The organism is Brevibacterium oceani, from assembly GCF_013623835.1.
Lineage (GTDB): Bacteria > Actinomycetota > Actinomycetes > Actinomycetales > Brevibacteriaceae > Brevibacterium > Brevibacterium oceani.
Window position 1 is genome coordinate 567,898 of sequence record NZ_JABKDE010000002.1, and the last position, 57,671, is coordinate 625,568.

51 protein-coding genes (2 of these 51 only partly in view) are annotated in these 57,671 nt (G+C 65.1%); 32 read left to right on the plus strand and 19 right to left on the minus strand.

The genetic code is table 11. The features are described from left to right. The 13 genes from HK401_RS06065 to HK401_RS06125 all read left to right on the plus strand — a co-directional run. Positions 1 to 191, plus strand: the 3' portion of a protein-coding gene (locus HK401_RS06065) for a flavin monoamine oxidase family protein (protein ID WP_181273748.1). 1,168 nt of this gene lie to the left of the window's left edge; the window shows 191 of its 1,359 coding nt (coding positions 1,169-1,359); the start codon falls outside the window, past its left edge; the stop codon is at positions 189 to 191. Positions 192 to 193: 2 nt separating this feature from the next. Further along, positions 194 to 1,717 (plus strand): APC family permease, encoded by a 1,524-nt coding sequence (locus tag HK401_RS06070; protein ID WP_181273749.1) that lies wholly within the window; start codon positions 194 to 196, stop codon positions 1,715 to 1,717. Then, positions 1,714 to 2,121: a helix-turn-helix transcriptional regulator gene (locus HK401_RS06075; protein WP_181273750.1), complete on the plus strand. Its 408-nt coding sequence runs from the start codon at positions 1,714 to 1,716 to the stop codon at positions 2,119 to 2,121. The genes HK401_RS06070 and HK401_RS06075 overlap by 4 nt, the downstream gene beginning before the upstream one ends. 19 nt (positions 2,122 to 2,140) lie before the next feature. Then, positions 2,141 to 2,551, plus strand: a complete 411-nt coding sequence (locus HK401_RS06080) for a VOC family protein (RefSeq protein ID WP_181273751.1) — start codon at positions 2,141 to 2,143, stop codon at positions 2,549 to 2,551. A 4-nt stretch (positions 2,552 to 2,555) separates the two neighbouring features. After that, the gene (locus HK401_RS06085; RefSeq protein WP_181273752.1) at positions 2,556 to 4,931 is read left to right on the plus strand and encodes an ATP-binding cassette domain-containing protein; all 2,376 of its coding nucleotides are present in this window, start codon (positions 2,556 to 2,558) and stop codon (positions 4,929 to 4,931) included. Positions 4,932 to 5,084: 153 nt separating this feature from the next. Next, positions 5,085 to 5,537, plus strand: a complete 453-nt coding sequence (locus HK401_RS21005; RefSeq protein WP_281412379.1) for a transglycosylase family protein — start codon at positions 5,085 to 5,087, stop codon at positions 5,535 to 5,537. 322 nt (positions 5,538 to 5,859) lie between these two features. Further along, the gene (locus tag HK401_RS06095) at positions 5,860 to 6,291 is read left to right on the plus strand and encodes a DUF1801 domain-containing protein (RefSeq protein ID WP_181273753.1); all 432 of its coding nucleotides are present in this window, start codon (positions 5,860 to 5,862) and stop codon (positions 6,289 to 6,291) included. 112 nt (positions 6,292 to 6,403) lie between these two features. Next, entirely contained in the window at positions 6,404 to 6,913 is a 510-nt protein-coding gene (locus HK401_RS06100; RefSeq protein ID WP_258234014.1) for a hotdog fold domain-containing protein, read from the plus strand. A gap of 477 nt (positions 6,914 to 7,390) precedes the next feature. Then, positions 7,391 to 8,137, plus strand: coding sequence for a DUF5058 family protein (locus HK401_RS06105; protein ID WP_181273754.1), 747 nt, complete (start codon positions 7,391 to 7,393; stop codon positions 8,135 to 8,137). Between the two features lie 10 nt (positions 8,138 to 8,147). Further along, the gene (locus HK401_RS06110; RefSeq protein WP_181273755.1) at positions 8,148 to 8,879 is read left to right on the plus strand and encodes a hypothetical protein; all 732 of its coding nucleotides are present in this window, start codon (positions 8,148 to 8,150) and stop codon (positions 8,877 to 8,879) included. An 81-nt stretch (positions 8,880 to 8,960) separates the two neighbouring features. Next, the gene (locus HK401_RS06115) at positions 8,961 to 10,193 is read left to right on the plus strand and encodes an amidohydrolase (protein WP_181273756.1); all 1,233 of its coding nucleotides are present in this window, start codon (positions 8,961 to 8,963) and stop codon (positions 10,191 to 10,193) included. Positions 10,194 to 10,197: 4 nt separating this feature from the next. Then, positions 10,198 to 11,631 carry an amidase gene (locus HK401_RS06120; RefSeq protein ID WP_181273757.1) on the plus strand — a complete coding sequence of 478 codons (1,434 nt, stop codon included), beginning with the start codon at positions 10,198 to 10,200 and terminating at the stop codon, positions 11,629 to 11,631. A gap of 141 nt (positions 11,632 to 11,772) precedes the next feature. Then, the gene (locus HK401_RS06125; RefSeq protein ID WP_181273758.1) at positions 11,773 to 12,288 is read left to right on the plus strand and encodes a ferritin; all 516 of its coding nucleotides are present in this window, start codon (positions 11,773 to 11,775) and stop codon (positions 12,286 to 12,288) included. A gap of 229 nt (positions 12,289 to 12,517) precedes the next feature. Here HK401_RS06125 and HK401_RS06130 read toward each other — a convergent pair whose 3' ends face one another. After that, complete coding sequence (locus HK401_RS06130) at positions 12,518 to 13,450, minus strand: AEC family transporter (protein ID WP_181273759.1); 933 nt, start codon at positions 13,448 to 13,450, stop codon at positions 12,518 to 12,520. 82 nt (positions 13,451 to 13,532) lie between these two features. Between HK401_RS06130 and HK401_RS06135 the strand changes: the two genes are divergently transcribed. Beyond that, positions 13,533 to 14,003 (plus strand): Hsp20/alpha crystallin family protein, encoded by a 471-nt coding sequence (locus tag HK401_RS06135; protein WP_258234016.1) that lies wholly within the window; start codon positions 13,533 to 13,535, stop codon positions 14,001 to 14,003. Positions 14,004 to 14,097: 94 nt separating this feature from the next. On the opposite strand, the gene HK401_RS06140 is transcribed toward HK401_RS06135, so the two are convergent. Next, positions 14,098 to 14,838 (minus strand): class I SAM-dependent methyltransferase, encoded by a 741-nt coding sequence (locus tag HK401_RS06140; RefSeq protein WP_181273760.1) that lies wholly within the window; start codon positions 14,836 to 14,838, stop codon positions 14,098 to 14,100. Positions 14,839 to 15,013: 175 nt separating this feature from the next. Between HK401_RS06140 and HK401_RS06145 the strand changes: the two genes are divergently transcribed. Continuing rightward, positions 15,014 to 16,273 carry an aspartate aminotransferase type Ic gene (locus tag HK401_RS06145; protein WP_181273761.1) on the plus strand — a complete coding sequence of 420 codons (1,260 nt, stop codon included), beginning with the start codon at positions 15,014 to 15,016 and terminating at the stop codon, positions 16,271 to 16,273. Positions 16,274 to 16,428: 155 nt separating this feature from the next. Here the strand turns inward: HK401_RS06145 and HK401_RS06150 are convergent, their stop codons facing one another. Genes HK401_RS06150 through HK401_RS06160 form a run of 3 tightly spaced genes read right to left on the minus strand, consistent with a single transcriptional unit; the run spans position 16,429 to position 21,219 of the window. Continuing rightward, a complete protein-coding gene (locus HK401_RS06150) occupies positions 16,429 to 17,283 on the minus strand; it encodes a 3-hydroxybutyryl-CoA dehydrogenase (protein WP_181273762.1) in 855 nt (284 codons plus the stop codon). 35 nt (positions 17,284 to 17,318) lie between these two features. Beyond that, the gene (locus HK401_RS06155; RefSeq protein WP_181273763.1) at positions 17,319 to 17,825 is read right to left on the minus strand and encodes a peptide deformylase; all 507 of its coding nucleotides are present in this window, start codon (positions 17,823 to 17,825) and stop codon (positions 17,319 to 17,321) included. Continuing rightward, positions 17,818 to 21,219 carry a pyruvate carboxylase gene (locus HK401_RS06160; RefSeq protein ID WP_181273764.1) on the minus strand — a complete coding sequence of 1,134 codons (3,402 nt, stop codon included), beginning with the start codon at positions 21,217 to 21,219 and terminating at the stop codon, positions 17,818 to 17,820. The genes HK401_RS06155 and HK401_RS06160 overlap by 8 nt, the downstream gene beginning before the upstream one ends. A 177-nt stretch (positions 21,220 to 21,396) precedes the next feature. Between HK401_RS06160 and HK401_RS06165 the strand changes: the two genes are divergently transcribed. Next, positions 21,397 to 22,242 (plus strand): ParA family protein, encoded by an 846-nt coding sequence (locus tag HK401_RS06165; RefSeq protein ID WP_181273765.1) that lies wholly within the window; start codon positions 21,397 to 21,399, stop codon positions 22,240 to 22,242. A gap of 303 nt (positions 22,243 to 22,545) precedes the next feature. Here HK401_RS06165 and HK401_RS06170 read toward each other — a convergent pair whose 3' ends face one another. Beyond that, positions 22,546 to 23,127 carry a MerR family transcriptional regulator gene (locus HK401_RS06170; protein ID WP_166971694.1) on the minus strand — a complete coding sequence of 194 codons (582 nt, stop codon included), beginning with the start codon at positions 23,125 to 23,127 and terminating at the stop codon, positions 22,546 to 22,548. Between the two features lie 230 nt (positions 23,128 to 23,357). Continuing rightward, the gene (locus HK401_RS06175; protein WP_181273766.1) at positions 23,358 to 24,137 is read right to left on the minus strand and encodes a lysophospholipid acyltransferase family protein; all 780 of its coding nucleotides are present in this window, start codon (positions 24,135 to 24,137) and stop codon (positions 23,358 to 23,360) included. 105 nt (positions 24,138 to 24,242) lie between these two features. Here HK401_RS06175 and HK401_RS06180 point away from each other — a divergent pair, with 105 nt between their 5' ends. The 3 genes from HK401_RS06180 to HK401_RS06190 are packed head-to-tail and all read left to right on the plus strand — an operon-like array spanning position 24,243 to position 27,328. Beyond that, positions 24,243 to 25,031, plus strand: coding sequence for an alpha/beta hydrolase (locus HK401_RS06180; protein WP_181273767.1), 789 nt, complete (start codon positions 24,243 to 24,245; stop codon positions 25,029 to 25,031). Between the two features lie 28 nt (positions 25,032 to 25,059). Beyond that, the gene (locus HK401_RS06185) at positions 25,060 to 25,521 is read left to right on the plus strand and encodes a hypothetical protein (RefSeq protein ID WP_181273768.1); all 462 of its coding nucleotides are present in this window, start codon (positions 25,060 to 25,062) and stop codon (positions 25,519 to 25,521) included. 49 nt (positions 25,522 to 25,570) lie between these two features. Next, the gene (locus HK401_RS06190) at positions 25,571 to 27,328 is read left to right on the plus strand and encodes a DEDD exonuclease domain-containing protein (protein WP_181273769.1); all 1,758 of its coding nucleotides are present in this window, start codon (positions 25,571 to 25,573) and stop codon (positions 27,326 to 27,328) included. On the opposite strand, the gene trpD is transcribed toward HK401_RS06190, so the two are convergent. Continuing rightward, entirely contained in the window at positions 27,296 to 28,417 is a 1,122-nt protein-coding gene (trpD, locus tag HK401_RS06195) for an anthranilate phosphoribosyltransferase (protein ID WP_181273770.1), read from the minus strand. The two genes, HK401_RS06190 and trpD, sit on opposite strands and share 33 nt — an antisense overlap. 179 nt (positions 28,418 to 28,596) lie before the next feature. On the opposite strand from trpD, the gene ctaE reads away from it, so the two are divergent. From ctaE to qcrB, 4 genes are read left to right on the plus strand one after another with little or no spacing between them, the layout of a single operon-like run. Continuing rightward, entirely contained in the window at positions 28,597 to 29,271 is a 675-nt protein-coding gene (gene ctaE / locus HK401_RS06200; protein ID WP_219921724.1) for an aa3-type cytochrome oxidase subunit III, read from the plus strand. A 57-nt stretch (positions 29,272 to 29,328) separates the two neighbouring features. After that, positions 29,329 to 30,114, plus strand: a complete 786-nt coding sequence (qcrC, locus tag HK401_RS06205; protein WP_181273772.1) for a cytochrome bc1 complex diheme cytochrome c subunit — start codon at positions 29,329 to 29,331, stop codon at positions 30,112 to 30,114. Positions 30,115 to 30,163: 49 nt separating this feature from the next. After that, positions 30,164 to 31,207 carry a cytochrome bc1 complex Rieske iron-sulfur subunit gene (qcrA, locus tag HK401_RS06210; protein ID WP_181273773.1) on the plus strand — a complete coding sequence of 348 codons (1,044 nt, stop codon included), beginning with the start codon at positions 30,164 to 30,166 and terminating at the stop codon, positions 31,205 to 31,207. Beyond that, entirely contained in the window at positions 31,204 to 32,832 is a 1,629-nt protein-coding gene (gene qcrB / locus HK401_RS06215; RefSeq protein WP_181273774.1) for a cytochrome bc1 complex cytochrome b subunit, read from the plus strand. Before qcrA ends, qcrB begins: the two co-directional genes overlap by 4 nt. A 438-nt stretch (positions 32,833 to 33,270) precedes the next feature. On the opposite strand, the gene HK401_RS06220 is transcribed toward qcrB, so the two are convergent. The 7 genes from HK401_RS06220 to HK401_RS06250 all read right to left on the minus strand — a co-directional run bounded on the left by HK401_RS06220 (position 33,271) and on the right by HK401_RS06250 (position 40,447). Then, entirely contained in the window at positions 33,271 to 34,200 is a 930-nt protein-coding gene (locus HK401_RS06220) for a putative endonuclease domain-containing protein (RefSeq protein ID WP_181273775.1), read from the minus strand. Between the two features lie 589 nt (positions 34,201 to 34,789). Beyond that, positions 34,790 to 35,191 carry a cytochrome c oxidase subunit 4 gene (locus HK401_RS06225; protein WP_181273776.1) on the minus strand — a complete coding sequence of 134 codons (402 nt, stop codon included), beginning with the start codon at positions 35,189 to 35,191 and terminating at the stop codon, positions 34,790 to 34,792. Continuing rightward, entirely contained in the window at positions 35,188 to 36,885 is a 1,698-nt protein-coding gene (ctaD, locus tag HK401_RS06230; protein ID WP_181273777.1) for an aa3-type cytochrome oxidase subunit I, read from the minus strand. The genes HK401_RS06225 and ctaD overlap by 4 nt, the downstream gene beginning before the upstream one ends. Further along, on the minus strand, positions 36,882 to 37,754 hold the full coding sequence (gene ctaC / locus HK401_RS06235; protein ID WP_181273778.1) for an aa3-type cytochrome oxidase subunit II: 873 nt from the start codon (positions 37,752 to 37,754) through the stop codon (positions 36,882 to 36,884). Before ctaC ends, ctaD begins: the two co-directional genes overlap by 4 nt. 110 nt (positions 37,755 to 37,864) lie before the next feature. Next, entirely contained in the window at positions 37,865 to 38,605 is a 741-nt protein-coding gene (locus HK401_RS06240; RefSeq protein WP_181273779.1) for a leucyl/phenylalanyl-tRNA--protein transferase, read from the minus strand. A 33-nt stretch (positions 38,606 to 38,638) separates the two neighbouring features. Further along, a complete protein-coding gene (locus HK401_RS06245) occupies positions 38,639 to 38,992 on the minus strand; it encodes a HesB/IscA family protein (RefSeq protein ID WP_181273780.1) in 354 nt (117 codons plus the stop codon). Positions 38,993 to 39,070: 78 nt separating this feature from the next. Further along, entirely contained in the window at positions 39,071 to 40,447 is a 1,377-nt protein-coding gene (locus HK401_RS06250) for a dipeptidase (RefSeq protein WP_181273781.1), read from the minus strand. Between the two features lie 23 nt (positions 40,448 to 40,470). Here HK401_RS06250 and HK401_RS06255 point away from each other — a divergent pair, with 23 nt between their 5' ends. Continuing rightward, on the plus strand, positions 40,471 to 41,082 hold the full coding sequence (locus HK401_RS06255) for a DUF3043 domain-containing protein (protein ID WP_181273782.1): 612 nt from the start codon (positions 40,471 to 40,473) through the stop codon (positions 41,080 to 41,082). Here HK401_RS06255 and HK401_RS06260 read toward each other — a convergent pair. Beyond that, positions 41,057 to 42,163: a quinone-dependent dihydroorotate dehydrogenase gene (locus HK401_RS06260; RefSeq protein WP_181273783.1), complete on the minus strand. Its 1,107-nt coding sequence runs from the start codon at positions 42,161 to 42,163 to the stop codon at positions 41,057 to 41,059. The two genes, HK401_RS06255 and HK401_RS06260, sit on opposite strands and share 26 nt — an antisense overlap. Positions 42,164 to 42,267: 104 nt before the next feature. Here HK401_RS06260 and HK401_RS06265 point away from each other — a divergent pair, with 104 nt between their 5' ends. The 3 genes from HK401_RS06265 to sucB all read left to right on the plus strand — a co-directional run bounded on the left by HK401_RS06265 (position 42,268) and on the right by sucB (position 47,156). Then, on the plus strand, positions 42,268 to 43,743 hold the full coding sequence (locus HK401_RS06265; RefSeq protein ID WP_181273784.1) for a leucyl aminopeptidase: 1,476 nt from the start codon (positions 42,268 to 42,270) through the stop codon (positions 43,741 to 43,743). Positions 43,744 to 43,895: 152 nt separating this feature from the next. Next, the gene (gene lpdA, locus HK401_RS06270) at positions 43,896 to 45,284 is read left to right on the plus strand and encodes a dihydrolipoyl dehydrogenase (protein ID WP_181273785.1); all 1,389 of its coding nucleotides are present in this window, start codon (positions 43,896 to 43,898) and stop codon (positions 45,282 to 45,284) included. 21 nt (positions 45,285 to 45,305) lie between these two features. Further along, on the plus strand, positions 45,306 to 47,156 hold the full coding sequence (gene sucB, locus HK401_RS06275; RefSeq protein WP_181273786.1) for a 2-oxoglutarate dehydrogenase, E2 component, dihydrolipoamide succinyltransferase: 1,851 nt from the start codon (positions 45,306 to 45,308) through the stop codon (positions 47,154 to 47,156). Positions 47,157 to 47,234: 78 nt separating this feature from the next. On the opposite strand, the gene HK401_RS06280 is transcribed toward sucB, so the two are convergent. Further along, entirely contained in the window at positions 47,235 to 48,917 is a 1,683-nt protein-coding gene (locus tag HK401_RS06280) for a serine/threonine-protein kinase (RefSeq protein WP_181273787.1), read from the minus strand. Between the two features lie 157 nt (positions 48,918 to 49,074). On the opposite strand from HK401_RS06280, the gene lipB reads away from it, so the two are divergent. Genes lipB through HK401_RS06295 form a run of 3 tightly spaced genes read left to right on the plus strand, consistent with a single transcriptional unit; the run spans position 49,075 to position 51,569 of the window. Then, a complete protein-coding gene (lipB, locus tag HK401_RS06285; protein ID WP_181273788.1) occupies positions 49,075 to 49,713 on the plus strand; it encodes a lipoyl(octanoyl) transferase LipB in 639 nt (212 codons plus the stop codon). A gap of 10 nt (positions 49,714 to 49,723) precedes the next feature. Beyond that, positions 49,724 to 50,776, plus strand: coding sequence for a lipoyl synthase (gene lipA / locus HK401_RS06290; protein ID WP_181273789.1), 1,053 nt, complete (start codon positions 49,724 to 49,726; stop codon positions 50,774 to 50,776). Positions 50,777 to 50,831: 55 nt separating this feature from the next. Beyond that, positions 50,832 to 51,569 carry a DUF4191 domain-containing protein gene (locus tag HK401_RS06295; RefSeq protein ID WP_181273790.1) on the plus strand — a complete coding sequence of 246 codons (738 nt, stop codon included), beginning with the start codon at positions 50,832 to 50,834 and terminating at the stop codon, positions 51,567 to 51,569. 89 nt (positions 51,570 to 51,658) lie between these two features. On the opposite strand, the gene HK401_RS06300 is transcribed toward HK401_RS06295, so the two are convergent. Then, the gene (locus tag HK401_RS06300; protein WP_181273791.1) at positions 51,659 to 52,099 is read right to left on the minus strand and encodes an RDD family protein; all 441 of its coding nucleotides are present in this window, start codon (positions 52,097 to 52,099) and stop codon (positions 51,659 to 51,661) included. A 142-nt stretch (positions 52,100 to 52,241) separates the two neighbouring features. On the opposite strand from HK401_RS06300, the gene glnA reads away from it, so the two are divergent. Both glnA and HK401_RS06310 read left to right on the plus strand, forming a co-directional pair. Next, a complete protein-coding gene (gene glnA, locus HK401_RS06305; RefSeq protein WP_181273792.1) occupies positions 52,242 to 53,666 on the plus strand; it encodes a type I glutamate--ammonia ligase in 1,425 nt (474 codons plus the stop codon). Positions 53,667 to 53,798: 132 nt separating this feature from the next. After that, on the plus strand, positions 53,799 to 55,265 hold the full coding sequence (locus HK401_RS06310; RefSeq protein WP_181273793.1) for a mycothione reductase: 1,467 nt from the start codon (positions 53,799 to 53,801) through the stop codon (positions 55,263 to 55,265). A gap of 68 nt (positions 55,266 to 55,333) precedes the next feature. Here HK401_RS06310 and HK401_RS06315 read toward each other — a convergent pair whose 3' ends face one another. Continuing rightward, positions 55,334 to 57,671, minus strand: the 3' portion of a protein-coding gene (locus HK401_RS06315) for a bifunctional [glutamine synthetase] adenylyltransferase/[glutamine synthetase]-adenylyl-L-tyrosine phosphorylase (protein ID WP_181273794.1). It continues 704 nt past the right edge of the window; only the last 2,338 of its 3,042 coding nucleotides appear in the window; its start codon lies beyond the right edge, outside the window; its stop codon occupies positions 55,334 to 55,336.

Consider the following 57,671-nt stretch of genomic DNA (forward strand, 5'->3'; position numbering starts at 1 on the left):
GGACCCGCGGAGCCTATGCGACGAGCTACGACCTCGGCGGGCTGTCTCGCTGGGGACGGTTCCAGAACGACCCCGTCGGTCCGCTGCACTTCGCGAGTTCGGACATCGCCGCGGCGGGCTATCAGCACGTCGACGGCGCGGTGAGGATCGGCACCGCCACAGCCGCGGCGATCCTCGGCGAAACCTCCTGACCATGGACGGCACACCGCAGTCAGCGTCGACGACCGCCGGGGGCCTGAGTTCGAAGGGACTCTCCGCCGGAAAGATCGGTGCGATCGGGGGAGCCGTCATCGGCATCTCCTGCATCGCACCGGCCTATACGCTCACCTCGGGGCTGGGACCGACGATCTCCGAGGTCGGTGTGCACACCCCGGCGATCCTGCTCATCGGCTTCGTGCCGATGCTCCTCGTCGTCTTCGGCTACCGGGAGCTGAATACGTCGATGCCCGACTCGGGTACGACGTTCACATGGGCCACCCGCGCCTTCGGTCCATGGCTGGGCTGGATGGGCGGCTGGGGGCTCGTCGCCGCCACCGTCCTCGTGCTCTCGAACCTCGCGGCAGTGGCCGTGGACTTCCTGTTCCTGCTGCTCTCGCAGATCGTCGGGGACCCGCAGATCGCCGAACTCACCCGTGTCCTGTGGATCAACATCCCCGTCACCGTGCTGCTCACCGCGGCCGCAGCGTGGATCTCCTATCGAGGCGTCGAGGCGACCGAGAAGCTGCAGGTGTGGCTCGTGGCCTTCCAGGTCCTCGCTCTGGGCTGGTTCGTCATCGCCGCACTCGTCCAGGTCGGCGGCGGCACCGCCTTCGACCCGACTCCGGTCTCTCTCGACTGGTTCAACCCGCTGACCGCCGGCGACTTCTCCACCGTCGCGGCCGCCGTGTCCCTGTCGATCTTCCTGTTCTGGGGATGGGACACGGTGATCACGATGAACGAGGAGGCCAAGGACCCGGAGAAGACGCCCGGCCGGGCCGCCATGCTCACGATCCTCGCGATCGTCATCATCTACCTCGCATGCACCGTCGCCGTCATCTCGTTCGCCGGAGTCGGCACCGAAGGACTCGGCGCCGGCAACCCGGACAACCAGGAATCGATCTTCGCGGCGCTGGCCACCCCTGTGATGGGCCCGTTCGCGGTGCTCGTCTCGATCGCAGTGCTTTCGTCCTCCCTGTCCTCGCTGCAGGCGACGATGGTCTCACCTTCGCGCACGATCCTCGCGATGGGCCATTACGGCGCCCTGCCGGAGAAGTACGGTCGGATCTCGCGTCGGTACAAGTCGCCCTCGGTGGCCACCATCACCTCGGCGGCGGCCGCGATCATCTTCTACGTCGTCATGCGGCTGCTGTCGGAGAACGCCCTGTGGGACACGATCACCGCACTGGGTCTCATGGTCTGCTTCTACTACGGCATCACCGGCCTGGCGTGCATCTGGTACTTCCGACGCTCCCTGTTCGACTCGGCCCGCACCGTGTTCTTCCGGTTCCTGTTCCCGCTCATCGGGGGAGTGACCCTCCTCGTCATCTTCGTCACCACCGCGATCGACTCCCTCGACCCCGCCTACGGTTCCGGTTCGTCGGTGTTCGGCATCGGACTCGTCTTCGTCCTCGGAATCGGGGTGCTCCTCCTCGGTGTGGTCATCATGATCGTCCAATCGTTCCGCCACCCGGCGTTCTTCCGCGGTGAGACCCTGCGCCAGGGCGTCCACGGCGAATGAGGCAGCAGCTGACGGCCCTGCGACGGGTCCGTGATCGCATCGACAGGGAATTCGACCGCCCGTTGAGCGTCGAATCCCTCGCTGCCGGCGAGTTCATGTCCGCCGGCCATCTCAGCCGCGGATTCAAGGCAGCGTACGGCGAATCTCCCTACTCCTACCTCATGACCCGTCGGATCGAGAGGGCGATGGCGCTGATCAGGCGCGGTGATCTCTCGATCACCGACATCTGCTTCACCGTCGGATTCTCGTCCCTGGGCACCTTCAGCACCCGTTTCAGCGAACTCGTCGGCTGTTCACCAAGGGCCTACCGCGACTCCGCCGTCGCAGGTCAGCATCGGCTGCCGACGATCGTGGTGAAGAATGCGCTGCGACCGGTCAGGAATCGAGAAGTCCCACCCGCCTGAGCCGTCTACGATTGCTCACATGAATATCTCGATCAACGCCAGTTTCCTGCCCCATGTCGATCCCGAGGAGTCCCTGACCTTCTACCGCGATGTCCTCGGATTCGAACTCCGCCTCGACGTCGGTTCGGGTCAGATGCGCTGGCTCACCGTCGGTCCCGCCGACCAGCCGGACACCTCCATCGTGCTCACCCCCGCCGTCACCGACCCGACGATCAGTGAGACGGAGCGAGAGGTCATCGAGACGCTCATGGCCAAGGGCAGCTACGGCGCCATCGTCCTGGCCAGCCCCGATGTCGACGCAGTCTTCGCCGAGGTGGAGGCCACGGGAGCCGATATCGTGCAGGAGCCGATGGATCAGCCTTATGGACTGCGCGACTGCGCCCTGCGCGATCCTGCCGGGAACATGATCCGCATCCAGCAGAGAGGCTGAGCGCGTGCTCACAGCCGACAGCCACGACCTCATCCGCGTCAGCGGAGCGCGCGAGAACAACCTCAAGAACGTCTCCGTCGAGATCCCCAAACGTCGGCTGACCGTGTTCACCGGCGTGTCCGGTTCGGGCAAGAGCTCGCTCGTCTTCCACACCATCGCCGCGGAATCCCAGCGGATGATCAACGAGACCTATTCGGCGTTCGTCCAGGGCTTCATGCCTGCCATGGCCCGCCCCGAGGTCGACGTCCTCGAGGGGCTGACGACGGCCATCCTCGTCGACCAGGAGCGCATCGGAGCCAATCCGCGCTCGACGGTGGGCACGGTGTCCGACATCAACGCGAAGCTGCGCACCCTCTTCGCCCGCCTGGCCGAACCGAACCTCGGATCGTCGAACGCGTATTCGTTCAATGTCGCGACCGTGAGCGGCAGGGGCGCGGTGACGATCGACAAGGGCGAGGGCAAGCAGGTCGAGCGTCGGGAGTTCTCCGTCAACGGCGGCATGTGCCCGCACTGCGAAGGCATGGGCACGGCCACGGACATCGCCATCGCCGAGGTGGTCGACGAGTCGAAATCGCTCAACGACGGAGCCATCACGATCCCCGGGTACAAACCCGGCGGATGGTCGGTGCGCATGTTCTCCGAGTCCGGATACTTCGATCCCGACAAACCGGTCGCGGACTATTCGGAGCAGGAACGCCACTATCTGCTGCATGCCGAAGGGGAGAAGATTCGGATCAGCGGCACGAACTTCACCTTCGACGGACTCCTCCCGCGCATCCGCCGCTCGTTTCTGTCCAAGGACCGGGAGGCGATGCAGAAGCATATCCGCGAATTCGTCGACCGTGCCGTCGTCTACACGGTCTGCCCCGAGTGCCAGGGCACCCGTCTCAACGCCGCCGCCCGCTCCTCGCTGCTGGCCGGGAAGTCCATCGCCGAGGTGTGTGCCATGCAGATCTCGGACGTCCATGACTGGCTGGATCGGGTCGAGGCCCCCGCCGCCTCGGTGCTGCTGAGCAATCTGCGGGCCGATGTGCAGGCGTTCACCGACATCGGGCTCGGGTATCTCTCCCTCGACCGTTCGGCCGGATCGCTGTCCGGGGGAGAGGCGCAGCGGATCAAGCTCGTGCGCCACCTCGGATCCTCCCTGACCGATGTGACCTATGTCTTCGACGAACCGACGATCGGACTGCACCCGCACGACATCGAAGCGATGAACGATCTGCTCCTGGCGCTGCGCGACAAGGGCAACACGGTTCTCGTCGTCGAGCACAAACCCGAGACGATCCGCATCGCCGACCACGTCGTCGACCTCGGACCCGGAGCGGGCAGCAGCGGGGGAGAGGTGACCTTCACCGGCACCGTCGACGAGCTGCGCGAATCGGACACGCTCACCGGTCGACATCTCGGATACACCGCGGCGATCAAGGAGACAGTGCGCGAACCCGACGGTTCGTTCGAGATCAGGGGAGCATCGTCGCACAATCTCGACGACGTCGACGTCGACGTGCCGCTCGGTGTGCTCACCGTCATCACCGGCGTGGCGGGATCGGGCAAGAGCAGCCTCGTCGAAGGGTCGCTGCGTGGACGCGTTGGCGTGGTGACGATCGACCAGGCACCGATCAAGGGATCGAGACGCAGCAACCCGGCGACGTACACGGGCATGCTCGAACCCATCCGCAAGGCCTTCGCGAAGGCCAACGGAGTCAAGCCGGCCCTCTTCAGTGCGAACTCGGAGGGCGCCTGTCCGGGGTGCGGTGGGGCCGGAATCATCTATTCGGACATGGCGCTCATGGGTGGGGTCTCTGCTCCCTGCGACGAATGCGAGGGCAAGGGATTCCAGCCCGAGGTGCTCGAGTATCTGCTCGGCGGGCTGAATATCCGTGAGGTCCTCGACCTGCCGGTGACTGCGGCCATCGAGCATTTCGCGTCAGGAGCGTCTCGGATTCCCGCGGTCGTGAAGATCCTCACCATCCTCGCCGAGGTGGGGCTCGGCTATGTCAGCCTCGGACAGCCGTTGACGACGCTGTCCGGGGGAGAGCGACAGCGACTCAAACTCGCCGTTCACCTCTCGGCCAAGGCCGCCGATGCGGCTCAGATGATCATCCTCGACGAACCCACGACGGGTCTGCACCTCGCCGATGTCGACAACCTGCTGCGGCTGCTCGATCGGCTCGTCGACGCCGGTCGCAGCGTCATCGTCATCGAACACCACCAGGCGGTCATGGCACACGCCGACCACATCATCGACTTGGGTCCTGGAGCGGGACACGACGGCGGACGCATCGTCTTCACGGGCAGTCCGGCAGAACTCGTTGCAACGGCCCGTGAGCATGCAGCGGGTCTGACGGCACGGCACCTGGCGGCCTACGTAGGGCAGTGACACTCAGACTCCGTTGAGGCTGCACTGAGGCGATTCGGATGCGTCAGGAGCGGATAGAGGTTCACTCTCACTGCTGTATCCGTTACGGTGTATAACGGCTCGGTAACGGCCGGGTTACAGAATCGAAATGCAGTCGTACTTTGGAGATACACAGTGAACCTCTACAGCACAAGCCTTCGCAAGGTCGCCCTGCTCGTCGGTGCCGGCGCGGTCGCAGCCGCCGGAATGACCGGCATCAGCGCAGCGGCACCGGCACAGGCCGCCTCGGGAGGCGTCTGGGACAAGGTCGCCGAATGCGAATCCGGCGGTGACTGGCACATCAACACCGGCAACGGATACTACGGCGGCCTGCAGTTCTCCAAGCAGACCTGGAACGGCTTCGGCGGTTCGGGCACCGCCGACGAGCACAGCAAGAAGGAACAGATCCGCATCGCTCAGAAGGTCCTCAAGGAGCAGGGCCCGGGCGCATGGCCGACCTGCGGAAAGAAGGCCGGGCTGACGAAGTCCAACGGCGCTGCCGATGACGGCGGCGGCAAGAAGGATGACGGCGGTTCCAAGGGCAGCGGCAAGGTCGGCCTCGGCGGCAACGTCACCGTCGGCGGCTGATTCCGCTGCACCCAGCGTCACAGTTGCGTCCGTACGTCTCAGACGTTCGTCGACGACTCCACGGTGGCCGCGAACGATATGATGGTCGTTCGCGGCCACCGTTGTCTGTGTCATTCGTTACTGAGGGCGGATACGTTGGCAGGCAAGGTATGCACGCTTACTGCCTGCGCTTTGGGCGTAACGCCGATAATATACATTATGTTAAGTAAAAAACTGGGGACCGCTCCCCGCCGCTGTGCCCCCACCTCTGCGTCTAGGGTGGACACTGACGAAACGATGGCACCGACATGGATGTCACTTCGACAATGAATCAGGATGTGAAATGGCGCAGCGGACACCGGCGATGAGGCCGACCGGCGAGCAAGTCGCTGACATCCTCGACCGAGCCCAGGGCCCGCGACGCGCCGAAGCCGATGAGCTCGTCGACCTCATCGGTGACGTCTCCGGCGCACAGCCGGTCGTCTGGGCCTCACGGATCGTCGGCTTCGGCGAAGTCACCTACAGATACGCATCGGGCCACAGCGGAGCCATGCCGGTTTTAGCCTTCTCCCCCGCTGCGCGTCAGCACACGATCTACCTCACCAGCGACTTCGAGGGCCGCTGGCCCGATCTCGTGACGCGGCTGGGCGCCTACCGCAGCGGCAAGGCATGCCTGTATCTCACCCGTCTGGACAACGTCGACCGAGACGCACTACGCGAGCTGCTCGAGCGCACTCGGGACCATACCCTTGCCGAATGGGCCGACTGTGAGTGAGAACACCTGCCTGATAGAGTCTACTGAAAGGTAACTTAGCTCACAGAAGCGGCGGACGATCAGACCCATCCGACTGCATGGACGCCTGTCCGCCGCTCGGAAGGACACAACGATGACCACAGACTCCACACCGATCACAGCAATTCCCGGCAGCGGCAAGATCAACTCGTTGTGGAAGAAGCTGCAGGACAAACCCCTGGGCAAACGCCTGTTCACCCAGGCCGTGTGCTTCAAAGCTCCCTATTTCCGCACCGTCCACCCGCTCATCCACGAGATGCGCCCGGGCTACTGCCGCGCCAGTGCGCCGAATCGCCGTGGGGTGCGCAACCACCTCGGCACCTACCACGCAATCGCCTCGTGCAATATGGCAGAGATCGCCGGCGGCATGATGACCGAGGCCACGGTCCCCTCCACGCATCGCTGGATTCCTGCCGGAATGACCGTTGAATACAAGGCCAAGGCCACGACGAACGTCAGCGCGACTGCTCGTCTCGATGAGATCCCGACCTTCGGCGACGAGAAGTTCGACCTCGTCGTGCCCGTCGATGTCATCGATGCCGATGGCAACGTCTTCGTCACGGCGCACATCACCATGCACATCTCGAAGAAGAAGGCACGGTAATCCGCGCAGAGCCGGCGAGCGAAACGCAGAGCCTCTCAGCGACCGGAGATTCTGAACACGCGCTCCGCCGGTGACGTCGCAGAACCGTCGTCGGCCCGCGCAGGCACCGTCGCCTCGAGTTCGCACTCCCCCGCCGACGAGGTGGTTGATCAGCAATCGGTTCGTCCACTCCTTACACCCGCTGGCGGAGTCGAGGCCCTCGGTGCGCACACGCTTAAGCGCCGCGACCCATCATTCCTCTGCGCGGTCGAGGTGATCGTCGATGACGGGCTCCATGCTGGTGGTCTCCTTCAGGCCGGCTCATCGATTCCGCTCATGACGCTCATCGACTTCGCCGTTCTCGGCAATTGGGATCTCAGCCGCTTTCACTGTGATCCGCATCTCACTCGGGTTAGGTTACTAGAATACGCGCCACGGTACACGCACGTGTGAGTTCAGCGCGTCCCGCCCGACAACAGCCAAGTGAGGACCCCCGCCATGATGCTGACCAGCGGTTCAGCCGACTACATCGGACTCGCCAACACACCGATCCTGTGGATCCTGGCGTCGGCGGTGATGGGAGTCGTCGTCGTCCAATCCCTCATCTATATGAGTGCCGTCCGGAAGAACGCCGAATCCGCCGGTATGAGCCAGCAGGAGGTCCGGGCTGCCTTCCGCGCCGGCGGGGTCGCGGCGATCGGCCCCTCGCTGTCCGTCGTGCTCGTGGCGATCGCCCTGCTGCCGCTGTTCGGCACTCCCCCGGTCGTCGTCCGCGTCGGCCTCATCGGTTCGGCCGCCACCGAGGTGGCTTCCGCCTCGATCGCGGCTGGAACCATGGGAGCCAACCTCGGCGATGAGACGTTCACCCGCGGCGTCTTCATCGTCGCGCTCATGGCGATGAGCCTCTCGGGAGCAGGCTGGATGATCTGCACCCTCGTCCTCACCCCGATCTTCAAGCGCAGCTCCCACAAGCTCGAGAAGGTCAATCCCGCGCTCATGTCCATCATCCCCGGCGCCGCACTGCTCGCAGCCTTCGCGGCACTGACCTTCCGCGAACTCCCGAAATCGCCGACCCACGTCGTCGCCGTCGTCGCCTCCGCGATCACCATGACCATCTGCCTGTTCCTCGCGCAGAGGCTGAAGTTGCCCTGGCTGAAGGAATGGGGATTGGGGATCTCGCTGCTCGTCGGTCTCGTCGCCGCCTACTTCGCCCACTACGCCGGCCTCGGCGTCCCGGAAGCCTGAGGAGAAGACCATGTCATCCGTCATCACCGCACCCTCCCACGCAGCATTCGAGCGGACCACGACGAAGTGGGGCTCGATCACGCTGTTCATCGGCTTCCTCATCGCCACCTCGGTGCCGTTCTATCTGCTCTTCGTCGCCGATGCCGACATCGACGTCGGCACCATCATCACCGGCTTCCTCGCCGTGTTCGCCGTCTACGGGGTGTTCTGGATCGTCGAGCCGCTCACGTACTTCCCCATCCTCGGTCCCGCCGGGATGTATCAGGCGTTCCTCATCGGCAACATCTCGAACAAACTCCTGCCCTCGGCGATCGTCGCGCAGGACACGATCGGGGCGAAGCCGGGCACCCGCAAAGGCGAATACGCTGCGACGATGGCCATCTGCGGGGCGGCGATCATCCACGTCGCCTCGATGGTGCTCTTCGTCGGCATCCTCGGCACCTGGCTGCTCACCCTCATTCCCGAGCCCATCACCCTCGTCGCAAAGCTCTATATCCTGCCGGCCATCCTCGGCGGAGTCACCGTCCAGCTCATCGCCTCGCTGCGACAGGTCAAGTCGACGCTCATTGCGCTCGGCATCGCAGCGCTGATCATCCTCGTCCTCATTCCGCTCGTTCCCGTTCTCGCTCCCGGCGACGTCGCCATCGTCGTGCTCCTCACCATCGCCATCACCTGGTTCACCCGGAAGAAGAGCATCACGGACCGACGGGGCGATGCCGGCGAGAACGTCGGCATCAACTGACCACCCGGCCACCCATCGAACAGCAGAACCACCCGTCTCCGGCATCTGCCAGCATGGAGGCAACCACGATGAAAGGACATCATGACGCTCAACCCCGTGTTCACCTCCGCGATCGAGGAGAACCTCGACCGCATCGTCACCGACTACAAGGACTTCCACCGCTCCCCCGAGCTCTCCATGCAGGAGACCTGGACCGCCGGGCAGATCGAGAAGCGTCTGCACGAGCTCGGGCTGAGCACTCAGACCTTCGGCGGCACCGGCATCGTCGCCGTGATCGAGAACGGTGAGGGGCCCGTCGTCGGCTACCGTGCCGACACGGACGGGCTGCCCATCACCGAGGACACCGGGCTCGACTACGCCTCGACCGCCGAAGGCACGCTTCCCGACGGATCGACGACGAAGGTGATGCACGGCTGCGGCCACGACACCCACATCACCGTCGGCCTCTATCTCGCCACCGCCCTCGTCGAACACCGCGACCTGTGGTCGGGCACCGTCGTCATGCTCTTCCAGCCCGGAGAGGAGACCGGCGAAGGAGCGCGGGCGATGCTCGACGACGGACTCTGGGACTCGATCGTCCGCCCCGAGGTCATCTTCGGGCAGCACGTCTGGCCGGGACGCGCCGGCCACGTCTACGTCTCGTCCGGTACTGCCATGGCGATGTCCGACTGCCTCAAGGTCACGGTCAAGGGCAGACAGGCCCACGGCTCCCAGCCGGAGGCGGCGATCGACCCGATCGTCCTCGGCGCGTTCATGATCACCCGGCTGCAGTCGATCGTCTCCCGGGAGATCTCCGGTCGCGACATGGCGGTCGTCACCGTGGGCACCTTCCACGGCGGCCTCAAGGAGAACATCATCCCCGACTCAGCGGAGTTCAAACTCAACATCCGCACCTTCGACGAGGATGTCCGCGAGCTGGTCCTCGACCGAGTCCGCCGCATCATCCTCGCCGAGGCGCAGGCCTCCGGCGCACCCGAGCCCCTCATCGAGGACATGTACCGCTTCCCCCGCTGCTACAACGATCCCGAGGAGACCGGAGCCTTCGTCGACGCCGCCACCGCTGAGCTCGGATCCGAGCACGTCCACGTCGAAGACCCGGTCACCGGCAGCGAGGACTTCGGTGCCTTCGGCGATGACATCGGAGTCCCCTACGTGTACTGGTTCTTCGGCGGCTACTCCGATGCGAAGTTCACCGGCGACGAAGCACCTGCGGGCAACCATTCGCCCTTCTTCGCCCCCGACGACGTCGAGACCACCCTGACAACCGGACTCCGCACCGCTCTGAGCGCAGTGCTGAGCAAGGTCGGGCGGTGATTCGATGAGCGAGGAACTGCGCTGGCTGTCGACCCGGGAACTCGCCGCCCGAATCGCTGCGAAGGAGATCTCGGCCCGCGAGGCGCTGGACGATCACCTCGACCGCATCGATCAGGTCAATCCCGCGATCAATGCTGTGGTCACCCGCGATGACGAGGCGGCCTATGCCAGCGCCGCCGCTGCCGACGAGGCTCTGGCCCAAGGTGAGAGCCTCGGGCCGCTGCACGGGGTGCCGATGACCCACAAGGACACCCACGACACCGCCGGAATGCGCACCACTTGGGGCTCCCCCATCATGGCCGACCGCGTGCCCGACACCGACTCCCTCATCATCGCCCGGCTCAAGGCCGCCGGAATCACGACGACGGGAAAGACCAACGTGCCGGAGTTCGCGGCCGGCTCCCACACCTTCAACGAGGTGTTCGGCACGACCGTCAACCCTTACGACCGGACCAAATCGGCTTCCGGATCATCGGGCGGGGTGGGTGCCGCACTGGCCGCAGGCATCCAGGGTTCCGGTGACGGCTCGGACATGGGCGGGTCCCTGCGCTCGCCGGCCTCGTTCAACAATGTCGTCGGCTTCCGCCCGAGCAACGGGCGCATCCCGCACACTCCACCGGCGAATCCGTACTCCTGGCTCGCCCAGTCCGGATTCATGGCCCGCACCGTCTCCGACGTCGCGCTGCTCATGAGCGTGGCCTCCGGTCCCGAACCCACGGCACCGGCGTCGCTGCCCGAATCGGGAGGTGTCTTCGATCTCCCCGAATTCGGGCTCGGTGCAGGCTACTCCCCCGATCTCACGGGAGTGCACATCGGCTTCTCCCCCGACCTCGATGGCCTCCTTCCTGTCGAGACGGAGGTGGCGGACATCGTCGGCAGGACGGCTCAGGTCTTCACCGACCTCGGTGCCCGAGTCGAGGGAACGATCCCCGACCTCACGGACGCCGACGAGGTGTTCGGGGTGCGCCGAGCACTCGACTTCGTCGGATCCTGGGGCGCGCTCTATGAGGCCAACCCGGACCGGATCAAGGATTCGGTGGTCTGGAACCTCCGAATGGGTCTCGAGCTGACCGGCGCCGAGGTGGCCTCCGCCGAGGCCGCGCGGGCACGCCTGTACTCAGAGGTCGAACGCTTCTTCTCGAGCGCCGACGTCCTCGTGCTCACGACGTGCCAGGTGCTGCCGTTCGACGCCTCGATCGAATACCCCACCGAGATCAACGGAGTGGAGCTGTCGAACTATCTCGACTGGATGCGCGCACTGTGCCTGATCTCGGCGACAGGGTGCCCTGCGATCTCCGTGCCCGCCGGATTCTCCGACTCGGGCCTGCCCGTGGGTGTGCAGATCGTGGCCCGGCCGGGAGCCGATGTCGAGCTGCTGCGCATCGCCCACGCCTTCGAGGCCGCTACCGGTCATCACCTGCAACACCCACAGATCTGAGCTGTCCGAAGATGGGGCAGGTATGGCAAACCTGCGGAGAGTTTGCCGAGCCTTTCCACACTGGAACCATTCTAGAAAAGGTGTCAGGATAGTATCTGAGCAGGCGGAACGGATCCGTCTCGAATCGCAAAGGAGTAATACATGCACCTGAGCCCCGCCATGCAGAAGGTCCTCAACGAGCAGGTCACCCTCGAACTCGAGGCCTCCCTCGTCTACCTCCAGCTGTCCATCCAGCTCGACGATCTCGATCTGCCCGGAATGACGCGCTGGATGCGCGCCCAGTCCGAAGAGGAACAAGTCCACGCGGCGAAGTTCACCCAGCACTGCCTCGACCGCGACTTCGCCCCGCAGATCGGCGACATAGCAGCACCGAAGGTCTCCGGATCGCAGCCGATCGACTTCTTCAAGGCCGCACTGGCACATGAGGAGAAGGTCTCCGAATCGATCCGCAACATCTACCGCACCGCGCAGTCCGAGGCCGACCTCGACGTGCTGCCGCTGCTGCACTGGTTCATCGACGAGCAGGTCGAAGAGGAGTCGAGCATCTCCGAGATCATCGGCCGCCTCGAGCGCGTCGGCGACGACGGTGCAGGAGTGCTCCGCATCGACTCCGAGCTCGGCTCGCGGCACCCCGATATCACCGCTGACAGCGAGTGATCGACGCGCGTATCGCGTGATCCACGCGCGTATTGCTTGAGTTCCGCACTCATGCATGATTGACGCGCACAGTGCGCAATCGCCACGAGAGGGCGGTCGGTTCCACACAGGAACCGACCGCCCTCTCTGCGCCTTCGCCTCTCTGCGCCTTCGCCTCTCTGCGCCTTCGCCTGTCTGCGCCTTCGCCTCTCTGCGCCTTCGCCTGTCTGCGCTTCACCTGGCTCCAAGCTCAACCAAGGACGGCGTGAGCGAGAAGCAGTACGAACGGCAGAGTGATGAGCATGACCACGGTCTGGCCGGCGATGAGGGCGGCCATGAGCTTCGCGTCCCCGCCCAACTGTCTGGCCATCACGTATCCCGAGCTTGCCGTGGCGATCGCCTGGAAGACCATGCCGACGAGAGCCGGCACCGGCGGCACGCCGAAGACCGCGAGCATGAGCAGCGACAGTCCCGGCAGGACGATGAGCTTGATGAGCGTCGACGAGGTGATGGCGGCGGCGTGTGCGCGGAATGAGAATCGGCGGAGCCCGGCACCGACGCACAGCAGGCCGATCGGCAGAGAAGCCGCGGCCAGCGGATCGAGGACCATGGCCGCAGGGTCCGGCAGCCCCAGTCCGCTGATATTGGCCGCTCCCCCAGCCAGGCAGCCGACGACGAGAGGATTCGTGATGATGGCCCGCAGAAGTGCGAGGATCGAGCTCGGTCCCGTCCGCAGAAACTCGAAGCCGAGGCTGGAGATGACATTCACCGTCGGTACGAGGATCGCCGCGACGATCGCAGCCACGGCCGAACCCTCGGATCCGAAGAGGCTGCCGGCCAGAGACAGTCCGATATAGGTGTTGAACCTGATTCCACCCTGCAGCACCGAGGTGAATGCGGGCAGGTCCCGGGCGATGACTCGGCGGGCCAGTACGACTCCGATCGAGACGATCACAGTGGGGATGACGAGCGCGCCCGCCAACCGCGCTACCGGCACATGGGCGACGTCCACCTCGGCGACGGAGGTGAAGAGGAGGACGGGAAGGAGACAATAGTATGCGAGTCTCTCCGACCCTGACCAGAACTCCTCGCTGCCGAAGCCGGGCAGGCGCTTGAGCACGAGACCCAAGGCGATGAGCACCGTGACGGGAAGGAGGGCGAGAAGCACCGGAACCAGACTCACGAACTGAGAGTTTCATGAGTTCGGAATCATTTCAAAGTTGAGTGTGTTTGACTCAATATAGGAACCGAGCGAAAGGAAGCATATGGCTACACGATTCGACCCCATCCGTGATCTCGATCGATTCTTCTCCGAGGTCACCCGTACACCCAATGCGACGTCTCTGCCGATGGACCTCTACCGCGACGGGGAGGTCTTCATTGCCCGCATCGATATGCCGGGAGTCGAGCCCGACAGCATCGATGTCGACGTCGAGGATCGCACGCTGACCGTTCGCGCACGTCGCGAATCCGAGGTCGCGGACAAGGACGTGAAGTGGCTGACGCGCGAGCGCACCACCGGAACCTACGCCCGCCAGCTCACTCTCGGCAATCGGGTTGCCCTCGATCGGATCAGCGCCGACTACAGTGACGGCGTCCTCACACTGACCATCCCGGTCGCCGAGGAGGCTCGTCCGCGAAAGATCTCCGTCAACCACGCGTCGACGGGCAATCGGCCCGAGGTCGTCGGATCGACCTCGACCGACGGGCCCCAGGCTTCCGGCGGCCAAGGCTGACCAGCGCCGTGAAGCCCATCTGCATCGGCGGGCCGCTCCCTGCGAATGGGAGCGGCCCGCCGTCTCTGTGCCAGCCTCCGTTCGCCGCGGACTATCAGCTCGCCGTGTGCTCGAGCAGGTAGGCCAGACACATGTACGGCAGATCGACCGCGCCGGTGATCGGATGTTCGGTGCTCAGATACTCCCGCAGATTCGACTCCACCCGGCTGCGCGTCGCTGCGTTCGAGCGCAGCCAGTACGAGCGAGTGCGGGCCAGGTCGACGATTCCGTCGCCGTCGAGCGGTGTCGCGAACTCGACGAGACGATGGTCGATGAGATCCAGTCCCCGGCCCGGCCGCGGACGGTACTGCGGACGGTAGACATCGCCGGCATGCATGATTCGGCTCAGTCGCAGCACCCAGTCGATACGCACATCGAGCTGATTGATGAGGATGAGCAGACGTCCGCCCGGACGCAGGATCCGGGAGATCTCCGCCGCCGCACGGTCCTCGTCGAACCAGTGCCACGCCTGCGCCACGGTAACGATGTCGAAGCGATCCGTCTCGGCGCCTGTGTCCTCGGCCGTGCCGATCAGCCCGTCCGCCGGATTGTGTTCGAGAGCAGCGGCGTCGGGGTCGACGGCGAGGACATGGCTGCCGCGCTCACCGAGCTCCCGACTGAGGATTCCCGTGCCGGCACCGAGGTCGCAGACCTGCAGACCAGCCCACCCATCGGCCCACCCGTCGACGGCGAGATCGATCGCGGCCGCGGGATAATCGGGGCGCACCTGGTCATAGGTCGCGGCCTGAGCGCCGAAGCCACGTCCGTGCACCGCCTGCGCGCGTGGTCGCACCATCGCTGCCGCCTTTCTCCGTTCGGGGAAGACCTGTGTGAGTCCTCGGTTGAGGTCGCGCACGTGTGAGCAGACGTGTTCCCCGCGTCCCGAATACCACTCTAACGTCGGGCAGTGACCGGAGAATCGCTAGGATGGTCTCAACGGCCTGACCCCAGCTGCGAAGGAACGAACCACCATGCCCTCACCGTCCGACCTGCAGACACGCCTGGATGAGGCGTCGACCGCCTACGAGGAGTTCGCCTCCCGGGGACTCAAGCTCGACATCACTCGCGGCAAGCCCGCCCCCGAACAGCTCGACCTCGCCGCAGACCTCCTCACTGCGGTCTCCGGTGACGACGTCTTCACTGCCAGCGGGGTCGACACCCGCAACTACGGCGGCGCGGCCGGGCTCATCGAACTGCGAGAGATCTTCGCTCCCCTGCTCAAGGTGCCCGCCGCCCAGCTGCTGGCCGGCGGCAACGCGTCGCTGACCTTCATGACCCAGGCCCTGACGTTCGCGCAGCTGCACGGCACCGCCGTCGACGACAGGCCGTGGGGGCAGGGACCGCACAAACTGCTGTGCCCGGTGCCCGGCTACGACAGGCACTTCACTCTGGCCGAGTCACTCGGCTTCGAACTGCTCACGATCCCGATGGACGATGAGGGACCGGTGGTCGCCGAGGCTCAGAAGCTCGCCGAGGACCCCGCTGTCAAAGGCATGTGGCTGGTCCCGATGTATTCGAATCCCACCGGCATCACCATCACCGAGGCTCGGGCGCGGCAGCTGGCGGCGATGCCGACCGCCGCCCCGGACTTCGCTCTGCTGTGGGACAACGCCTACGCGCTGCATCACCTGCGGGCAGATCATCCTGACAATCTCGACATCCTCTCGCTGTGTGCCGAGGCAGGGAACCCCGAACGGGCGTGGATCTTCGCATCGACCTCGAAGGTCACGCATGCCGGTGCCGGTGTGTCCTTCTTCGCCGGAGGTCCGGCGACCGTGGACTGGATGCTCGCCAACCTCGGGAAGGTCTCGATCGGTCCTGACAAGATCAATCAGCTGCGTCACGTGCGCTTCTTCGGTGATTCGCCAGGAGTCGAGGCGCATATGCGCAAGCATGCCGAGATCATCGCCCCGAAATTCGACGCCGTGCTCACAGCACTCAAGGACGGGCTCGGGGCGGAGAACCTGGCGACGTGGACCAGCCCCGACGGCGGCTATTTCATCACCTTGACGACGATGGACGGCATCGCCGATCGCGTCGTGAAGCTCGCCGCCGAGGCCGGAGTCAAGCTCACACCGGCAGGCGCCACTCATCCCTACGGGCTGGATCCGAACAACAGCATCATCCGCATCGCCCCGACGATGCCGACGCTCGAGGACGTCGAGCTGGCCGCCGCCGGACTCGTCGCCTGCGTGCGGCTGGCCAGCTATGAGAAGCTCATGGCCGGCTGAAGCAGCGTCACCGTCTGAGCAGCCTCGGTGGGCATCTCAGGGAAGACGGCACCGCCCCCGAACCGATCGGTTCGGGGGCGGTGCCGTTTCACTTCAGGTCGCAGCGGCCGCTGAGGCCGACTCGGAGTCTGCAGGGACTCAGCGAGTACGGCGGATCAGTACTCGTAGAAGCCGCGGCCGCTCTTCACACCGAGCAGACCGGCGTCAACCATGCGCGAGAGCAGCACGGGCGGCTTGGTGGCGAGGTCACCGGTCTCTTCGTACATGCTCTGTGCGGCGAAGAGGCAGGTGTCGAGTCCGACGAGGTCGGCGAGCTTGATCGGGCCCATCGGGTGTGCACACCCGTTGACCATGCCCGTGTCGATGTCCTCCTTCGTCGCGAATCCGGATTCGAGCATCCGGATGGCGCTGCACAGGTACGGGATGAGGAGCGCATTGACGATGAAGCCGGGACGGTCCTCGGCCTGGACTGGTTTCTTGCCGAGCACGTCCGTGACGAATCCCGTGACGGTGTCGCTGACATCGTCGGCGGTGAGCACGGACGACACGATCTCGACGAGCGGCTGCACGGGTGCCGGGTTGAAGAAGTGAATGCCGAGGACCCGTTCGGGACGCGAGGTCGATTGCGCGAAGCGGATGATCGGCATCGACGACGTGTTCGAGGCGAGGATCGCCTCGGGGTCGGTGACGACCTCGTCGAGTTCCGCGAAGATCGACTTCTTGATGTCCTCGTTCTCACTTGCCGCCTCGATCACGAGCTGGCGGTCGGCCAGATCGGCGATGTCGGTGGTGAAGCGCAGGTTCGACAGTGCCTTGTCTCGGGCGTCGGCGTCGAGCTTTCCCTTTTCGACGGCGCGGCCCAAGGACTTCTCGATCCTCGCCCTGCCGGCAGCCGAGGCCTCGTCGTTGATCTCACGGACGATCACGTCGAGACCGGACTTCGCGAGCACCTCGGCGATTCCGGCGCCCATGAGTCCGCTGCCGATGACGGCGGTGCGTTGAATGGTCATTGTCTGCTCCTATTCGATGTCGGGTGGTGGAAGGTTCAGCTCATGCGGGCGAGGAACCAGTCGCTCGACCGGATCTGCTTCATGGCTTCCCGGCGGCGGTCCTTCGGCAGGGTCTGGATGTAGACCTGTCCGTCGAGGTGTCCCACCTCGTGCTGCAGCATCTGGGCGAACACCTCGGTGCCTTCGATCTCGACCGGCTCATTCTGCGCATCCACACCCCGCACCCGAGCGAACTCGTAGCGCGGGGTCGGGAAGAACAGTCCGGGCACGGACAGGCAGCCCTCTTCGATGTCGCGCAGCTCTCCCCCGAGTTCGACGATCTCGGGGTTGAATACGCAGCCGGTGCGCCCGTCGAGGTCGTAGCCGAAGGCCCGCAGGCCGACCCCGATCTGCGGGGCCGCGACGGCGGCTCGACCCTCCGGCCGAGCCGAGTCGACGAGGTCCTCGGCCAGTGCTGCGATGTGTTCGTCGAAGACGGTCACCGGTTCGCAGGCGCTGCGCAGAACAGGGTCGCCCCAGAGGCGGATGTCGCGTTCAGCCATCGATGACTACGACGAGGTCGCCGCCCTCGAGCTGCTGGACATCGGCGATCGCGACACGGGAGACGGTGCCCCCGGTCTGGGTCGTGATCGTCGCTTCCATCTTCATCGCCTCGATCGTTGCGATGGTGTCACCGACGGCGACCGTGTCGCCCTCGTGCACCTGCATCGTCACGACGCCGGCGAAGGGGCTGCCGACGTGGCCGCGGATGTTCGGATCGGCCTTCTCCGCGGTCTTGACCTCGCTCTCGACCGAACGGTCGCGAACGTTGAGAGGACGCAGCTGGCCGTTGAGGGTGAACATCACCGAACGCATTCCGCGTTCGTCGGTGCCGCCGATCGCCTGGACGCCGATGAGCAGGTTCTTGCCCTTCGCCAGCTCGACCGCGTGCTCCTCGCCGGGGGTAAGCCCGTAGAGGTATTCGGAGGTCTCGACGACGGAGAGGTCGCCGTAGCTCGAACGCATCTGCTCGAATTCCTTCGTCGGCCCGGGGAACAGGAGCTCGTTGAGCTTGTCCTTGCGCTCCCGACCGGACTCCCTGAGCGCCTCGGCATCGGCGGGCTCGAGCTTCTCGACGAGGGGCTTGTGCGCTCGACCGGCCAGGGCCTTCGTGCGGAACGGCTCGGGCCAACCGCCCGGAGGATCACCGAGGTCGCCGTTGAGGAACCCGATCACCGAGTCCGGGATGTCGAACTTGTCCGGGTTCTCCGCGAAGTCCTCCGGCGAGACGCCGGCACCGACGAGGTGCAGGGCGAGGTCGCCGACGACCTTCGACGACGGAGTCACCTTGACGAGGTGGCCGAGGATCGAATCGGCTGCCGCGTACATGTGCTCGATGTCTTCGAATCGCTCCCCCAGTCCCAGGGCGACGGCCTGCTGGCGCAGGTTCGACAGCTGTCCGCCGGGGATCTCGTGACGGTAGACGCGGCCGGTGGGTCCGGCGAGGCCGGATTCGAACGGGGCGTAGACCTTGCGCACCGACTCCCAGTACGGCTCGAGGTCGCTGACGGCGTCGAGGCTGATGCCCGTGTCGCGGTCGGTGTTCTCGAAGGCCGCGACGAGGGCCGACAGGCTCGGCTGGCTGGTGGTGCCCGCCATCGACGCCGACGCGGCGTCCACGGCATCGGCGCCGGCTGCAGCCGCGGCGTAGAGGCTGGCGAGCTGACCGCCGGCCGTGTCATGGGTATGGACGTGGACAGGCAGGTCGAAGTTCTCCCGCAGTGCGGTCACGAGCTTCGCGGTGGCAGCGGGACGCAGCAGACCGGCCATGTCCTTGATTGCCAGAACGTGTGCACCGGCGTCGACGATCTGTTCGGCAAGACGCAGGTAGTAGTCGAGCGTGTAGAGTTCTTCCTTCGGATCGAGGATGTCCGAGGTGTAGCACAGGGCCACCTCGGCCAGTGAGGAGTTCGTGGCACGGACAGCCTCGATGGCCGGGCGCATCTGCTCGACATCGTTGAGAGCGTCGAAGATGCGGAAGATGTCGATGCCGGTGCGAGCCGCCTCGTCGACGAAGGCGTCGGTGACCTCTGTCGGGTACGGGGTGTAGCCGACGGTGTTGCGCCCGCGCAGGAGCATCTGCAGGTTGATGTTGGGGACCGCGGTCCGCAGCGCCTCGAGACGCTCCCAGGGATCCTCACCGAGGAAGCGCAGCGCCACGTCGTAGGTCGCACCGCCCCAGGCCTCGATGCTCAGCAGCTCCGGGGTCATCCGGGACACGTGGCCGGCGACGGCCAGCAGATCGCGGGTGCGCACACGGGTGGCCAGGAGAGACTGATGGGCGTCTCGGAAGGTCGTGTCGGTCACGGCCAGGGCGGTCTGCTCGCGCAGGGCGCGAGCGAAGACTTCGGGTCCGAGCTCTGCGAGGCGATCCCTGCTGCCGGGACTCGGGTCGACCGACAGATCGATGTCGGGGAGCTTGTCGCCCGGACGGATGCGCACACCCGGTTCGCCGTGGGGACGGTTGACGGTGACATCGGCGAGGTAGTCGAGCAGCTTCGAACCGCGGTCGGCGCTGACGCGAGCGTCGAGCAGCTGCGGACGCTCCTCGATGAAGGACGTCGAGAGATCGCCGGCGACGAACGAGGGATCGTCGAGCACAGCCTGGAGGAACCCGATGTTCGAGGACACGCCGCGGATGCGGAATTCGGCGAGGGCGCGCTTGGCCCGGCCGACGGCCTGCGGGAAGTCCCGGCCGCGGCATGAGAGCTTGACGAGCATCGAGTCGAAGTGCGGACTCACGGCCGCACCGGCGTGGACGGTGCCACCGTCGAGACGGACACCGGCGCCGCCGGCCGAACGGTACGCGGTGATCGTGCCGGTGTCGGGGCGGAACGAGTTCGCCGGATCCTCGGTGGTGATGCGGCACTGCAGGGCGGCTCCCTTGATCCGCATGTCCTCCTGGCGCAGGCCGATCCCGTCGAGGGTCTCACCGGAGGCGATGCGCATCTGCGAGGCGACGAGGTCGACGTCGGTGATCTCCTCGGTCACGGTGTGCTCGACCTGGATGCGCGGATTCATCTCGATGAACACATGCTTGCCCGCACGCGGACCGTCGGTCTCGAGGAGGAACTCGACGGTGCCGGCGTTCTGGTAGCCCAGCGCCTTCGCGAATTTGAGGGCGTCGGCGTGGAGCGCCTCGGCGATGGTGGGATCGAGGTTCGGGGCCGGAGCGATCTCGACGACCTTCTGGTGGCGTCGCTGCACGGAGCAGTCGCGTTCGAAGAGGTGGATGGCGTTCGAGTCGTTGTCGGCGAGCACCTGCACCTCGATGTGGCGGGGGCGCTGCACGGCCTGCTCGATGAAGACCGTCGGGTCGCCGAAGGCGCCTTCGGCCTCACGCATGGCGGCCTTGAGGGCGTCTTCGAGATCCGAGGCCTGAGCGACTCGGCGCATGCCGCGTCCGCCGCCGCCGGCGACGGCCTTGACGAAGAGCGGGTACTCCATCGACTCGGCGTCTGCGAGGAGCTGCGCGATGTCGGCCGAGGGTCGGGTGGAGTCGAGGACGGGGATGCCGGCGTTGCGGGCGGCAGCCAGTGCCTGCACCTTGTTGCCGGCGAGTTCGAGGACGTCCGCTTTCGGGCCGATGAAGGTGATGCCCGCCTCGGCGCAGGCCCGCGCCAGATCGGGATTCTCCGACAGGAAGCCGTAACCGGGATAGATGGCGTCGGCGCCACTCTCCTTGGCGACTCGCAGCATCTCCTCGACGCTGAGGTAGGCCCTGACGGGGTGGCCCTCTTCGCCGATCATGTAGGCCTCATCGGCCTTCATGCGATGTTCGGAGTTGCGATCTTCATAGGGGAAGACGGCGACGGTCGAGGCTCCGAGCTCATAGGCGGCGCGGAACGCACGGACGGCGATCTCTCCGCGGTTGGCCACGAGGACTTTAGAGAACATAGGTGTCTCTCACTTCTGTATCGGCCGCACTGGTGCGACTGGTCGACAGGCTGTCGGGAACATACTCTACTCAGTGACCTGGAACACTCTGTCGACCGGGGGTCCACTTTCGACTGAGACGTGTGTCTCGGCGTGGTCGGCGCGGCCGGGCACGGCCCGATACGTTACCGTAGGAGGGTGCTTGTCCTCAGTATCAGCAGCCTCAAAGGCGGAGTCGGTAAGACATCCGTGACGCTCGGTCTCGCCTCGGCGGCATACAGCAGGGGAATTCCGACCCTAGTCGTCGACATGGACCCCCAAGCGGATTCGTCGACCGGCCTCGATGTGCCGACCTCGACGCGGGTCGATATCGCCGATGTTCTCGCTGCTCCGAAGTCCCAGAAGATCCTGTCCGAGGCGATCATCCCCTCGGGGTGGGTCGGCGATAAGCTCGGGCATCTCGATGTGATCTCCGGTTCGCCTCGCGCCGCCGAGTTCGATCGCCCGTCGCTGTCGGAGCGCTATCTGCGTCGGCTCGAGGACGCGCTCAGTCGGATTGCCAAGGGATATCGTCTCGTCCTCATCGACTGTCCTCCCAGCCTCAACGGACTCACCCGCACGGCGTGGACGGCGAGCAACCGGGTCGCCGTCGTCACCGAACCGAGCTTGTTCTCCGTGGCCGCTGCCGACCGTGCCCTGCGCGCGACCGATGAGCTGCGCCAGCGCGGGGCGAGTGACCTGCAGCCGCTGGGCCTCGTGGTCAACAGGGTTCGTGCAGGGTCGACCGAGCACGACTACCGCATCCAGGAGATGCGAGAGATGTTCGGGCCTCTCGTGCTCAATCCGCCGCTGGCCGAGCGGGCAGTGATGCAGCAGGCCCAGGGGTCCGCCCGCCCCATCCACTCATGGCCGGGCAAACCCGCCGAGGAGGTCGCCGGTTCCTTCGACGCCCTGCTCGAGCGTGCGCTGCGTTCGGAGAGCATCCGCAGCCGACGCGGCAGCGCTGCGGCGAAGCCGGAGAAGCAGAAGGCCGACAAGCAGTAGCGGAGCAGCAGCAACCGGACGAGGAGTCGCGCCCCGCTGCGAACCCTGCCGGCGCGGGCCGGAGCGGCCCGGGGGAAACCCGGAGCCACCACAACTGTATGTCCGAAGTGCCCACGCAGTGCATTTATGCACTGCGTGGGCACTTCTGCTAGACACTTACTCGGACGAGGCCACGGACCAGGCACCGCCTCACCGCGCACAAGATCTCGTGCGGGAGCACCAACCCCACCGGGAATCGCGGAGGCGGTCCACCCTGTCGGATGGACCGCCTCGGCGATGGTGGTGGGAACTCGGTGAGACTCCTCAGCCGCTCTTGCGTGCGCGACGAGCGGCCAGCTCGTCCATAGCCTCGATGACGGCGTCGTCTTCGGGGATCCGTTCGCTGGGAAGTTCGGAGAGCGTTCCTTCGACCTCGTTCCAGACGCGGCCGACGGCGATGCCGAACACACCTTGGCCGCCCTGCAGGAGGTCGACGACCTCATCGGGCGAGGTGCACTCGAAGACGCTGGCGCCATCGGACATCAGAGTGATCTGAGACAGGTCCTCGACACCGCGGGACCGCAGATGATCGACCGCGGTGCGGATCGACTGGAGCCCGACGCCGGTGTCGAGGAGTCGCTTGACGATCTTGAGGACGAGGATGTCGCGGAAGCTGTAGAGTCGCTGGCTGCCGGATCCGGTTGCGTTCCGGATCGACGGGGTGACCAGATCGGTGCGGGCCCAGTAGTCGAGACGACGATAGCTGATGCCGACGACCTTGCAGACGGTGGGACCGCGGTAGCCGGCCTCTTCGTCGAGAACGGGCAGATCATCATCGAACAGCAGCCCTTGGGCTGCTGACGGCATCGGCGTCATGTCGACGCTTTCGTGACTTGAGCGGTTCACACCGACTCCTCCTTAAAGTCCCTGGGGGAAGCGAAGGTCGCTTGGAAGGACCGAGAACATAGTCATTCTAGCCCTCTTCCCAGCGAACCTACAGTGGGATTCAACAACTCCAAGTTATTCTGCCTGCCCGGTCAGGACAAACACCGCAAGGTAACGATTTCTGCGTGTCGCCGTTATCGCAGTATTCGAACACGAACCGCGGCCGTCGGATGGAGCCGGTGGTGAGGGCTTCAGGGCTTCTTCGGCGGCGTGTCCGGCTTGTCGTCCTCGGCGCCGTGGCCGGCACCGGCGGACGGATCCTCGGGCTTTTCGGACTTCTTGGGCTTCGCGCTGGTCAGCAGCTTCGTCTTCACGGTCGAGGCGTAGGTGTCGACGTATTCCTGGCCGGAGAGTCGCATGATCTCGTACATGATCTCGTCAGTCACCGAGCGCAGCAGGAACCGGTCGGTCGGCAGCCCGGAGTATTTCGAGAAGTCCATCGGGGAGCCGAAGACCACGCCGACACGACGCAGCTTGGGCACGAGCCTGCCGGCGGGCTGGAGCTTGTCGGTGCCGATGATGGCCACCGGAATCACGGGCGCGCCGGATTCGAGGACGAGCCGTGCGATGCCGGTCCGGCCGCGATAGAGCTTGCCGTCGGGTGATCGGGTGCCTTCGGGGTAGATGCCCAGCGAATTGCCCTCGCCGAGGACCCTGAGCCCGGATTCGAGAGAGGCTTGCGAACCCGATCCTCCGCCGCGGTCCATCGGAAGCTGGTTGTTGAGCTTGAAGAACCAGCGGGTCACCGCCCCTTTGATCCCGCGACCGGTGAAGTAGTCCTTCTTTGCAAGGTAGACCACTGGCCGCGGAGCGAGAAGAGGGACGAAGATCGAGTCCATGAAGTGGTTGTGGTTTCCCGCGATGATCGCCGGGCCGTCCGCCGGCAGATTGTCCAGGCCGCGCACCCAGGGACGGAAGAGGATCCGCAGGATGGGTCCGGCGAGGACTCGCTTGAGAAACCAGTAGAACACGCGCACCCTTCCATGTACGACTCCTTGTCGTCCTCGGCAATCATATATCCACACGAACCGTGAACGGCGATGCCCAGACTATGTCATTCGTGCCATGCTGGATGCATGGAGATCGATTTCACACCTCGGGCCGATCCGATGGCCGCCTACAGCAAGGTCGTCGGATCCTCGAGCGCGGTCCTCTTCCTGCACGGGCTGACCGGCTCACCCGTGCCCTGGGTGCCGATCGCACGCGCGGTCGCGGCTGAAGGCATCGACGTCAGTGTGCCCGTCCTGCCCGGCCACGGCACCACCTGGCGGGATATGGACTCCACCGGGTGGGCCGACTGGCTCGCCGCGGCCCGCGGCGAACTCGGTCGACTGCAGGCCGCTCATGATCGCGTCACCGTCGCCGGACTCTCCATGGGAGGATCCCTCGCCCTGGCACTCGCGGCCGCGGAAGGCGCGCCCGACGAGATCGTCGTGGTCAATCCCGCGCTCTACATCGACTCCCCCTTCGCACCTCTGCTGCCCGCCCTCCGCCGAGTCGTGCGCACCATCCCGTCGATCGGCGGCGACATCGCCCACCCCGATCGCGATGAGCGTGCTTACCCCCGCACTCCCCTGGCACCGCTGGCGACCTTCCACCGGGCGCTGAATGTCCTGCGCGAGGACCTGTGGAAGATCGACCGCCCGGTCACCGCCATGATCTCCGGTGAGGACAACGTCGTCGGCCCGCGGTCGCTGCGCGTCCTGCGCTCGCGGCTGCCGCACCCGCCGCGCATCGTCACCCTGCGCCGTTCCCGACACGTCGCCACCCTCGATTTCGACGCCGACACCATCGCCGAGGTGGTGCTCGACCGAGCTTGCACCGACACCGTCGACGGAGCCGGGAGGAGCGCGGGCGGGGAATAGCCCTCGCTCGCAGATTGCTGTGACGGATATGGATGACGAGCACGACCCCACGACGCCGGAGGACGGCCGGGAGGACGACGGACGGGAAGACTGGAGGGACGAGGTTCCCGATTCGGAGCGGATCGGCCGCGATCGTTCGCGCATCGGCGACGATGAGTGGGAGGACCTCGTCCGACAGATCGCCGAGCCCTCGGCCCCGATGGGTGATATCCCCGCCGAGGAGGTCCGTGCCGCTCTCGACGACGATCATTGGCAGCCGGGACCGGCCGAACCCATCGGCTGGCGCACCGCCTCCCCGACGCTCGTACTGTCCTGGGCGGCCGCCCTCGGCGCTGTCGCCCTGCTCCTCATCGGGGTCATCTTCTTCCGTCCGCTGCCCGGCTGGTATCTTCTCATCGGACTCGCCGTGGGCGTGGGCGGCGGCATCGGCCTGTTCTTCCACCTCCCGCATCACCGGTCGCCCGATGACGGCGACGGCTCCTCAGTGTGAGCACAGCATCGCTGCGCCCGTGTCATCGGCGGCTGAGACACTGGAGACCATGACCGTTCCATTCGACCGCGCCCCCAGCGCTCTGCAGAATACACAGCTGTCCTTCGACAGCCTCGGCACACCGCTGTCCGATGTCACGTTCGTCATCGTCGACCTCGAGACCACTGGCACCAGGGCGGGCCAGTCGGAGATCACCGAGATCGGTGCGGTCAAGACGCGCGGCGGTGAGGTGATCGGAGAATTCCAGTCACTGGTCAAACCCGAGAAGTCGGTCATCAGCCCCTTCGTCGCCCGGCTCACCGGCATCACCCATGCGATGGTCGACGACGCCCCCTCGATCGCCGCGGTCCTGCCGAGCTTCCTCGAGTTCTCGATCGGTGCGGTCCTCGTCGCCCACAACGCGCCGTTCGACATCGGCTTCCTGCGTTCGGCGTGCGAAAGGCTCGACTACCACTGGCCCGCGCCCACCGTCCTCGACACCGTGACACTCGCCCGGCGAGTCGTCGGCCGCGATGAGGTCCGCAACCACAAACTCTCGACGCTTGCCGCTCACTTCGGCACCCAGGTCGCTCCCGATCACCGTGCGCTCTCCGATGCGCGGGCGACCGGGGAGCTGCTCCACCACCTGTTCGAGCGCTTCGGCGGCTACGGGGTGACCACCCTCGAGGAGCTGTCGACCGTACGCCAGTCCGGGTGGGCGAAGAGACAGGCGAAGTCGCACCTCGCCAAGGGAGTGCCGACATCACCCGGCGTCTACATGTTCCTCGACGGCACCAGGCGAGTCCTCTACATCGGCAAGTCGGGAAATATGGCCCGCCGCGTGCGCGGATACTTCAATGCCTCGGAGAACCGCGGCCGGATGGCGGAGATGATCACCGCTGCGCAGGAGATCAGCTGTCTGCCCTGCGCACACGCTCTCGAAGCCGAGGTCAGGGAGATCCGGCTCATCGGCGAACTCGCCCCGCCCTACAACCGACGCTCGAAGAATCCCGAGCGGAACTCGTGGATCGTGCTCAGCGACGATCTCTTTCCGCGGCTGTCGGTGGCACGTTCGGACTCGGCACTCGAGCGCTCTCCCGCCCCGCCGCTGGGTCCTTTCCGCTCGCGTAAACGCGCCCAAGCGGTCAAGGAGCTCCTCGACACCCTCTACCCCGTGAAGAGGTGCACAACGAAGGTGACGAAACGCAGCCTCGGCGAGCACCGGCCCTGTGTGAGCGCCCAGGTCGGCCAGTGCGGAGGACCCTGCGCGGGTATCACCGACCCCGATGCCTACCGGGAGAGCATCGCAGAACTCTTCGACCTCCTCGGCGACGATCTGTCCTCACTGCAGCGCCTCGGCGCCGAACGGATGCAGCGCCTGGCAGGCGAAGCGCGCTTCGAGACGGCGGCGGAGGTCCGCGACGCGCTTCGGTCCGCGGTCACGACCGCCGCCCGCGCCGAGGACGTCGCCGGTCTGCGTGCCGTGCCGGAGATGCTCGCCGCCGCGCCCGGGTTCGAGTCCGGCTGGGACCTCGCGGTCATCCGTCACGGACGACTCGCCGGAGCCGGCCACGTCACTGCGCGATCCGGCATGGCGGAGGCCTTCGCTGCGTTGCGATCGACCGCGGAATGGGTGCCGGCACCCGGACCGCTGCCGCGGAGCACCGACTCGCTGCCGGAAGAGACGCGACTGCTGGCCGGCTGGCTCGAGACCGCGGAGCTCATCGATGCTGCGCCGGCCGACGACGCCGGCTGGTCACTCCCCCGCGCAGGCGCCAACGCCCATGCGCGGGCCTCAGGTGCGATTGGCCTCGGCGACGCGATGTGAGACCTCGATGAGCTGATCGAGCTTCGCTGCACCGCTCCCGTCGTCGATCGTCCCGATCGCCGTCTGCAGCTTGGTCGCGAGTCGCTCGGTGAAGGTTCCGATGGCGGATTCGTCGGCGGCGACGAGAGCCGCGGCCGCATTGACGGCCACGATGTCGCGGACCGGTGACCGTTCTCCTGAGAGCACAGCACGCGTGATGTCGGCGTTCTGCTCGGGCCCGCCGCCGCGCAGGTCGTCCTTCGTCGCCCGGTCGATGCCGAGGTCGAGGGCATCGAAGCTCGTGTGCTCGATCTCGCCGTGCCGGACCTCCCAGACGTCGTTGACCGCAGTGTTGCTCAGCTCGTCGAGACCGTCACGAGACCGGAATACGACCGCCTGATGACCGCGCTTGGCCAGCGTGCCCACGACCAGCGGCGCCATCTGCGCGTCCGCGACTCCGATCGCGGTGTGACGAGCTCGTGCCGGATTCGTCAGCGGACCGAGGATGTTGAATGCCGTGGGCACGCTGATCTGTCGGCGGACCGCGGCGACGAACTGCATCGAGGGATGGAAGACGTTGGCGAAGCAGAAGGCCAGCCCGACCTCCTGGGCGATCTGTCCGGTCTGCTCGGGCGTGATGTCGAAGCGCACGCCGAGGGCTTCGAGCACGTCGGCAGACCCGGAGGCAGAAGAGGTCGCCCGATTGCCGTGCTTGACCACCCGCTGACCGGTGGCCGAGATGATCATGGCCGCGGTCGACGAGATGTTCGCCGTCTTCGCTCGGTCACCTCCGGTGCCCACGATGTCGACGGAGTCCTCAAGCCCCGGCAGGGGCACGGCGTGATCCATCATCGCCGACACGAGCCCGGCGATCTCGTCGACGGTCTCGCCCTTGGTGTGATGGGCGGCGAGGAATGCGGCCATTGTCACATCAGGTGTCTTGCCCGACATGATCTGATCCATCGCCCAGGCCGCCTGGTCCCCGGTGAGGTCCTGCTGGTGCATCAGCGCCATGAGCAGGTCCGGCCAGTTCTGCGCGGCTGCCTGTTCCGGGCTGAGGGCCGCAGAGGCCGGTGCTGCCGGTGTGGTCAGGGGCGTGGAATCGGTCATCCGGATGAACTCTCGCTAGGTGTCGCCGCCGCCCCGCAGTACGGGGCGGCCCTTACCTGCGGCATCCTATCCTGTGTTCGACACGCGGGCAGAAGTGACTTGCGAAACGAGATTCCAGCACCAGATCGCGGTTTTCGCTACATCGTGTAGAAATTTCTTTCCCGAAACCTGGGTAAAAGATGAAAACTCACCCCCAGACGGGTAATAATGGGGTTGTGTCAACTGCCACTGCATCTCAAACAGCGCCAGCACATCCGGTTGTCAATCGCCCGAATGTGACCACGGTGGGCTTCATCGTGTTCCTCGCGAGCGACCTGATGTTCTTTGCCGCGCTCTTCGCCATGTACTTCACCATCCGATCCGTTGTGCCGGAGCTGTGGGAGACGAGGACCGAGATCCTCGACATCCCGTACGCCCTCGGCAACACGATCATCCTGGTGTCGTCTTCGTTCACCTGCCAGCTCGGTGTGTTCGCCGCCGAGCGGTTCCGTCCTCGGCGGACCGGATCCCTGTTCAACATCTCCAAGTGGGGAATGGTCGAGTGGTTCTACCTCACCTTCCTCCTCGGAGCGGTCTTCGTCTCCGGTCAGGTCATGGAGTACGCGACCCTCGTCAGCGAGGGAATCGCCATCAACTCCGACGGGTACGGCTCCGTCTTCTACCTGACGACAGGGTTCCACGGCATCCACGTGACCATCGGCCTCATCTGCTTCCTGCTCGTCATCGGGCGTTCCTACGGGGCGAAGAAGTTCGGCCACCACGAAGCCACATTCGCGATCTGCGTGTCCTACTACTGGCACTTCGTCGATGTCGTCTGGATCGGCCTTTTCGGCGTCATCTACCTGCTGCAATAGCCGGTCTGAGATGCTCGGCCCCCACGACTCACAACACTTCAAGCAAAGGACGATCAAGTGAAGCTTCTAGCAGATCGCCGCAGACATCCCATGGCGCTGGTGGCGCTTCTTCTCGTGGGACTGCTGCTGACCGGCGGAGCCTATGCACTCTTCACGCAGACTTCGAGCGCCAAGGCAGACACAGCCAGCGCCTCGGACATCAAAGAGGGCAAGAAGCTCTTCCAAGCCAACTGCGCCACCTGCCATGGTATGAACGCAGAAGGCTCGAAGGCCGGACCGGGCCTCATCGGCGTAGGCGCCGCGGCAGTCGACTTCCAGGTCGGGACCGGACGTATGCCGCTGCAGGCCAACGGCCCGCAGGCACGTGTCAAGGAACCGCAGTTCGACGATGAGCAGACCTCGCAGCTGGCCGCCTACGTCGCTTCGCTCGGTCCCGGCCCCGCAGTGCCCGAGGACGAATACCTCGACGCATCGAAGGGCGACCCCGCTGCAGGCGGCGGCCTGTTCCGCACCAACTGCGCGATGTGCCACAACGTGGTCGGCGCCGGCGGTGCCCTGACACGCGGCAAGTATGCACCGAACCTCTCCGAGGTCTCGGAGAAGCACCTCTACGAAGCGATGCAGACCGGCCCGCAGAACATGCCGATCTTCAACGACGCGAACCTGACCCCTGACGACAAGCGCGATGTCATCGCCTACGTCAAGGAAGTCTCGGACAACCCCTCCCCCGGCGGATTCAAGCTCGGATCGCTGGGACCGGTGGCAGAGGGTCTGTTCATCTGGTTCTTCGGACTGGCAGCCGTCATCGGTATGACAGTGTGGCTGTCATCCAGGGCCAAGTGAGTCCGGCTGTGTCGTTCACCATCCATCACGAGAATAGACGGGGAATTCAATGACCTCGAAAGAGCACTCCGGCGGCGGCAGCCAGCTCGAGGAGTTGAACGGGTTCACCAACCCGGGTCTGCCCGAGCACAAGCCGCGCTTGTCCGATGCGGATCCGCGGGCCCAGAAGGTCGCCGAACGACAGGTCGCGGGATGGTTCGTCCTGTCGATGGTCGGAACCATCTGGTTCATCGTCGCCTACTTCCTCTTCTCCCCCGGCGAGTCGATGCGAAGCATCCGTCTGCACACCATGTTCGTCGGCCTCGGTGCCGCCGTGGCGATGTTCTCCATCGGCTTCGGTGCGGTGCTGTGGGCGAAGAACCTCATGAGCGATCACGAGGGAGTCGACGAACGCCATGACATCGGCGGCAGCGAAGAGGATCAGGCGATCGCGCTCGAGATCCTCCACCAGGCCAAGGAAGAGTCAGGCATCGCCCGACGCCCGCTCCTGCGCAACACGCTCATCGCCGCCTTGGCCATCGCACCGCTGCCTGCGGTCCTCGTCTTCCGAGACCTCGGACCGCTGCCCGGCGACAAGATGTTCAACACGTTGTGGTCGAAGGGCACCCGCCTGATCCGCGACGTCGGCGGAATCCCCGCGGTCGACTCGGAACGTCCGATCAAGGCCGATGAGGTCACCATCGGATCCGCCTACCACGTTCTGCCTTCCGGCATCGGCGACGAGGAGGCAAGCGAGCACCCGCTGAACGAGAAGGCCAAGGCCGCTGTTCTGCTCATGCGCATCGATCCGAAGGAGCTCAAGGAAGATCCGGACCGCAAGGACTGGTCCCACGACGGAATCGTCGCCTACTCGAAGATCTGCACGCACGTCGGCTGCCCGGTGGCACTGTACGAGCACCAGACCCACCATCTGCTGTGCCCGTGCCACCAGTCGACCTTCGACGTGACCGAACACTGCAAGGTCATCTTCGGCCCGGCCAAACGACCGCTTCCTCAGCTGCCCATCACCGTGGACAGCGAAGGCTACCTGGTTGCCCAGTCGGACTTCCCTGAGCCTGTCGGACCTACGTTCTGGGAGATCAACCACCCATGAGTACTACAACGCCAACCACCACCATCGGGAAGGCAGCAAACTTCGCCGAGACTCGCGTTGGGGCTTCGGTCCTGGTCCGTGAGTTCGGTCGCAAGATCTTCCCGTCACATTGGTCCTTCATGCTCGGTGAGGTCGCTCTCTACAGCTTCATCATCGTCGTCCTCTCCGGAACGTTCCTCACGTTCTTCTTCCAGCCCGCCATGGGTGAGCTGCACTACGAGGGTCCCTGGTTGCCTCTGCGCGGTGTGGAGATCTCCGAGGCCTACGACTCGACTCTGCGGATCTCGATGGAGATCCGCGGCGGCCTGTTCATCCGTCAGATGCACCACTGGGGAGCCCTCCTCTTCGTCGCCGCTCTGAGCATCCATATGCTGCGCGTGTTCTTCACCGGGGCATTCCGCCGTCCGCGCGAGCTCAACTGGGTCGTCGGTGTCCTGCTGGTCATCATGGGCATGGCCGCCGGCTTCACCGGCTACTCGCTTCCCGACGATCTGCTCTCGGGCAACGGCCTGCGCATCATCGACGGAATCCTCAAGTCGCTGCCTCTGGTCGGCACCTACATCTCGTTCTTCCTCTTCGGAGGCGAGTTCCCCGGCATCGACATCGTGGCGCGTCTCTACACGCTCCACATCATGATCGTGCCCGCTCTGCTCATCGCGCTCATCGGCATCCACCTGGTGTTCGTGGTCGTGCACAAGCACACTCAGTACCCGGGTGCGGGCAACACCGAGAAGAACGTCGTCGGTGAGCCTGTCCTCCCGACATTCGCGGCCAAAGGCGGCGGATTCTTCTTCCTCATCTTCGGTCTGCTCTCACTGATCTCGGCACTGTTCACGATCAACCCGATCTGGAACTACGGACCCTACGACCCGTCGCCGGTGTCTGCAGGTACCCAGCCTGACTGGTACATCGGTTGGGCCGACGGATTCCTGCGCATCGTGCCGGGCTGGTTCGAGTTCTACATCTTCGGATGGCCGATCTCGCTGAACATCAACAGCGCCGTGATCGTCATGGGCGGCGTCTTCCTCGTGATGTTCGTCTACCCGTTCTTCGAGGCATGGCTGCTCAAAGACAACCGTGAGCACCACATCCTCGATCGTCCGCGCAACAACCCGACTCGCACGGCCATCGGTGTCGCAGGAATCATCTTCTACTGCAACATGTGGGCCGCCGCTTCGGGTGACATCATCGCTGTGTTCTTCCAGATGTCGCTCAACGATATGATCTACATCTTCCGCACGGTGTTCTTCCTCGGACCGATCATCGGCTACATCATCACGAAGCGGATGTGCATCGCTCTGCAGCGCAAGGATCGTGAGATCGCTCTGCACGGCCGCGAGACTGCGCAGATCATCCGTCTCCCCCACGGTGAGTTCCTCGAGCGTCACGAGGCACTGCCCCCGCACAAGCTGTGGAAGCTCACCGCATTCGAATCGCCGGAATACAAGCCGGCCGAGCCGAATGCCGAGGGCAAGGTGACGAAGTCGGAGAAGCTGCGCGCACGACTGTCACGGTTCTTCTTCGAAGATCGTGTGGCGCCGGTGACGAAGCACGAGCTCGAGGCTTCGCATCACGACCATCACGATGCTGTCGAAGGTTCGGACAACAAGCAGCTCGGTCACTGACCGGTCGCAGTCGAGATCTCAGAGGGGCTCAGCAGTTGAATCTGCTGAGCCCCTCTTCGCGCATTCGTCCGCGTTCTGCCGATTCCGGACGAATAATGTCCGCGCGTCGTTCATCCTGGCCTGCGGTATTGGGCTGCTGTGCTGAGCACGTTTGCCGTGCAGCCACGAGTCCTGGTGAGAGATCCCGCGGCACACAGCCTGGCACCTCTACCACCAGGGCTGAGCCATCACCGTCGACCTCTTTCCTGGGCTCGGAAGTCAACGCGCTCAACCTCGACCTCCACGGCGCCTGACAGCCGCTGCCAACGATTGTTCGGTCGATCCAACATGGTCTCGCTGGCCGAAACGCGCCGGATCGACCAAACAATTTGTTGAGGACAGGGAACGGACGTGTTTCTCGCTTACGGCAGCGGCAGTGGAGGCTTCCCGGCGGGGCGCTCAACCGAGATATGACGCGAGAAGCTGTTTGAACCTCGCCATATCGGTGCGTTTCGAGACACGAAGAACCACCCACCCCTCGGCCTCCAGCAGCTGCCGGCGTTCGATGTCCACACCGAACTGGATGGACGACGTCCTGTGGTGGTCACCTTCGTATTCGATGGCGAGTTTGATATCGGGGTATCCGAGGTCAGGATGCAGAGTCGCTCCAACCAGCGAGCAGTCTACTGACGGGTGGACGACAGGCTCCGGGAACCCGTTGTCGATGATCCACAGGCGCAGCCAGGTTTCGCGCGGAGAGTCGACCGTTTCGCGGATCAAAGCCAACGCCCGTTCAGCCTTCTTGCGTTCCCGAAGGTAGCCGCTTGCCTCAGCATGAGCGCGAAGTAGATCGAGACTGGTGATCGGGCCGCTTCGACGGCGGCTGATGGCAGCGTCGCCCACCGCGATCAGCTCATTGTCGTAGAGCTGTGGCGCGAGTGCGAAGAACAGGTCGGTGCCGGAGATGATAGGCAGATCGTAGAAATCAGTTCTGTCGAATGCGGCTCTGCGCCGGAGTCTCACCCTCGCCCGACGGATACGCAGATAGGGATCGTCGCTGATGACATGAGTGCTGCGATCGATGACGCGATTGGGAAGCGGCAACCCATAGAGCACGGCCGCGGTCAGCGAATCGGCGACGATACTCGGGTGCAAGAGGCGAAGCGCCGAAAACTTGGTCCGCTGTTTCAGCCAGTTCCGGTCGGCCCATGGAGGACAGAGCACCATGGTGGAGGGGGCTGTCTCGATCCAGACACCGCGGAAGACCTGCGTGAACCGGGACTTATCTTGCAGAGCGAACTTGGTGAACCCCCGCGCCTTGAGATCATTGCTTGTGAAAGGGACGGGGGCCGTCTGAAAGTCCGCCGGCGATCGAATCGTTCTGCGCATGAATGACAGGATGGAATCCCGGCTACCGTGAGGGAATGCCCCAGGAATCGCCTGTGGACATTTCTCGCGGGTTCACAGCAGAGTACGTCTGAGTGCCGAATCCACTGCTTCCCCGCCGAGCTTGATGAACCTGGACTTCGGTCGCCGCATGGAGCGATTCGAAAGAGACGGCCGTCCACAGGATTCGGTGGTGGAGTGGGGCATCCGGAGTCGGGATCGAGGCGGGTCTTCGGCGAATTGTTCGGTCGATCCAACGTGATTTCGACGTCCAGAACGCCGTGGATCGACCAAACAATCGAGCCAAACGCTGTAGTCGTGAAGTGGAGCGAGCCAGACGCTGAACTCGTGAATCGGAGGCGGGAGGCCGAGTCCCCGGAGCCGCCCGCAAGGCGAGAACCCGACACACGTTCCTGCCCCCAGGACGAGAATGTACAACTCGCCTGTACACGCGCATGCGACGTACATGTGAGTGAATAGCGCTGTGGCCCGGACTCGCAATGAGTCCGGGCCACGGGGACTGTCCGACTGCGTCAGGCCGGTGAACGGATCACCGTGGCTGAGACGCTACGGCATCTTGGTGCGGAGGTGATCAGTGGGCGAAGTCCCCACGATCGTGTTCGTACGACAGTCCCACGAGGGCAACGAGGCCGAGCACAGCACCGAAGGGGAAGATCCACCAACCCATCGCTATTCCGTAGAACGAGATGGCACCGGCGCCGGCGCAGACGATCGGCCACCAGCTCCACGGGCTGAAGAACCCGTAGTCGGCATCGGCATCGGAGATCTCGGCGTCATCGTTGTCCTGAGGCTGGACGCCGACGCGACGGTCCGTCAGCCACAGGTAGACGCCGATCATCAGGGCCATCGCGCCGACCAGGAGCAGCGCCGGGAATCCGACGAGCTCGGTGAAGTCGGTGAAGAACCCGTAGAACACGCCTACCGCGAGGAAGAAGAGTCCGCAGAGGTTGAAGACGTAGATCGATGACTTCATTTGGCGCTGTCTCCTGTGAGCTGGGGTTCTGCCTGACCGTGTCCGCTGTACTCAAGCAGCTCGGGGTGGTTGAGGTCGAACGCAGGACGTTCGGAGCGGATCCGCGGCAGGGAGGTGAAGTTGTGACGCGGAGGCGGGCACGAAGTGGCCCACTCAAGCGACGCACCGTAGCCCCACGGATCGTCGACCGTCACCTTCGGCGCATTGCGGGCGGTGATCCACACGTTCCAGAAGAACGGAACCATGGACAGACCCAGCAGCAGCGAACCGACCGTCGATACCTGGTTCATCCAGGTGAAGCCGTCCTGCGGGAGGTAGTCGGCGTAGCGACGGGGCATGCCGTCGACACCGAGCCAGTGCTGGACGAGGAACGTGCCGTGGAAGCCGATGAACAGCATCCAGAAGTGGATGTGGCCGAGCTTCTCGTTGAGCATCTTTCCGGTCCACTTCGGCCACCAGAAGTAGAATCCGGCGAACATCGCGAACACGACGGTGCCGAAGACGACGTAGTGGAAGTGAGCCACGACGAAGTAGGTGTCGGACACCGACTGGTCGAGCGCGGGGCTGGCCAGGATGACGCCTGTGAGGCCACCGAAGAGGAAGGTGGCGAGGAAGCCGATCGACCAGACGATCGGAGTCTCGAACGTGATCGAGCCTCTCCACATCGTTCCGATCCAGTTGAAGAACTTCACACCGGTCGGGATGGCGATGAGCATCGTCATGAACGCGAAGAACGGCAGCGCCACGACGCCGGTGACGTACATGTGGTGGGCCCACACTGTCACAGACAGCGCCGCAATCGTGATCGTCGCGAACACGAGCTCTTTGTAGCCGAACACCGGTTTGCGACTGAACACCGGGAAGATCTCCGTGACGATGCCGAAGAACGGCAGCGCGATGACATAGACCTCGGGGTGTCCGAAGAACCAGAACAGATGCTGCCAGAGCACCGGTCCCCCGTTGCCCGGACTGAAGACATGCGAACCGAGTATGCGGTCGGCACCGAGGACCAGCAGAGCCGCGGCCAGAGGCTGGAAGGCCATGAGGACGAGGATGCCCGTGATGAGCACGTTCCAGCTGAAGATCGGCATGCGGAACATAGTCATGCCCGGTGCGCGCATCGTGATGACCGTGGTGATGAAGTTGACCGAACCGAGGATGGTGCCGAAGCCCTGCAGCGCGAGTCCGAGGACCCAGAGGTTTCCTCCGGCGCCTGGCGTGAACGTCGTATTGCTCAATGGCGCATAGGCCGTCCAACCGAATGATGCCGCACCCTGCGGGGTGAGGAAGCCGGAGATGGCGACGAGGCTGCCGAAGAGGTACATCCAGAACGCGAAGGCGTTCAGCCGTGGGAACGCCACATCCGGGGCACCGATCTGCAACGGCATGATGACGTTGGCGAATCCGGCGAACAGCGGGGTGGCGAACATCAACAGCATGAGCGTGCCATGCATGGTGAACAGCTGATTGTACTGTTCTTTCGTCTCCACGATCTGCATACCGGGCTCGAAGAGCTCGAGGCGGATGATGAGCGCCATCACACCGCCGACGCAGAAGAAGAAGAACGAGCCGATGAGGTACATGTACCCGATCGTCTTATGGTCCGTCGACGTGATCCAGTCGACGATGATCTTGCCCTTGCTCCGTGGAACCACGGGAGCGTCAAGAGCCGCCTGATCCATCGTGGCGGTCATTTCTCAGCACCTTCTTTCGGGTACCAGTTGCGATCGTACTCCGGTCCCAGCTGTCCTGTGTTGCCCTGATCGGCAAGCGACTTGGTGTAGTCGGCGAACTCTTCCTTCGACACGACCTTGACGTTGAAGAGCATCTCCGAGTGGTATTCACCGCACAGTTCGGCGCACTTGCCGACGTACTCGCCTTCCTTCTCGGCGCGCAGATGCAGGCTCTGGTCGTGGCCGGGGATCATGTCGCGCTTCTCGAGGAAGGCGGGGACCCAGAAGGAGTGGATGACGTCGCGGGAGTGCAGGCGGATCTCCAGGTCGGTGTCGACCGGCAGGTAGAGAACCGGCGCGGTCTTCTCGGGAGCTTCCGTGCCGTCGAGCTCGACCTGCTTGCCGGCGTAGTAGACGTCCTCGGTCTCATAGTTGAAGTCCCAAGCCCACTGCTTGGCGGCGACCTCGATGACCTGCTCGCCGGGAGTCGTATCATCGGTCGTCTTCTCCATCACCTGGACGTTCTGGAAGAAGAAGCCGAGCACGAGGACGACCGGGGTCACGGTGAACAGGATCTCGATGGGCATGCTGTAGCGCATCTGCACCGGCAGGCCGCGGTCGTGCTTGCGACGACGGTAGGCGACCATGGCCCAGAGAATGAGGCCCCAGACGATCAGGCCGACGATGAGCAGCGCGATCCAGGCACCGTTCCACAGTGACGTGTAGGCGTCGGTGTGGTTCGTCGCACCCTTGGATTCGACGGGGTAGAAGCCTGAGGCGATCTGCTCTTTCGTGCAACCCGATAGCAACGCCGGTATCAACACGGCGCTCAGAATGCCGAGCCGCTTCGCCCAGGACCGCTGCGGTCCTGACTGATTCGGAGAATCCACGTGCAGCCTTTCACAACGTTCTTTCGTCTCTGGTCAGGCCGAGAGACGTGTACTTACTCTGTCACCACCAAGACTACCGCTACACGCGGTAGAAATTCACCTGCGGATGTTCATTTGTTGAGAATACGCTGACAGAGATCGCCGCGGAGCGCGGAATCTAGCCGTGCGGAGTACTCGAGGCCTCCGACCTCCGACACGCCGAGGGTCTCAAGATGTGATGTCTGCCACTGGGTGTCGATGAGCCATGGCTCATCGGCCAACGGCGAATCCGCCGAGGTGGGACCGTCGTTCGCGGGTCCGGCCGGGTGACCGTCGGCGTCCGTCGGATCGTCCGGAGAGGCGCTCGTCGGCGCCACGGATCCGACGTCGACGGAGTCGAAGAGCGAGACGAGATGGGCCAGGGCGGCCTTCGACGCGTCCCGGCGAGTGTGGAACATCGATTCGCCGGCGAAGAAGGATCCGATCGCCACCCCGTAGAGTCCGCCGACGAGCTCATCGTCGGCCCAGACCTCGACCGAGTGTGCCCATCCGTCGCCGTGCAGTCCGAGGTAGAGGGCGATGATCTCCTCGGTGATCCAGCTGCCGGACCGGCTCGGGTCGCCGCAGGCGCGGATGACGTGTTCGAAGGCCCGATCGGTGCTGAAGGTGAAGTGCTTCATCGACTTGCGCAGACTCTTTGTCACACGCAGGTCGCCGGGCAGCAGAACGCCGCGTCGTCGCGGTGCCCACCACCCCATCCGGCCGGTTCCCCCGTCGCCGACGCCCATCGGGAAGAGACCGGCCCGATACGAAAGAAGGACCTGGGGCTGCGTGGCCGTGTACGACACGGCACGCAGATCCTCCAGGTCCATCGGTCTCAGTCCAGTGCGATCAGCCGAAGCCGATCAGTGGAACGAGTCGCCGCAGGCACAGGACCCGCCGGCATTGGGGTTGTCGATCGTGAAGCCCTGCTTCTCGATGGTGTCCGAGAAGTCGATGGTCGATCCGTTGAGGTACGGCACACTCATCCGATCGACGATGACCTCGACCCCGCCGAAGTCCCGCACGGCGTCACCGTCGAGGTGGCGCTCATCGAAATAGAGCTGGTAGATCAGTCCGGAGCATCCGCCCGGCTGGACGGCCACACGCAGGCGCAGGTCGTCGCGACCCTCCTGCTCGAGCAGGCTGCGCACCTTGTCGGCAGCGGTCGTCGACAGCTCGACCTCGTGAGTGGCCTCGGCATTTTCAGTCACAGTCATGGTTACTCCTTCTCACGTTCCTGTCCCCAGGCTACACCGCGCACAACGTCTGCGCCCTCAGCCCTATTCCCGATCACGTCACCGATTCTCACCGAGGCGCTGCAGCAGAAGCGCCTCGGCGACGATCGCGGCCCGGAAGTCCGGCAGATAGAGCGACTCGTTCGCGCTGTGCGCCCGGGCATCGGGGTCTTCGACACCGGTGACGAGGATCGACGCGCCGGGGAACACCTCGAGCAGATCGGCGATGAACGGGATCGACCCGCCGATGCCCATCTCCACGGACTCGGTGTCCCACGCGTCGCTGAGCGCCTGCCGCGCAGTCTGGACGACGGGGTCCGAATCGTCGGCGCGCCAGGGACTGCCGCCCTCGGTCTCGCCGATGCTCAGCTGGGCCCCGAAGGGCAGGTTCGCGCGCAGATGCTCTTCGACTGACCTGACCGCCGAGGCGGGGGTGTCCCCCGGCGCCAGACGGATCGAGAGCTTGGCACGCAGAGACGACTGCAGCGTGTTCGACGACACTGCGACGTCGGGGATGTCGAGGCCGATGACGGTGATCGACGGCTGCGTCCACAGCCGGGAGGCCAGGGTGCCGGTGCCGATGAGCTCGGTGGACTCGAGGACCCCGGAATCGGTGCGCAGGGTCGCCTCGTCGTAGTCGATGGCGGTTTCGGCTTCGGAGTGGAGTCCGGCCACAGCGACCGAGCCGTTGTCGTCGTGGAGGCTCGCGAGCACCTTCGTCATCGCCAGCATCGCGTCGGGTGCGACGCCGCCGTACATGCCCGAATGCACCGCGTGGTCGAGGGTGGAGATCTCGAATTCGACTGCGCACATCCCCCGCAGGCTCGTCGTCAGGGCCGGAGTCCCGGCCGCCCAGTTTCCGGAATCGGCGACGACGATGACATCGGAACGCAGACGGTCGCGGTAGGTCTCGAGGAAGTTCCGGAAACTCGGGCTGCCGGCTTCCTCTTCCCCTTCGAAGAACAGAGTGACACCCACGCCGAGGCGGTCGGCCAGCAGCCGCAGCGCCGTGAGGTGGACCATGATGCCCGCCTTGTCATCGGCGGCGCCGCGCCCGAAGAGGCGATCTCCCTTCCGCGTGGCGACGAACGGTTCGGTGTCCCAGTCCTCGGCGCGACCGGGAGGCTGCACATCGTGATGGGCGTAGAGAAGCACCGTCGGTGCACCCTCCGGAGCGGGGATCCGGGCGACGACGGCCGGGTATCCGGGGGTGCCGTCCGCTTGCTCGGCGGTGAGGATGTCGACGTCGAGACCGAGGCCCCGCGCCAACCCGGCGACCGCCTCGGCGCTGGCGGTGACCTGGGCGGCGTCGAAGCTCGGCCAGGCCACGGAAGGAATGGCCACGAGGTCCGTGAGATCGGTCAGGACGTCATCGAAGATGGCGTCCAATTCGGCATGCAGTTGTGCACTGTTGAGTGCTGAAGTCGATTCGGTCATTCTCCAAAGGTAGTATTCATCAGGTGTTCGGACGTAGAAAATCTCACGCGGAGGACGAAACCTCTGCCCCTCAGCCAGCCCATGACGAAACCGCCGCCGACGCCGCAGCCCGGCGCGAAGCGGAGCAGAAGAAGGGGCGCCCGACGCCCAAGCGCAGCCAGCAGGAGTCCGCGCGGCGCCAGCCCCTGGTGAATAGGGATCGCAAGGTTGCGAACCAGAAAGCCAAGGAGCAGCAGCGCAAGGAACGCGATCGTGCGCGCATCGGAATGATGAACGGTGAGGAGAAATACCTCACCCGCCGCGACAAGGGCCCCCAGCGTCGCTACATCCGCAACTACATCGACGCCCGGTTCTCGATCGGCGAGATCTTCATCCCGGCGGCGATCCTCATCCTCGTCATCGCCTTCACCCAGCCGGTGCAGATCCAGCAGTACTTCACCTACGCCGTCTGGGGTCTCATCGCGCTCATCGTCCTCGACGGGTTCGTGCTCAACTACATCCTCAAGAACCGGCTGCGGAACAAGTTCGGCTCGGTCGAACGCGGCATCACCTTCTACGCGATCATGCGCAGCATCCAGCTGCGTCCCCTGCGCATGCCCAAACCGCAGGTCAAGCGCCGCCAGTACCCCGAGTGAGCAGACGGCTCGACCCGAGGCCGCGGATGACGCGGCCGGGGAAGAGCGGACCGGAGTAGATCATCTCCGAATAGACCTGAACCAGATCGGCGCCCGCGGCCAATCGTGCCCGGGCGTCCTTCGCATCCGCGACTCCCCCGACGGAGATGACGGTGAGTGCGTCTCCGACCCGCCCCTTGACCAGCCGCAGCACCTCGAGAGAGCGCTCGGCCAGAGGCCGACCGGAGATCCCGCCGGCCTGGTCGGTTGCGAACTGCTCCTCGGTACCGGTGAGGACTGAGCGGTCGATCGTGGTATTCGTCGTGATGAGGCCGTCGACGCCGGCCCTCAGGGCGAGATCGCAGATCTCGAGGACATCGTCGTCGGCGAGGTCCGGGGCGATCTTGACCAGCAGCGGGACATGACCCAGCTGCGATCGCGGCTGCTCGACCACCTCGGCGGCGGTCTCCCGGACCGCGGCGATGATCGGTTCGAGGCTCGTCACAGACTGCAGGTCCCGCAGTCCCGGGGTGTTGGGCGAGCTGACATTGATGACGAGGTAGTCGGCCAGCGGAGCCAGTGCTCGCGTCGAGGCGGCATAGTCGCTGACGGCCTCGGAGGCGTCGACGACCTTGGTCTTGCCGATGTTGACGCCGACGATCGGGCGCAGCCGCTGCGGCAGTGCTGCGATCCTCCCCCGCTGCTCCGCGATGTTGAACGACGCCTGCCTGGCGCCGTCGTTGTTGAAGCCCATCCGGTTGAGCAGGGCGAGATTGTCCCGCAGCCGGAACAGACGCGGTTTGTCATTGCCCGGCTGTGCGTGGGCCGTGATGGTGCCGACCTCGATGTGTCCGAAGCCGAGCGCCGAGAGCGCGCGGACCCCGACTCCGTTCTTGTCGAACCCGGCGGCCAGACCGATCCGATTGGGAAAGGGCAGCCCGAGGACGTCGACAGGATGCACCGTCGATCGGGCGCAGACGAAGCGCAGCAGCCGACCGAGGAGCGGCACGGAGTCGAGGATGCGCAGGGCGGTGAATGAGAGGTGATGGGCGCGCTCGGCGTCCATCGGCACGAAGAGGAGCCTGAAGATCAATGAATACACGATCCTAGACTATGTCAGAGACGGTCTCGTCTGCGGCATCACACATCCGCACCGGTTTGGCATTAGGATCGAATCAACGTTCAAAGACGACTGAAAGGGAACTCATGGCTGGTGCATCCACCCCAAGCAGCTACTCCACGATCTCACCGGTGAAGGCCACCGCCTCGGTGCTGGTGATCGGTGTCGCGGATTCCTCCGTGCTCGGACTCGAGGGTGCGAAGGCGGTGCGGACCGCCCTCGACGACACGGTGAGGGCGATCGGTTTCACGGGATCGGCTGGAGCGACCGCCCGCATTCCCGCACCCAAGGGCGTGTCCGCCGGATCGGTTCTGCTTGTCGGCCTGGGTGAGTTCGACCCTTCAGGTGAGGATGTCGCAGCCGCTCATGAGGCCCTGCGCCGCGCCGCCGGTGCCGCCCTGCGTTCGCTCGACGGGGCCGAATCGATCGCCGTCGCGCTTCCGGCGGCCTCTCCTGACGGCGTCGAGGCGGTGGCTGTGGGCGCCGGTCTCGGCGCGTACAGGTTCCTCGACTACCGCAGCGAGGGCAAGGTCCCCGGAGTGCTCTCCGTGATCGGACCCAAGGGCAAGTCGTTCTCCGCCGCCCACGATTCGGGAGTCGTCATCGCGGCCGCCACGAACCGTGCCCGCGACCTCGTCAACACTCCCCCGCTCGACCTCTACCCCGAGTCCTATGCCGAGATCGTTAAGGCTCAGGCCAAGGAGCGCAGACTCAAGGTCACCGTGCTTGGTGACAAGGAGCTCGAAGCCGGCGGCTATGGGGGAATCATCGGCGTCGGGCAGGGGTCGACACGCGGACCCCGCCTGGTCAAGGTCGAATACGCTCCGAAGGGAGCCAAGCGCCATCTGGGCTTCGTCGGCAAGGGCATCACCTTCGACTCCGGCGGCATTTCGCTCAAGCCCGCCAAGAGCATGGAGGACATGAAGTCCGATATGGCCGGCTCCGCCGCCGTCCTGCAGGCGCTGTTGGGAATCTCCGACCTCGGCCTGCCGGTCCGGGTCACCGCGTGGCTGCCCCTGGCCGAGAACATGCCCGGCTCCTCTGCGCAGCGGCCCAGCGATGTGCTCACGATGCGCAGCGGCAAGCGCGTCGAGGTCACGAACACCGACGCCGAAGGCCGCCTCGTGCTCGCCGATGCCCTCACCGACGCCGATGCTGAGCGGCCGGATCTGCTCATCGACGTAGCGACGCTCACGGGCGCTCAGATCGTCGCCCTCGGCGAACGAACCTCCGGCGTCATGGGCACCCCGGCTGCCCGCGACGATGTGATCGCCGCTGCTGCTGCAGTCGGAGAGAATATGTGGGCGATGCCGATCCCGGAGGAGATGCTCTCGGGCTTCGATTCCACTGCCGCCGATCTCACGAACTCCGGTCCGCGTCCCGGCGGCATGCTGGCCGCCGCGGCCTTCCTCCGCGAGTTCGTCGGCGAGGACACGAACTGGGCTCACATCGACATCGCGGGACCGAGCTTCAACGGCTCGGCTCCCTTCGGCTACACCCCGAAGGCGGCCACCGGCGCCGCGGTGCGCACCCTCATCCAGATCGCGAAGACGCTCGACTGACCGCGAAGTTCTACGCGTTGTCGAAACCGAAGTGATGATGACCACCTGTGGCCAATCAGACAGCGTTTGCTTTCGCCCCTGGCGAGAAAAGTGGAAAGATAAGACAGAAAGCTGCGTACCGCAGTCTTATTCACAGCTACGAGGAGTAATCCGTGAGTGACTCATTGACCTACGACCTTGTCGTTCTGGGAGGCGGAACCGGTGGCTATGCCGCTGCGCTGCGCGCCGCAGAGCTGGACATGAAGGTCGCTTTGATCGAACGCGACAAGGTTGGCGGCACCTGCCTGCACCGTGGCTGCGTTCCCACGAAGGCGCTTCTGCATGCCGCCGAGGTTGCCGACTCCGCCAAGAGCTCCGAGACCTTCGGCGTCGAAGCCGAGTTCAAGGGCATCGACATCGCCAAGGTGCTCGAGTACAAGGACGGAGTCATCACCCGCAACTACAAAGGCCTGCAGGGTCTGGTCAAGGCTCGCGGAATCGACACTTACTTCGGCACCGGCAAGCTGACCGGCAAAGACACCGTCGAGGTCACCGGTGAGGACGGCAACCACACCGTCAAGGGCACCAACGTGCTGCTGTCGACCGGTTCGACCTCGAAGACCATCGGCCTCGAGATCACCGATCGCGTGATCACGAGCACCGAGGCCCTCCAGCTGAGCAAGGTGCCGAAGTCGGCGATCGTCCTCGGCGGCGGCGTCATCGGCGTCGAGTTCGCCAGCGTCTGGAACTCCTTCGGCGCCGACGTCACCATCGTCGAAGGCCTCAAGCACCTCGTGGCCAATGAGGACGAGACGATCTCGAAGAACCTCGAACGCGCCTTCAAGAAGCGCAAGATCGGCTTCAAGCTCGGTGTCATGTTCAAGGGCGTCGAAGAGACCGCCGACGGAGTCAAGGTCACCCTCGAAGACGGCTCGACCCTCGAAGCCGAGTACCTCCTCGTGGCAGTCGGCCGCGGCCCCGTCACCGAGGGCTTCGGATTCGAAGAGCAGGGCATCCCGATGGATCGCGGATTCGTCCTGGCCAACGAACGCCTCCACACCGGCGTCGGCAACATCTACGCCTGCGGCGACATCGTCCCCGGCCTCCAGCTGGCCCACCGTGCCTTCGGGCAGGGCATCTTCATCGCCGAGGAGATCGCCGGCCTCAACCCCGTGCCCGTCCTCGAAACGGGCATCCCTCGGGTCACCTACTGCGAACCGGAGATCTTCTCCGTCGGACTCTCCTCGGCTCAGGCCGAAGAGAAGTACGGCAAGGACCAGGTCGAATCGCTCGAGTACAACCTCGGCGGCAACGGCAAGTCGGTGATTCTCAACACGACCGGACTGATCAAGGTCATCCGCGAGAAGGACGGACCGGTCGTCGGCGTCCACGGCATCGGCGCCCGTCTGAGCGAGCAGGCCGGTGAGGCGCAGCTCATCGTCAACTGGGAAGCCTTCCCCGAAGAGGTGGCGCAGCTCATCCACGCGCACCCCACGCAGAACGAAGCCATCGGCGAAGCCCACCTGGCTCTGGCCGGCAAACCCCTGCACTTCCACTCATAAGATCCGAGGAGACGAAAACTCATGTCGAATTCCGTTCAGATGCCGGCTCTCGGAGAGTCGGTCACCGAGGGCACAGTCACCCGCTGGCTCAAGTCCGTCGGCGACGAGGTCGAGGTCGACGAGCCGCTGCTCGAGGTCTCGACCGATAAGGTCGACACCGAGATCCCCAGCCCGTACGCGGGCACCCTGGAGAAGATCCTCGCTGACGAAGACGATGTCGTCGAGGTCGGCGGCGACCTCGCCTACATCGGCGACGGCAGCGGAGAGTCCTCGAGCGACGACGCCCCTGCCGAAGAACCCGCCGAGGCTCCGGCCGAGGAATCCGCACCCGCCGAGGAAACACCCACCGAAGAACCGGCTGCCGAGTCGGCCGACGAGCCCGCAGGTGGCACGCCCTCCTCAGAAGGATCGGGCGAAGGCACCGAGGTCACCATGCCCGCGCTCGGCGAGTCCGTCACCGAAGGCACCGTGACCCGCTGGCTCAAGGAAGTCGGTGAGGAGGTCGAGGTCGACGAGCCGCTGCTCGAGGTCTCCACCGACAAGGTCGACACCGAGGTGCCCTCCCCCGTCGCCGGAACCGTCCAGGCACACCTTGCCGAAGAGGACGAGACCGTCGAGGTCGGTGCCCCTCTGGCTCGCATCGGCTCCGGGGCACCCGCCGAGGACGCTCCTGCCGAGGCTCCGCAGGACGAAGCACCGGCTGACGAAGCACCGAAGCAGGAAGAAGCTCCCGCCGAGGCACCGAAGCAGGAGGCTCCTAAGCAGGAGGAACCGAAACAGGAGACTCCGAAACAGGAGTCGGCTCCTCAGCCTGCTCAGACCGAGTCCGCGCAGTCGGCATCCGCCGCTCAGGCCGAGGAACCCGTTGAAACGGCTGCCGCGTCGGAGCAGTCCGGATCGGCACAGTCCGCTGCGGATACGGTCGGTGAGAACGCCGCCTATGTCACCCCGCTCGTACGCCGTCTGGCACGCGAGAAGGGTGTGGACCTGTCGCAGGTCTCCGGCACCGGTGTCGGCGGGCGCATCCGCAAGCAGGACGTCGAATCGGCTGCGAAGAACGCCCCGGCCGCTGCTCCCGCTGCCGCCGGAGCTCCAGCCGGAGCTCCGAAGGAGCCGTTCAAGGTCGAGATCCCCGAGGAGGCTGCGAAGCTGCGCGGCACCACGGAGAAGGCCTCGCGGATCCGTCAGACCATCGCCAAGCGCATGAGCGAATCCCTCGACGTCTCGGCTCAGCTGACGCAGGTCATCGAGGTCGACATGTCCCGTGTCGTCAAGCTGCGCAAGGCCAACAAGGATGCGTTCGCGGCCAAGCACGGTTCGAAGCTGACCTATCTGCCCTTCTTCGCCAAGGCGATCGTCGAGGCCCTGCAGGTGCACCCGAAGGTCAACGCTCAGTATGACCTCGAGTCGCAGCAGATCACCTACTTCGATCACGAGCACCTGGCCGTTGCGGTGGACACTCCCCGCGGTCTGCTGGTGCCGGTGATCAAGGATGCAGGTGACCTCAGCGTCGCCGGCCTGTCCAAGGCCATCGACGATGTCGCCGACCGCACCCGCAACAACAAGATCATGCCGGACGAGCTCTCGGGCGGCACATTCACGGTGACCAACATCGGTTCCGTGGGTGCGCTGTTCGACACGCCGATCATCAACCAGCCGCAGATGGGCATCCTCGGCACGGGTGCCATCGTCCGTCGCCCGATCGCCGTGAAGACGGCCGACGGAGATGAGTCGATCGCCATCCGCGACATGGTCTACCTGCCGTTGACCTACAACCACCAGCTGGTCGACGGCGCCGATGCGGGACGCTTCCTGCAGACGATCAAGGCACGTCTGGAAGAGGGCAACTTCGAGGCCGATCTCGACCTCTGAGTCACATCTCTTCCGCACACGACCGGGGGGCCGATCATCCGTGATCGGCCCCTCGGCCCATTCATCCTCTCGATCACTCTAGGTCTCGGTGACCTCCGCGACGCGCCAGTGTCCGTCTACGAGCCGAAGTTCGAACTCGACGGACCGGGCGTCGAACCGCTGCGCATCCTCGCCGGTTCCGGCGCTCGAGCGCATCTGCGCGCGAGCGACGATCTTCTCGGCCGCGGAAGCCTCGACGGTGATGTCCTCGACCTCGATGGTGTAGTCCTGCCCTGCGAAGGCTGCTTCGTCGATGAGTTCATCGGCGGCTGCGGCGGCCGAGCCCGGCACAGTCAGCAGCCGCAGTGCTTCGACGTCGCCGTCGCTCAGGGCTTCCGCGCGAGCCGAACAGAGCTCTTTGAGCGTCCGGATCGCCTCGGGGTCGCTCGGGGTCGAATCATCAGCGGACTCTTCGGTCTCCTCCGAGGCGGTGTTCTCAGGCGCAACGGCACCGGTCGAGGCCCGGCCGCCGTTCGGGCCCTCGCTCCCCTGCACAGCGTTCGGCAAATCATTCATCGCTTCCGCACCGGGTCGCGATCCCCAGACGATGAGGCCGCCGAACACCGTCAGGCACACCGCCCCGGCGATCAGCCACCTGCCCGTCAGCGCGCCGCGCAGACTGCCGATACGCTCGCGCACTTCGGCTAGCTGACGACTCAGTCGAACGAGGCGACCACTCATTCCGTCGGCGGTGCGTGGGCTCTTTCCTCCTCTGCTCCGCGGTGCCCCTCCCCCTCCGGCTCGTCGTCCGCGACGCTTTCGACCGAAGCGCGTTCGGGCATTTCTGCCGCCGCCTTCTCGTCGATGCTGCCGACGGCTGGACTCTCGTCTTCGCTCTCCACGGCTGGCAGCCCGCAGGGTCACCGCGGGATCTCTGCCGCCCGGAGTCGCGGTCCCATCGCGATCAGTCGGCCCAGAGGGTGCCGAGGCGGCGGACGTGTCTGCCTCGTGCGCGGATGCCTCGTGCGCGGGCGCCTCGTGAAAGGGCCCCTCATGTGTGTGCCGCTCGTGCGTACGTCGAGTAGGCGGGTGACCCGCCGCGACGCGCAGGCGGGCCGTCAGCGCCGCTTCCGGGTCCGAGGATCGGTCTGCCGGCACGAGCGGAAGCGCCGCTGGCCGAGCCAGCATCCGCATCGCCTCGGCCACCTCGTCGAGCGCTGCTGCCAGCCCGGCTCCCGAGGTCGGCGTCGCCTCCGGCGACATGTCGGCGAGGAGTTCCCCGACCACCGAGCGCAGGCCCGGTGACGACTCAGCCAGCGCGAGATTCACCGGCATCAGGCACTCCGCCCACGCTCGACCGCATCCTGCGTGATAGAGCATCTCTCCCAGCGCCCGCCTCGGCGAGGTCGGCAATGGTGCCGAGACACCCGGAATCAGGACGGGTCGGCCCTCGGCGTCGAGGGCGAATGCGGAAAGAGTGAGCCGGTCCGCGGCCGATTCGACATCCCGGAGCGCGGAGACGATGCCGAGGAAGAGCGTGCACAGCTCCGCATCCGTCAGCCCCTGATAGGTCCGCACCGCGTCCAGGACCAACCCTCCCGGGAACTGGGGCACGATGAGCAGGGAACGCGACCCGGTCGGCAGCTCCACCTCGGCGATGGGCAGCGACGGGCACCGCGCTTCATCGAATCCGCGATGATCGACTCCCCATGCACGTTCGCCGCTCGGCCCGATCACACGATGGACGACGTCCGCGATCGTCACCTGGTAATCCCACGTCATTGTTCGTCATCTCCATTGATGATGTTCGCTGCTGTTTGATGTGCTTTAATAGTGCTTGCCCAATGCTTCCGTGTCAAGGTCCGTGTCCCACGGGAAGGTGTCGAGGGTCATCATTCGGCAGATTGAACCCTCGACAGAAGAGTCATAGTGTGGAGTCATGCCCCTGGCCACAGAAACGCTCGGGTTCGCTCCGGTCCTCGCGGACTATCGGCAGACCTGGGAGATGCAGAAGAGTTATCACAACGAAGTGCTCGCAGGTGAACGGGAATCGACGATCCTGCTGCTTGAGCATTCCCCGGTCTACACCGCCGGGAAGCGCACCTCGGATCACGAGCGTCCCGACGACGGCACCGAGGTCATCGACGTCGACCGCGGTGGCAAGATCACCTGGCACGGTCCCGGCCAGCTCGTCGCCTACTTCATCTACCGCCTCAACGATCCCAAAGAGGTCCGGCTCTTCGTGTCCCAGCTCGAGGATGCGATGATCACCCTGCTCGCGGAATACGGCATCGATGCCACGACGGTCGACGGCCGCGCCGGAGTCTGGCTGCTCGGGGACGGCCTCCGCCGCGACCGCAAGATCGGCGCGATCGGCATCCGCATCCACGAGGGGGTCACGATGCACGGATTGGCACTCAACTGCAGCAATGAGCTCGGAGCGTACGAGAACATCATCCCCTGCGGCATCGCCGACGCCGACACCACAACGATCAGTGCCGAACTCGGTAAGACGGTGACGCCGGAGGACACGGCCGCTCGTCTCAACGAGATCCTGCACGAGACCATCACCGCCTAGGAGGACGCAGATGACGATTGCCCCAGAAGGACGCCGGATGCTGCGGGTCGAGGCCCGCAATTCCGAGACTCCGATCGAAGACAAGCCCGCCTGGATCAAGGCGAAGGCGCATATCGGCCCCGAATACTCTGCTCTCAAGTCACTCGTCCGCAAGCAGGAACTGCACACAGTGTGTGAAGAGGCCGGCTGCCCGAACATCTTCGAATGCTGGGAGGACCGCGAAGCGACGTTCCTCATCGGCGGTGAGCAGTGCACTCGTCGCTGTGACTTCTGCCAGATCGACACCGGCAAGCCCGCGGATTTCGACGCTGACGAGCCTCGGCGCGTGGCCGCCTCGGTGGCGGAGATGGGTCTGCGCTACTCGACGATCACCGGTGTCGCCCGCGACGATCTCGAGGACGGCGGCGCCTGGCTCTACGCGGAGACCGTGCGCAAGATCCACGAACTCTCCTACGTCGACGGACGCGGGACCGGCGTCGAGCTGCTCATCCCCGACTTCAGCGCGAAGCCGGACCAGCTCGCTGAGGTCTTCTCCTCTCGTCCCGAAGTGCTCGCGCACAATGTCGAGACCGTGCCGCGGATCTTCAAACGCATCCGCCCGGCCTTCCGCTACGAGCGTTCGCTGTCGGTGATCACGCAGGCCCGCGAGGCCGGGCTGGTGACGAAGTCGAACCTCATCCTCGGCATGGGCGAGACGAACGATGAGATCATCTCGGCCCTGCAGGATCTGCACGACGCCGGCTGTGATCTCATCACGATCACTCAGTATCTGCGTCCTTCGCCCCGTCATCATCCGGTGACCCGGTGGGTCAAACCGGCGGACTTCGTCATGCTCCGCGATGCCGCGAAGGAGATCGGATTCCTCGGCGTCATGTCCGGTCCGCTGGTGCGTTCGTCCTACCGCGCGGGGCGTCTGTGGGCGACCGCGATGCGTCAACGTGGAGAGGCGATCCCCTCGCATCTCGCCCATCTCGACAAGCACACGCCTGCCAAGCAGGAGGCCCAGGCCGTTGTGGATACCTTCGGCCCCGGCGAAGAGGTAGACTTGTCTGCTGAGCAATGAAGGCGCCCGTCACCGCAGGACGGGGCCGCAACGCCCTTCTAGAGCAAGTGAGAGAATGAGCGAAGAACCGCGTAAGGGACTTTTCCGGCGCAAGCCCAAGGATCCGAACAAGAAGCCCGGCCGACTGGCGCAGATGCGACAGGTCTACGAGCTGTCCGCCAAACACAACAAGGCGACTCCGTGGCTGCTGGCTGCCGCCGTGCTCGGACTCACGCTCATCGGCCTCATGGTCGGCCTGCTCATCGGCGGCACCACCGCGATCTTCACCACGATCCTCGGTTTCATGCTCGGACTCCTGCTGGGTATGTTCATGCTCGGCCGGTTCGCTGAAACCGCGGCCTTTGCGCAGATGGATGGTCAGCCCGGTGCCTTCGGTGCCGTTCTCAACACGGCTCGCCGCGGCTACCTCATGGATGAGAAGCCGATCGCCATCGATCCGAAGAGCCGGGACCTCGTGTTCCGCTCGACCGGACGCGCGGGCGTCGTCCTGCTCAGCGAAGGTCCGAAGGGACGCAGCGCGAAACTGCTGTCCAAGGAGAAGAAGCGTCACGAGCGCATCCTCCCCAATGTGCCGATCCACACCTTCCAGGGCGGGAAGGAAGAGGGCCAGCTGTCGATGAAGCAGGTCGTTCCGACCGTGCAGAAGCTGCCGCGCAAGCTCAACCGCGCCGAGGTCCTCGCCGTCCGCAACCGTCTGGCGGCGCTGGGAACTCAGGGCACTCGCCCGCCGATTCCGAAGGGCATCGACCCGAACAAGGCCCGTCCGAACCACAAAGCGATGCGCGGCCGCTGACCCACCCACTTCCTATTGCTACCTGACGGCGGCCCAGCAACCTCGCGCGAGGGTGCTGGGCCGCCGTCAGGTAGCAATAGGGAGGGATTTCAGCGACGGAGGATGACGGTGCCCGCCGCCAGATCATGGACGCCGCGATTGTCTCTGTTGAAGATGAGCGCGGGGACGACGAGTACCACGAGCAGAGCGCGGATGAGCGATTTGAGCATTCCCGGGACGTGTCCGTCGAGACGGCGGACCTCGATGCCGAAGAGGCGATGACCCACCGAATAGCCCAAGGTGCCCACGAGCAGGAAATTCTCGAGGGCGAAGATCCCCGGTGCCAGGAACGGATTCGAGCCGTCGATGAGATTCGCGATGCCCAGGCACATCAGCCAATCGACGAGGAGCGCGAGGAGGCGCTTCCACGCCGGGGCCAGGGAATGGGAACCGGAGAACGGCAGGCCGAGCCTCTTGCCCGGCCAGTCGTCGGCCTCTCTTTCGAAGCGGGGCCCGTCGAGCCACGAACCCAAATCATCTCGATTGATCACTCCCCCAGCCTACGGAATCGGCCCTGAGTGAATCCTCAGGAAACATGCCCGAAACATGAGCGTCATCACGACTTCATGCAGACCCGACTAGGATTGACCGTGGTCAGCCAAACGGCCAACGTACCCTAACTAGGAGACCTAAGTGTTCTCGTCTGCTGAAGAACTCGTCAAGTACATCTCGGACAACGACGTGAAATTCGTCGATGTCCGTTTCTGCGATCTGCCCGGTGTGGTCCAGCACTTCAACCTCCCCGCCGCCTCGTACGGCGAAGAGGAGATCACCGAAGGTCTGCTCTTCGACGGGTCCTCGATCACAGGTTTCCAGGGCATCCACGAATCCGACATGAAGCTGCTGGCCGATGTCACCTCCGCCTACATCGATCCCTTCCGCGAGGCGAAGACCCTCGTCGTCTCGCACTCGATCGTCGACCCGTTCACCGACGAACCGTACTCCCGCGACCCCCGCCAGGTCGCCGCAAAGGCCGAGGCCTACCTCGAGTCCACCGGCATCGCCGACACCGTGTTCTTCGGCGCGGAAGCCGAGTTCTACCTCTTCGATTCCGTTCGCTACGACAACACTCCCGGCAGCAGCTACTACGCGGTCGAATCCGAAGAAGCGGCATGGAACACCGGTGAGGACGAGCCCGGCGGCAACCAGGGCTACAAGACTCCTTTCAAGGGCGGATACTTCCCTGTCTCCCCGCAGGATCACTTCGCCGACATCCGCGACAAGATGTCGCTGACGCTGGAGCAGATCGGCTTCGAGATGGAACGCGCCCACCATGAGGTCGGCACCGCAGGGCAGCAGGAGATCAACTACAAGTTCAAGACTCTCCAGCACGCTGGCGATCAGCTGCTCGACTTCAAATACGTCATCAAGAACACCGCTTTCGAAGCCGGCAAGTCCGCGACGTTCATGCCGAAACCGCTGTTCAACGACAACGGCTCGGGCATGCACTGCCACCAGTCGCTGTGGAAGAACGGCGAGCCGCTCTTCTACGACGAGAACGGCTACGGCGGCCTCTCCGACCTCGCCCGCTGGTACATCGGCGGACTCATCGAACACGCCGGTGCCGTGCTGGCGTTCACGAACCCGACGATCAACTCCTACCGCCGTCTGGTCCCCGGCTACGAGGCACCCGTCAACCTCGTCTACTCGGCCCGCAACCGTTCGGCAGCGATCCGCATCCCGGTGACCGGGTCGTCGCCCAAGGCCAAGCGCCTCGAGTTCCGCGTGCCCGATCCGTCGTCGAACCCGTACCTCGCGTTCTCCGCACAGCTGATGGCCGGTCTTGACGGCATCCGCAACCGGATCGAACCGCCGGAGCCGATCGACAAGGACCTCTACGAACTCCCGCCCGAGGAGGCCAAGGACATCAAACTCGTCCCCGGCAGCCTCGACGAGGCGCTCAACGAGCTCGAGAAGGACCACGACTTCCTCACCGCCGGTGACGTCTTCACCCCGGACCTCATCGAGACCTGGATCCGGATCAAGCGTGAGAACGAGATCGACGTTGCACGTCTGCGTCCGACACCGACGGAGTTCGAGCTCTACTACGCACTCTGAGCCGCTCCGGCGCACGGAGGCTTCACCGCGCGTGGAATAGAGTGAGGGCGTCACGGGTTTGCACCCGTGGCGCCCTTTCGCCGTTTCGGGCCGATACCGGGCCGGACGTACAGACCCCTGGAGGGAACGACTTTGACGCATTATGACCTGCTTCTCATCGGCACCGGATCGGGAAACATGTTCCTCGACGAGCGATTCGCGGGCCTGAAGACGGCCGTCGCAGAGGAATGGCATTTCGGCGGCACCTGCCTCAACGTCGGCTGCATCCCGACGAAGATGTTCGTCTACCCCGCGACCGTGGCCGAACGGGCCGCACAGGCCGCACGCTACAACCTCTCTGCCACACACCCGCAGGTCGACTGGTCGGCTCTGCAGGAACGCATCTTCTCCCGCGTCGACGCCATCGAAGAAGGAGGACGCGAGTACCGCAGCAGTGACCGACAGCCGAACATCACCGTCGTGCCGGAACACGTTCACTTCACCGGCGAGAAGACCGTCGTCACAGCCTCGGGTGAGCAGATCACCGCCGATCGCATCGTCATCGCCGCAGGTGCCCATCCGTTCATCCCACCGATCGACGGCCTCGACCCCTCCTTGGTCGACACCGAAGACTTCCCTGTCGTCACCTCGAACACCGTCATGCGCCGCCCCTCCCCTCCGCGCCGGCTGATCATCATCGGCTCGGGAATCATCGCGATGGAGTTCGCCCACGTGTTCGCCCCGTTCGGCACCGAGGTGACCGTCCTTGCGCGCGGTCCCCGACTGCTCGGCAACCTCGACGAGGAGGCCGCTGACGAGTTCACCCGTATCTTCGCCGAATCGCACACCGTCCTCACCGGGGCGCAGGCGAAGCGGTTCGACCTCGCCGACGGCGAGGTCACTCTCACCATCGAACCCAGCGGGCGCGTCGCCGAGGCGGACCTGCCCGATACGCTCACCGCGGACGTTGTGCTCGTGGCCACCGGACGCGTGCCCAATACCGCCGAGCTCGCCGTCTCCGCCGCCGATCACGATGTCATGACCGATGAGCGGCTGGCCGTCGACGAGTACCAGCGGGTGCTCTCCGGCGGGGCCCCGGTACCCGGCGTCTTCGCCCTCGGCGACATCTCGTCACCGCACCAGCTCAAACATGTGGCCAACCATGAAGCGAAGATCGTCGGACGCAACCTCGCCGCCGACGTGGCCGCCGGTTCCCCTGGATCGGCACCCGACGATGAGCTCGCCGCCGTCAACCACCATGCGGTGCCCGGTGCGGTGTTCTCCTCCCCGCAGGTCGCCTATGTCGGTATGAGCGAACAGGATGCCAGGAACGCCGGACACGATGTCACCGTCAAAGTGCAGCAGTACTCGGATGTCGCGTACGGCTGGGCGATGGCCGATGACCCCGGAATCGTCAAGATCATCGCCGACCGCGAAAGCAGGCTCATCCTCGGCGCGCAGATCGTCGGGCACGAGGCCTCGATGATCATCCAGCCGCTCATCCAGGCCATGGCCTTCGGACAGCGGGCCGACGAGGTCGCCACCGGCCAGTACTGGATCCACCCGGCCCTGCCCGAAGTCATCGAGAACGCTCTGCTGGGCCTGGAATTCTCGGACTGAGCACTCCCATCAGCGCCTGACCGGGCCCGGTTGCGCCCGAACCCGCAGACCCGCGCCGAGGCGGCCGTTCAGAAGCCGTAGAAGCGCTGCTCCATCACGGCGCGGGCATGGCGGGTGGTGCGCAGGTAGTCGTCCTCGAGGTCGTGGCCCGTTCCCGCCGCATAGCCGAGCAGTCGGGCGGTCGCCTCGAGTTCGGTGTGATCGGCAGGCAGCGATTCGGCGGTGCGACCGCGGAAGAGCATGACGGCGGAGCGCACATCCGTGGCGATCTGCCATGCGGCCTTGAGCTCGGCGGCGTCCTCGTCGGGAATCAACCCCGCCTGACAGGCTGCGTCGAGGGCGACGAGCGTCGATGTCGTGCGCAGTCCGGCTGTGTCATGGGCGTGCTCGAGCTGGAGGAGCTGGACGGTCCACTCGACGTCGGAGAGGCTGCCGCGGCCGAGTTTGAGGTGCCGACGTTTGTCGGCGCTGCGCGGCAGACGTTCGTCCTCCATCCGCGCTTTGAGGGTGCGGACCTGGGTGAGCGCCTTCTGCGGCATCTCGGTCGGATACCGCAGCGGGTCGATGAGGTCGAGGAAGGCGGTGATGAGTTCATCACTGCCGGCGACGGGTCGCGCCCGAAGCAGGGCTTGAGCCTCCCATGGCTGCGACCATTTCGCGTAGTAGGCCTGATAGGAGGCGAAGGTGCGCACGAGGGGTCCGTTCTTTCCCTCGGGACGGAGATCCGCGTCGAGGTCGACTCCCTGTGCTCCCTCGCTGGCTTTGAGCCGCGAGGCCAATCGGAGGGCGACCTTCGTGACGTGCTTGCTCAGCTTGCCCTTCGCTTCCGCGTCGAGGTCGGTGTCCTTCGCCCGGTAGACGTACATGACGTCCGCATCGGAGAAGTAGCCGATCTCCCGTCCGCCCCAGCGGCCCATGGCGACGACGGCGAACTCATATCCGGGGATCTCATCGCTGTCGAGATCGGCCCGCACCGCCTGCAGCGCACCGCGGACGGCGAGGTCCATGAGATCGGAGAGGTCGCCGGGGATCTCAGTGCGATCGCCGACGCCGAGGACGTCGCGTAAGGCGATGCGCAGGAGCTCGCGGCTGTAGGTCTCCCGAATCGGCGTCACCGCGGCCTTGCCATGTCGTTTGAGCAGCCCGTCGACCTCGGCGCCGAGCACCTGCTGATCTCGGGCCTCGAGGTTGTCCAGGCGATCGAGCCAGGCCACCGCTGCCGGCTGTCGCAGCAGCAGCTCGGTCGCATAGCCGGACAGGGACAATACCTCGGCGACGGACTTCGCGGCGAGGCCGGAGTCACGGAGCATCTTGAGGAACCATCCCGAGCTCGACAGGGATTCGCTGAGGCGCCGGAAGGCCAAGAGGGCGCGGTCCGGTTCGACGCCGTCGGAGAACCAGTCCAACAGTGCCGGCAGCACCTGTTTGATCACCATCGCGGTCCGTGACACACCGGTGGTCAGGGCCTTGATATGGCCCAGTGCCCCCTGCGGATCCCGGTAGCCGAACGCCTGGAGTCGGTCCGCTGCCGCCTGCAGGCTCGTTCCCCGCTTGTGGGCATCGACGACGGCTCCATGGACGCCGACCGCGGCATCGAGGATCGGCCGGTAGAAGATCTGCTCATGCAGTCGGGTGACCTGCCGGGCGTAGTCCCGCCGGGCCTCTTCGAGTCGAGCACCGGTGCGGGAGCCGGAGCGGAACACTGACCGCGCGAGGATCCGCAGCTTCGCATCGTCATCGGGGATGAGTGCATTGCGCATCATCCGCGGGATCTGCACCCGGTGTTCGACGACCCGCATAAACCGGTAGGCGGTCGAGAAGACCGAGGCGTCCTGCTGACCGATATAGCCGTGTTCGCCGAGTTCGCCGAGCGCGACGAGTGTGTTCGGCGTGCGGATCTCCTCATCGGTGCGGCCGTGGACAAGCTGGAGCAGCTGTGCGGAGAACTCGACGTCGCGGAGACCGCCTCGACCTAGCTTGATCTGCCTGGGTGCTTCGGCGGCAGGGATGAGATCGACGACGCGGCGACGCATCGCCCTGATTCCGTCGATGAAGCCGGTGCGGGTGGCAGCTTTCCAGACCAAGGGCAGCAGCGACTGCGAGAACCACTCCCCCACCTCGGCGTCACCGGCCACGGGCCGAGCCTTGAGAAGGGCCTGGAACTCCCAGTTGTGAGCGATCTCGTCATAGTAGTGCTCGAATTCGGAGAGCGTGCGCACGAGTGCGCCGGCCTTGCCCTCCGGGCGCAGCGCGGTGTCGACCTCCCACAGAGCCGGCTCGCCGCCGGCGTCGGAGAGGATGCCGCGCACGCGCTGGGCGAGTTCGGTGGCCAAACGTCGCCCCTCTTCATCGGTGCGGGAATCGAGGACGAAGACGACGTCGACGTCGGAGACGTAGTTGAGCTCC

Bases quoted from the DNA above. Each gene is read 5' to 3' on its own strand.
- HK401_RS06070 (WP_181273749.1), top strand. From the start codon at position 194: ATGGACGGCACACCGCAGTCAGCGTCGACGACCGCCGGGGGCCTGAGT.
- HK401_RS06075 (WP_181273750.1), top strand. From the start codon at position 1,714: ATGAGGCAGCAGCTGACGGCCCTGCGACGGGTCCGTGATCGCATCGAC.
- HK401_RS06080 (WP_181273751.1), top strand. From the start codon at position 2,141: ATGAATATCTCGATCAACGCCAGTTTCCTGCCCCATGTCGATCCCGAG.
- HK401_RS06095 (WP_181273753.1), top strand. From the start codon at position 5,860: ATGGCGCAGCGGACACCGGCGATGAGGCCGACCGGCGAGCAAGTCGCT.
- HK401_RS06100 (WP_258234014.1), top strand. From the start codon at position 6,404: ATGACCACAGACTCCACACCGATCACAGCAATTCCCGGCAGCGGCAAG.
- HK401_RS06105 (WP_181273754.1), top strand. From the start codon at position 7,391: ATGATGCTGACCAGCGGTTCAGCCGACTACATCGGACTCGCCAACACA.
- HK401_RS06110 (WP_181273755.1), top strand. From the start codon at position 8,148: ATGTCATCCGTCATCACCGCACCCTCCCACGCAGCATTCGAGCGGACC.
- HK401_RS06115 (WP_181273756.1), top strand. From the start codon at position 8,961: ATGACGCTCAACCCCGTGTTCACCTCCGCGATCGAGGAGAACCTCGAC.
- HK401_RS06120 (WP_181273757.1), top strand. From the start codon at position 10,198: ATGAGCGAGGAACTGCGCTGGCTGTCGACCCGGGAACTCGCCGCCCGA.
- HK401_RS06125 (WP_181273758.1), top strand. From the start codon at position 11,773: ATGCACCTGAGCCCCGCCATGCAGAAGGTCCTCAACGAGCAGGTCACC.
- HK401_RS06135 (WP_258234016.1), top strand. From the start codon at position 13,533: ATGGCTACACGATTCGACCCCATCCGTGATCTCGATCGATTCTTCTCC.
- HK401_RS06140 (WP_181273760.1), bottom strand. From the start codon at position 14,838: ATGGTGCGACCACGCGCGCAGGCGGTGCACGGACGTGGCTTCGGCGCT.
- HK401_RS06145 (WP_181273761.1), top strand. From the start codon at position 15,014: ATGCCCTCACCGTCCGACCTGCAGACACGCCTGGATGAGGCGTCGACC.
- HK401_RS06150 (WP_181273762.1), bottom strand. From the start codon at position 17,283: ATGACCATTCAACGCACCGCCGTCATCGGCAGCGGACTCATGGGCGCC.
- HK401_RS06155 (WP_181273763.1), bottom strand. From the start codon at position 17,825: ATGGCTGAACGCGACATCCGCCTCTGGGGCGACCCTGTTCTGCGCAGC.
- HK401_RS06160 (WP_181273764.1), bottom strand. From the start codon at position 21,219: ATGTTCTCTAAAGTCCTCGTGGCCAACCGCGGAGAGATCGCCGTCCGT.
- HK401_RS06180 (WP_181273767.1), top strand. From the start codon at position 24,243: ATGGAGATCGATTTCACACCTCGGGCCGATCCGATGGCCGCCTACAGC.
- HK401_RS06185 (WP_181273768.1), top strand. From the start codon at position 25,060: ATGGATGACGAGCACGACCCCACGACGCCGGAGGACGGCCGGGAGGAC.
- HK401_RS06190 (WP_181273769.1), top strand. From the start codon at position 25,571: ATGACCGTTCCATTCGACCGCGCCCCCAGCGCTCTGCAGAATACACAG.
- trpD (WP_181273770.1), bottom strand. From the start codon at position 28,417: ATGACCGATTCCACGCCCCTGACCACACCGGCAGCACCGGCCTCTGCG.
- ctaE (WP_219921724.1), top strand. From the start codon at position 28,597: ATGAAAACTCACCCCCAGACGGGTAATAATGGGGTTGTGTCAACTGCC.
- qcrA (WP_181273773.1), top strand. From the start codon at position 30,164: ATGACCTCGAAAGAGCACTCCGGCGGCGGCAGCCAGCTCGAGGAGTTG.
- qcrB (WP_181273774.1), top strand. From the start codon at position 31,204: ATGAGTACTACAACGCCAACCACCACCATCGGGAAGGCAGCAAACTTC.
- HK401_RS06220 (WP_181273775.1), bottom strand. From the start codon at position 34,200: ATGCGCAGAACGATTCGATCGCCGGCGGACTTTCAGACGGCCCCCGTC.
- HK401_RS06225 (WP_181273776.1), bottom strand. From the start codon at position 35,191: ATGAAGTCATCGATCTACGTCTTCAACCTCTGCGGACTCTTCTTCCTC.
- ctaD (WP_181273777.1), bottom strand. From the start codon at position 36,885: ATGACCGCCACGATGGATCAGGCGGCTCTTGACGCTCCCGTGGTTCCA.
- HK401_RS06240 (WP_181273779.1), bottom strand. From the start codon at position 38,605: ATGGACCTGGAGGATCTGCGTGCCGTGTCGTACACGGCCACGCAGCCC.
- HK401_RS06245 (WP_181273780.1), bottom strand. From the start codon at position 38,992: ATGACTGTGACTGAAAATGCCGAGGCCACTCACGAGGTCGAGCTGTCG.
- HK401_RS06250 (WP_181273781.1), bottom strand. From the start codon at position 40,447: ATGACCGAATCGACTTCAGCACTCAACAGTGCACAACTGCATGCCGAA.
- HK401_RS06265 (WP_181273784.1), top strand. From the start codon at position 42,268: ATGGCTGGTGCATCCACCCCAAGCAGCTACTCCACGATCTCACCGGTG.
- sucB (WP_181273786.1), top strand. From the start codon at position 45,306: ATGTCGAATTCCGTTCAGATGCCGGCTCTCGGAGAGTCGGTCACCGAG.
- HK401_RS06280 (WP_181273787.1), bottom strand. From the start codon at position 48,917: ATGACGTGGGATTACCAGGTGACGATCGCGGACGTCGTCCATCGTGTG.
- lipB (WP_181273788.1), top strand. From the start codon at position 49,075: ATGCCCCTGGCCACAGAAACGCTCGGGTTCGCTCCGGTCCTCGCGGAC.
- lipA (WP_181273789.1), top strand. From the start codon at position 49,724: ATGACGATTGCCCCAGAAGGACGCCGGATGCTGCGGGTCGAGGCCCGC.
- HK401_RS06295 (WP_181273790.1), top strand. From the start codon at position 50,832: ATGAGCGAAGAACCGCGTAAGGGACTTTTCCGGCGCAAGCCCAAGGAT.